General features: G+C 34.1%; 22 protein-coding genes and 2 pseudogenes. 20 read left to right on the forward strand and 4 right to left on the reverse strand.

All coding sequences use genetic code 11. From position 1 onward, the window contains the following. Nucleotides 1–411: 411 nt before the first annotated feature. A complete protein-coding gene (locus tag IDG66_RS05190; RefSeq protein WP_000798980.1) occupies nucleotides 412–1,752 on the reverse strand; it encodes a PepSY-associated TM helix domain-containing protein in 1,341 nt (446 codons plus the stop codon). A gap of 302 nt (nucleotides 1,753–2,054) precedes the next feature. Between IDG66_RS05190 and IDG66_RS05195 the strand changes: the two genes are divergently transcribed. The 7 genes and pseudogenes from IDG66_RS05195 (at nucleotide 2,055) to ebh (ending at nucleotide 38,908) form a co-directional block, all read left to right on the forward strand. Then, entirely contained in the window at nucleotides 2,055–5,495 is a 3,441-nt protein-coding gene (locus IDG66_RS05195) for a dynamin family protein (protein WP_000608541.1), read from the forward strand. A gap of 19 nt (nucleotides 5,496–5,514) precedes the next feature. Beyond that, entirely contained in the window at nucleotides 5,515–6,393 is an 879-nt protein-coding gene (locus IDG66_RS05200; RefSeq protein WP_001133022.1) for a 5'-3' exonuclease, read from the forward strand. A gap of 475 nt (nucleotides 6,394–6,868) precedes the next feature. Further along, a complete protein-coding gene (gene ald, locus IDG66_RS05205; protein WP_000959432.1) occupies nucleotides 6,869–7,987 on the forward strand; it encodes an alanine dehydrogenase in 1,119 nt (372 codons plus the stop codon). Nucleotides 7,988–8,081: 94 nt separating this feature from the next. Continuing rightward, on the forward strand, nucleotides 8,082–9,122 hold the full coding sequence (gene tdcB / locus IDG66_RS05210) for a bifunctional threonine ammonia-lyase/L-serine ammonia-lyase TdcB (protein WP_000210828.1): 1,041 nt from the start codon (nucleotides 8,082–8,084) through the stop codon (nucleotides 9,120–9,122). 30 nt (nucleotides 9,123–9,152) lie between these two features. Beyond that, nucleotides 9,153–10,475: an APC family permease gene (locus IDG66_RS05215; RefSeq protein ID WP_052998385.1), complete on the forward strand. Its 1,323-nt coding sequence runs from the start codon at nucleotides 9,153–9,155 to the stop codon at nucleotides 10,473–10,475. A 156-nt stretch (nucleotides 10,476–10,631) separates the two neighbouring features. Next, nucleotides 10,632–12,023: a multidrug efflux MFS transporter NorB gene (gene norB / locus IDG66_RS05220; RefSeq protein WP_000414683.1), complete on the forward strand. Its 1,392-nt coding sequence runs from the start codon at nucleotides 10,632–10,634 to the stop codon at nucleotides 12,021–12,023. 397 nt (nucleotides 12,024–12,420) lie between these two features. Beyond that, nucleotides 12,421–38,908: pseudogene (ebh, locus tag IDG66_RS05225) on the forward strand (hyperosmolarity resistance protein Ebh). A 58-nt stretch (nucleotides 38,909–38,966) separates the two neighbouring features. On the opposite strand, the gene IDG66_RS05230 reads toward ebh, so the two are convergent. Further along, a complete protein-coding gene (locus IDG66_RS05230) occupies nucleotides 38,967–39,368 on the reverse strand; it encodes a ribonuclease HI family protein (protein WP_001062934.1) in 402 nt (133 codons plus the stop codon). A 343-nt stretch (nucleotides 39,369–39,711) separates the two neighbouring features. Here IDG66_RS05230 and IDG66_RS14240 point away from each other — a divergent pair, with 343 nt between their 5' ends. Beyond that, entirely contained in the window at nucleotides 39,712–39,843 is a 132-nt protein-coding gene (locus IDG66_RS14240; RefSeq protein ID WP_000529136.1) for a hypothetical protein, read from the forward strand. A 64-nt stretch (nucleotides 39,844–39,907) separates the two neighbouring features. On the opposite strand, the gene IDG66_RS05235 is transcribed toward IDG66_RS14240, so the two are convergent. Further along, a complete protein-coding gene (locus IDG66_RS05235) occupies nucleotides 39,908–40,612 on the reverse strand; it encodes a queuosine precursor transporter (RefSeq protein WP_000282171.1) in 705 nt (234 codons plus the stop codon). A 244-nt stretch (nucleotides 40,613–40,856) separates the two neighbouring features. Here IDG66_RS05235 and IDG66_RS14245 point away from each other — a divergent pair, with 244 nt between their 5' ends. The 12 genes from IDG66_RS14245 to IDG66_RS05295 all read left to right on the forward strand — a co-directional run bounded on the left by IDG66_RS14245 (nucleotide 40,857) and on the right by IDG66_RS05295 (nucleotide 49,297). Continuing rightward, nucleotides 40,857–41,051, forward strand: a complete 195-nt coding sequence (locus IDG66_RS14245; protein WP_001795441.1) for a zinc-finger domain-containing protein — start codon at nucleotides 40,857–40,859, stop codon at nucleotides 41,049–41,051. 11 nt (nucleotides 41,052–41,062) lie between these two features. Then, nucleotides 41,063–41,314: a NifU N-terminal domain-containing protein gene (locus tag IDG66_RS05245; protein WP_000691942.1), complete on the forward strand. Its 252-nt coding sequence runs from the start codon at nucleotides 41,063–41,065 to the stop codon at nucleotides 41,312–41,314. 37 nt (nucleotides 41,315–41,351) lie between these two features. Further along, a complete protein-coding gene (locus IDG66_RS05250; RefSeq protein WP_000404645.1) occupies nucleotides 41,352–42,476 on the forward strand; it encodes a virulence factor in 1,125 nt (374 codons plus the stop codon). Nucleotides 42,477–42,491: 15 nt separating this feature from the next. Next, on the forward strand, nucleotides 42,492–42,929 hold the full coding sequence (gene brxA, locus IDG66_RS05255; RefSeq protein WP_000995287.1) for a bacilliredoxin BrxA: 438 nt from the start codon (nucleotides 42,492–42,494) through the stop codon (nucleotides 42,927–42,929). A 423-nt stretch (nucleotides 42,930–43,352) separates the two neighbouring features. Beyond that, a complete protein-coding gene (locus tag IDG66_RS05260; protein WP_000934894.1) occupies nucleotides 43,353–44,309 on the forward strand; it encodes a thymidylate synthase in 957 nt (318 codons plus the stop codon). A 199-nt stretch (nucleotides 44,310–44,508) separates the two neighbouring features. Beyond that, nucleotides 44,509–44,988, forward strand: a complete 480-nt coding sequence (locus IDG66_RS05265) for a dihydrofolate reductase (RefSeq protein WP_000175752.1) — start codon at nucleotides 44,509–44,511, stop codon at nucleotides 44,986–44,988. A gap of 14 nt (nucleotides 44,989–45,002) precedes the next feature. Beyond that, on the forward strand, nucleotides 45,003–45,842 hold the full coding sequence (gene fakB2, locus IDG66_RS05270) for a fatty acid kinase binding subunit FakB2 (protein ID WP_000166059.1): 840 nt from the start codon (nucleotides 45,003–45,005) through the stop codon (nucleotides 45,840–45,842). A gap of 85 nt (nucleotides 45,843–45,927) precedes the next feature. After that, the gene (gene msrA / locus IDG66_RS05275; protein WP_000159902.1) at nucleotides 45,928–46,461 is read left to right on the forward strand and encodes a peptide-methionine (S)-S-oxide reductase MsrA; all 534 of its coding nucleotides are present in this window, start codon (nucleotides 45,928–45,930) and stop codon (nucleotides 46,459–46,461) included. Then, a complete protein-coding gene (gene msrB, locus IDG66_RS05280; RefSeq protein ID WP_000913315.1) occupies nucleotides 46,454–46,882 on the forward strand; it encodes a peptide-methionine (R)-S-oxide reductase MsrB in 429 nt (142 codons plus the stop codon). Before msrA ends, msrB begins: the two co-directional genes overlap by 8 nt. Before the next feature lie 11 nt (nucleotides 46,883–46,893). Further along, a complete protein-coding gene (locus IDG66_RS05285; protein WP_000473657.1) occupies nucleotides 46,894–47,394 on the forward strand; it encodes a PTS sugar transporter subunit IIA in 501 nt (166 codons plus the stop codon). After that, the gene (locus IDG66_RS05290) at nucleotides 47,394–47,615 is read left to right on the forward strand and encodes a YozE family protein (protein WP_000801007.1); all 222 of its coding nucleotides are present in this window, start codon (nucleotides 47,394–47,396) and stop codon (nucleotides 47,613–47,615) included. Before IDG66_RS05285 ends, IDG66_RS05290 begins: the two co-directional genes overlap by 1 nt. A 191-nt stretch (nucleotides 47,616–47,806) precedes the next feature. Continuing rightward, the gene (locus tag IDG66_RS05295; RefSeq protein ID WP_000342126.1) at nucleotides 47,807–49,297 is read left to right on the forward strand and encodes a S41 family peptidase; all 1,491 of its coding nucleotides are present in this window, start codon (nucleotides 47,807–47,809) and stop codon (nucleotides 49,295–49,297) included. 112 nt (nucleotides 49,298–49,409) lie between these two features. Here the strand turns inward: IDG66_RS05295 and IDG66_RS05300 are convergent. Continuing rightward, nucleotides 49,410–49,943, reverse strand: a pseudogene (locus tag IDG66_RS05300) (transposase); the annotation flags it as partial. Nucleotides 49,944–50,102 lie beyond the last annotated feature (159 nt).

Raw genomic sequence — 50,102 nt, forward strand, 5'->3', positions numbered from 1 at the left:
TAGCCACAGCTAATGTGTACTTAAAAATAGGAATACATGAGTAAAACTCATGCATAAGAAATACTAATTTCTATAGAAAAAGTATTTCTTTATCGTTGTCCCACCCCAACTTGCATTGTCTGTAGAATTTCTTTTCGAAATTCTCTGTGTTGGGGCCCACACCCCAACTCGCATTGCCTGTAGAATTTCTTTTCGAAATTCTCTGTGTTTGGGCCCCTGACTAGAGTTGAAAAAAGCTTGTTGCAAGCGCATTTTCATTCAGTCAACTACTGCCAATATAATATTATAGACCCTAGGACATTGATTTATCTCCCAAGCTCCATCAGTACGATTTATTATAGAACCCGTTTTAAGTAATTAGAGAGACGAGAATCATTTTGTAAATTTCGTCAGTTCAAAACTTTAAGTGCATTATTGTTTAGCACGACGATCTTTAATATATAATATTAATTCAATTATAAATACAAGGATAAGTGATAATCCAAATAATGGCATTAATAATCCTAATACAATTAAACATATTATGAGTGATATAGATGCTGGTTTTTTTACGCGATGTGGTACTTTTACTGCAGTATTTTTTGTACGCTTTATCCAAGAGACAAACCCCATGCCAATGGCTACTAATAAAGCGATACATACAAATAAATTAATGATTTTATTTAAAATGCCGAATAAATGACCTTCGTGAAGCGGAATGCCCCATGTAAACCATTTAGCAATAATACCGTAGTCATCATATTTAATCGTACCTAGCTTTTTACCGCTATATTGATCGAAATAAAGTGTTTGTTCCTTGTATGGTGATACATCTAGCCCAGTAACACCTGAATTACTAGTATTAGATACAATAAAGGTACCATTTTTATCACTTGGATATACGATTGAAAACGGCTTTTTAATACCAGCTTTTTGCGCCTGTTCAACGACCTTATCAATAGATATTTGATAATCTAATTTGGTTTGAGGCATTGCTGCATTACCATGATGACCACTTGAACCTTTTTCGGATGAAGCTGGCTGTTTATTTTTACGTGTAGCCCAAGGTAATTCGTTCAAATCTGATTTAGGTGGATTAATCGCTAATTCACCTTGACCAAGGTCACCGTTTGTGTCCATCATACCGGCAATTTTACTGCCCATAAAACCAGACCATGGCAATCCAGTTAAGACTAATACAAATACTGGAATTGCAATGATAACTCCAATCATTGCGTGCCACTTTTGCCAACGAAGTGCCTTACTTTTGTTAGAAATTAAATGCTTCTTAATGAGTAAATAAGTACCAGATAAAATCATGAATATCATCCAACATGCGGTTAACTCTACTAAATAATTAATAATAGTATTTTCAGTAAACAAAGAACTATGTATACTTCGCATCACATTAGAATACGTATGTTTCGCATTTTGATCTGCAACAAATTGATTGTTATGATCTAGAAAGACGTAACGTTGATTTCCTGCCATATCACTCAGTGTAATTCGTTTGTTATATGGTTCATCAAGTATGCTAACTTTACTTACAAAGAATCCTTCATATTGTTGTTCAACTTGATGTACTGCATCATTTAATGTTTGATGCGTTTTTACATCACTGTCACCAAAAAACTCATTCTTATAAATATTATTTTCAACTTCTGGAAAGAACAAGTAACCAATGCCCGAAATGGTTAAAGTGATTAACAGTGGAGCAATAAATATTGCTGCATAGAAATGTAATCTTTGTAATGGATTAAATGTATTTTTCATATTTCCCTCCCAATTGGCTATTATACGGTGTCAATTCTGTGACGTGTGCGAACAAACTGTGACAATATTTATTTTCTAGAAAAATTTAACGATGATTTGTGATTTTTAAAAAATGAACTTTTAAGTTGGAATGTTTGAAGAAAATTGATTATTCGTATGTTTTATCAAGCAGCTATGATAAAATTTAAACATAATACAATGCGAGCCATTTAACGATCTATGTTTAAATGGACATCGATATTGTATGAATTCGTTGTAACAAGCAAGCATTTCTATGTGAACGAACCAAAGGGGAAAGTAACATGATTAATAAAGAACAATTAGATCTTTTATATAAATTAAAAAAAGAAGTTGAAAAGTCGCGAAATGAAGCACTTTTACATACAATTAACCAAGTAATTAAGAAAGTATATTTGCAGCAATATACATGTTCGTTCGTTGGACATTTTTCTGCAGGTAAATCGACAATGATAAATTTATTAATTGAACAAGATATCTTACCAAGTTCTCCTGTACCAACGACAAGTAATACTGCTATTGTGTCAGTTTCAGACAATCACGATATTATTGCTAATTTGCCGAATCAAACGTATGCCAAATTATCTAATTATGATGAAGTAAGGGAAATGAATCGCCAAAATGTCGACGTTGAATCTGTAGAAATTAATTTTCAATCAGCTAAATTTGAAAATGGGTTTACGTTGCAAGATACACCAGGTGTTGATTCAAATGTTGCATCACATCAGTCAATAACAGAACAATATATGTATACAAGTAATATGATATTTTATACGGTTGACTATAACCACGTTCAATCTGAACTTAACTTTAAGTTTATGAAGCATATAAATGATGTTGGAATACCTGTTGTGTTTATCATTAATCAAATTGACAAGCATCAAGACGATGAATTGTCATTCTCTACGTTTAAATCTCGAGTTGAAAAATCAATTGCAGATTGGGGTATTAAATTAGAACGCACCTTTTATGTATCTAAATTTGATCACCCTGAAAATGAACTTGAAGTATTATCAAGTTATCTAATTTCATTAGATCAACATAGAGAGACAATAGAGGATTATACATCAAGAACGGTTGAATACATTACCGAAGCTCAGCTAGATTACATTCAGTCTGAAATTCAGGAAGTACTAGAAGATTTAGGTATCGAAGAAGCGGAGTTTGAACAAGCATTTTTAAATAGTCAACAACATCAAGCAATTAGTGAAGAGGCACAACTTTTAAATAATCCAGATGAATTAATGGCATTTTTAAAGAATAAGCGTAAAAATATTTTAGAAAATGCATACATTATGCCGCATAATATGAGAGAAATGTTACGAAGTTATTTGGAAAGTATGTCTCAAGACTTTAATGTTGGTGGGTTTTTTAATAAAAAGAAGAAAAAGCTACAAATTCAACAACAGCGATTATTAACAGCGACAGATGCGTTACAAGAACATGTTAATCAACAAATTCGTCAACCAATGCGAGAAGATATGTCATTTGTAACGCGTTTTATCAATAAAAAAGAAGCTTCAGATAAAGTATTAAATCAGCATTATGACGTTAAGCCGGAAATGATTGAAGATTTATATCAACCACAAACATCAATCAGCAATACTTATGTACTTACATTTTCAGACGAAGTGGTTAAAGCCATTAAGAAATATGTTGAACAACAATCAACACCAATTTTTAAAGAAATAATAGAAAATGTACAGGCAGATGAATTACCAACAGAAGAAAGTGATGATTTAAAAGAATATCAACGTTATACAGAATTAAATGAGCTGCGTCAGTCATTGACGACTAAGAATTATCGTCACTACTATATTCATTTAGATGAATCTCTAGATAAATTAATAGGTCGACAAGAGACAACATATCAAGTGGCTACTGATAATACTCAGGATAATCGTGATAATCAGCAGCTAAATCAAAATACAGCTACAACAAATATGTCTATAGATATTCAAAAAGCGCTTGATATAATTTCGGATGTGCCTTTGTTCAAGCGTACAAAGCAAGATATCCACGAAACATTAACACGTATAGATAATAAATTAATAAAAATAGGTGTATTTGGAACATTTAGTGCTGGTAAAAGTAGTTTGATAAATGCATTATTAGGCGAGCATATTTTAGTCAGTTCTCCAAATCCTACTACAGCAGCTACTACAGAAATATCTTATGGAGACGAGAGTTATATAACGCTAAAATCACAATCGCAATTATTAGATGAAATTAATGCAGTAGTTGAATACCAAGATATGTCTTATTCGACTATAGAAGACTTTATTAATTCAGATTTAGAAAAGTTAAAATCACATTTAAATAAAAATCAACTCGCTTTTATTCAGGCAGTTGAAAAACATTATAAATTGTATGTCAATATGTTGGAAAATGGAGAAAAACATGCCATTAATCAACAGGAATTGAAAAAGTGGAGTGCAGAAGATGAATATGCAACATTTGTTAAGACAGTACACATTGCATTAATGCATGATTGGTTAAAAGGTAAAATAATTGTTGATTCATTAGGGCTACACTCAAATAACCAAAGGCATACAAATGAAACCGAGCAAATTTTAACTTCTTCAGACTTAATATTGTATGTAAGTTATTTTAATCATTCATTTACTGATAATGACAAGGCGTTTATAGAACACATGAAAGATATGAACCAGTTGAATGAAAACCAAGCATTTAAAATGGTAATTAATGCTGCTGATTTAGCAGAAAGTCAAGATGATCTTGAAGCGGTTGAAACATATGTATCAGATGCATTAAGACAAGTACACTTACAATCAGACATTTTTGCTGTATCAAGTCGAAATGCATTACAAGCTGAAGATAAGGGCATTGATCAATTAAAACAAAGCATACAACAATTTGTTGATGTTGAATCTAAATCAATTTTAGAACAACAAATGATTCATCAGCTTAAACAAATGGATCGTTCTTATGTAGAGATGATTACAGAATTTGAAACAAATAAAGCTGATATTTCACGTCGCCAACAAAGGTTAACAGTCTATAAAGATAAACAGCGTTTACAACATCAATTAATTGATGCGACGTTACAACATACAGACAACGAAGTTGAAGAACAAGTTTATCATTTAAATGCACGTTTAAAATTACAACTACTTGACGATGTTAAATCAGTGTTTAATTCTCAAATGACGCAAAATAGTGATTTTAATGAAGAAAAGAAAGTGTCTACGAAAGTATACTTAGATCAAATTCATCAACGATTGTTTTTAGAGCAATCTTTAATTACAGAACGTATAAAAAAATACTTTAATAAGCAACTCACTGAGCAAATTGCACCAATCGTTCAACAATTAGCAGATTTACATGTCATTGTTAATCCTCAGTTTAACTTTGAATCAGCTAATATAGAGCAACCATTATTGCACATCGATTTCAATGATATGCTAAATGCATTGCCTAAACAATTAACAAAACGTAAAATTTTGAATCCAAATGGGCAAAGAGATATACATGAATCAATTTGTCAAAGTACATTAGGATTATTACAACCACAAATGGGATTATTGAGGCAACAACTTGAATTATATGTTAAGCAAATGGCTGTAGAAGCTGAATCGCAATTTGAAAGTTTTGAAGCTAATATTCAAACGCAAATAAACGATTTATTAGCATTTGATTTAGATACAACACTTATCAATCAATTGAAAGATAAACATCAACAACTGAAAACTATTTTATATTAAGAAAGAAGGAACGTTTTAAATGCCTAATAAAATATTACTTGTAGATGGTATGGCACTATTATTTAGACATTTCTACGCTACAAGTCTTCATAAACAATTTATGTACAATTCACAAGGTGTACCTACAAATGGAATACAAGGGTTTGTGCGTCATATCTTTTCGGCAATACATGAAATACGCCCTACACATGTAGCTGTATGTTGGGATATGGGACAATCAACTTTTAGAAATGATATGTTTGATGGTTATAAGCAAAATCGTTCTGCACCACCAGAAGAATTGATACCACAATTTGATTATGTTAAAGAAATTTCAGAGCAATTTGGCTTTGTAAATATTGGCGTTAAAAACTATGAAGCGGATGATGTTATAGGTACATTAGCACAACAATATTCAACTGATAACGATGTCTATATTATTACGGGCGACAAAGATTTACTGCAATGTATTAATGACAATGTTGAAGTCTGGCTAATTAAAAAAGGTTTTAACATTTATAATAGATATACATTACATCGTTTTAACGAAGAATATGCCCTTGAACCACAACAACTAATCGATATTAAAGCGTTTATGGGTGATACAGCAGATGGATATGCAGGTGTTAAAGGAATTGGTGAGAAAACGGCTATTAAGTTAATTCAGCAATATCAAAGCGTTGAAAATGTGGTTGAAAACATTGATGCATTATCAGCTGGGCAACGTAATAAGATTAATGACAATTTAGATGAACTATATTTATCGAAGCGACTTGCTGAAATTCACACACAAGTACCAATTGATAGTGAATCGCTTTTTGAGAAAATGTCATTTGCAACAACACTTAATCATATTTTATCAATTTGTAACGAACATGAATTACATGTTTCAGGAAAATATATTTCATCCCATTTTTAAAAAAGTATAAAATTTTATGAAAAATTAAACCAATTAAGTATAAAAAGACTATTTCTATCGATACAAGGTAGAAATAGTCTTTTTGCGTATTTGGATATGTCAGAGTGAATAAATAAGCCGAATTTTGATAGATACATATTTGATTAATCAATAGAGTTTACAGAATTATATTTCATCCAAATAAATTACCATACACTACAAAATAGTACAGTTACAACTTTATTAATCTAAAAAACATATTTGATTAATTAGTTTTTGAGTCAATGTATTAATACAACTATAAATCAAATGGAGTATAAGAAATAAATATAGTGGTATAATTGCACATAATATTTAAGAATAAGAATAATATATTAAATATTTATTAACAAATTATAGATAAAATATGAATAATTAATTAATGGTATTTACATATTCATAACCAAAGGATAAAATAATTGTGAAAATATTCACAAATGAAAGAGGAGTGTTGCAAATGTTAGTTGCAGTAGTCAAAGAATTAAAACAAGGTGAAGGACGTGTAGCTTGCACACCCGAAAATGTGCGTAAGTTAACGGATGCAGGACATAAAGTAATTGTTGAAAAAAATGCTGGCATTGGTTCAGGATTTTCTAACGATATGTATGAAAAAGAAGGCGCTAAGATCGTAACTCATGAACAAGCATGGGAAGCTGATCTTGTTATCAAAGTAAAAGAACCTCATGAAAGCGAATATCAATATTTCAAAAAGAATCAAATTATCTGGGGATTTTTACATTTAGCATCTTCAAAAGAAATAGTAGAAAAAATGCAAGAAGTTGGTGTAACTGCGATTAGTGGTGAAACCATTATAAAAAATGGAAAAGCAGAATTATTAGCGCCAATGAGTGCTATAGCAGGTCAACGCTCAGCAATTATGGGAGCTTACTACTCTGAAGCACAACATGGTGGTCAAGGTACTTTAGTGACTGGTGTACATGAAAATGTGGATATACCTGGTAGTACATATGTGATTTTCGGTGGTGGAGTAGCAGCAACAAATGCAGCAAATGTTGCCTTGGGACTAAATGCTAAAGTAATCATTATCGAGTTAAACGATGATCGCATTAAATATTTACAAGATATGTATGCAGAAAAAGATGTCACAGTAGTCAAATCAACACCAGAAAATTTAGCAGAACAAATAAAAAAAGCAGATGTATTTATTTCTACAATTTTAATTCCTGGTGCGAAACCGCCAAAATTGGTTACTCGTGAGATGGTTAAATCAATGAAAAAAGGTTCAGTATTAATCGATATAGCTATTGACCAAGGTGGAACTATTGAAACAATTAGACCAACTACAATTTCTGATCCAGTGTATGAAGAAGAAGGTGTGATTCATTATGGTGTACCAAACCAACCAGGAGCAGTCCCAAGAACTTCAACAATGGCATTAGCACAAGGAAATATTGATTATATATTAGAAATTTGTGACAAAGGCTTAGAACAAGCAATTAAAGATAATGAAGCCTTAAGTACTGGTGTAAACATTTACCAAGGACAAGTGACAAATCAAGGATTAGCTTCATCACATGACCTAGATTATAAAGAAATATTAAATGTTATCGAATAGATAATAATTTAAATGAAATTGAGTGAAATGAATATTTTAAATATAGCATTATAGTTTGGACTAAAAATTTACAAAACGGAAGGATGTAATTATTATGACAACCAACACAGTTACATTACAAACAGCACATATTGTAAGTTTAGGAGATATCGAAGAAGCTAAAGCAAGCATTAAACCATTTATTCGTCGAACACCTCTAATTAAATCAATGTATTTAAGCCAAAGTATAACTAAAGGGAATGTATTTCTAAAATTAGAAAATATGCAATTCACAGGATCTTTTAAATTTAGAGGCGCTAGCAATAAAATTAATCACTTAACAGATGAACAAAAAGAAAAAGGCATTATCGCAGCATCTGCTGGGAACCATGCACAAGGTGTTGCTTTAACAGCTAAATTATTAGGCATTGATGCAACTATCGTAATGCCTGAAACAGCACCACAAGCGAAACAACAAGCAACAAAAGGCTATGGGGCAAAGGTTATTTTAAAAGGTAAAAACTTTAACGAAACTAGACTTTATATGGAAGAATTAGCGAAAGAAAATGGCATGACAATCGTTCATCCATATGACGATAAGTTTGTAATGGCAGGCCAAGGAACAATTGGTTTAGAAATTTTAGATGATATTTGGAATGTGAATACAGTCATCGTACCAGTTGGCGGTGGAGGATTAATTGCAGGTATTGCCACCGCATTAAAATCATTTAACCCTTCAATTCATATTATCGGTGTTCAATCTGAGAATGTTCATGGTATGGCTGAGTCTTTCTATAAGAGAGATTTAACTGAACATCGAGTGGATAGCACGATAGCAGATGGTTGTGATGTAAAAGTTCCTGGTGAACAAACATATGAAGTAGTTAAACATTTAGTAGATGAATTTATTCTTGTTACTGAAGAAGAAATTGAACATGCTATGAAAGATTTAATGCAGCGTGCCAAAATTATTACTGAAGGTGCAGGCGCATTACCAACAGCTGCAATTTTAAGTGGAAAAATAAACAATAAATGGCTTGAAGATAAAAATGTTGTTGCTTTAGTTTCAGGCGGGAATGTTGACTTAACTAGAGTTTCAGGTGTCATTGAACATGGACTGAATATTGCAGATACAAGCAAGGGTGTGGTAGGTTAAAACATTTAATCTTAAAAATGAGGTGTAATTATGTCAAATGGTAAAGAATTACAAAAAAATATAGGTTTCTTCTCAGCGTTTGCTATTGTTATGGGGACAGTTATTGGTTCAGGAGTATTCTTTAAAATATCAAACGTAACAGAAGTAACAGGAACAGCAGGAATGGCCTTGTTTGTATGGTTCCTAGGCGGCATCATTACCATTTGTGCGGGGTTAACAGCAGCAGAACTTGCTGCTGCAATCCCTGAAACAGGTGGCTTAACGAAGTATATAGAATATACATACGGTGATTTCTGGGGCTTCCTATCAGGTTGGGCGCAATCATTTATTTATTTTCCAGCTAACGTAGCAGCATTGTCTATCGTATTTGCGACACAGCTAATTAATTTATTCCATTTATCTATAGGTTCGTTAATACCAATAGCAATCGCATCTGCGTTATCTATTGTGTTGATAAATTTCCTAGGTTCAAAAGCAGGCGGAATTTTACAATCAGTTACTTTAGTAATTAAACTGATTCCAATCATCGTTATTGTAATTTTTGGTATTTTTCAATCTGGAGATATCGCTTTTTCATTAATTCCAACTACAGGTAATTCAGGAAATGGTTTCTTTACAGCAATTGGTAGTGGTTTATTAGCAACTATGTTTGCATATGATGGTTGGATTCATGTAGGAAATGTTGCGGGGGAACTTAAAAATCCTAAACGCGATTTACCTTTAGCGATTTCAGTTGGTATCGGTTGTATTATGGCTGTGTATTTATTAATTAACGCTACATTCTTATTAACGTTGCCAATAGAACTACTTGCTGGTAATTTAAATGCGGCTTCAGATACATCAAAAATATTATTTGGTGAAAATGGCGGTAAGATTATTACAATCGGTATATTAATTTCTGTTTATGGTACGATCAATGGCTATACTATGACTGGTATGCGCGTACCATATGCAATGGCTGAAAGAAAATTATTGCCATTTAGCCACTTATTCGCAAAATTAACAAAATCTGGCGCACCATGGTTTGGCGCAATTATACAACTTATAATCGCTATCATCATGATGTCAATGGGAGCATTTGATACAATTACAAACATGCTAATCTTTGTTATTTGGTTGTTCTATTGTATGTCATTTGTTGCGGTAATAATTTTAAGGAAACGCGAACCAAATATGGAGCGACCATATAAAGTACCGTTATATCCAATCATACCTTTAATTGCAATTTTGGCAGGGTCATTTGTATTAATTAATACACTGTTTACACAATTTATACTAGCAATCATTGGAATTCTAATAACAGCACTTGGTATACCAGTTTATTATTATAAGAAGAAACAAAAAGCAGCATAAGGTAAGATAACTAGCATTAAGAATAAATGGATGGACTACTAATAAATTTAAAGTTTTACACATTAAAATCAAAAACCATTCAATTATTCTATGGAACAGACAAATTTCTGTTATGGAATTTGTCTGTTTTTCAAAAGTATAGGGAGGCAAATAGAGATGGAAAAGCCGTCAAGAGAGGCATTTGAAGGCAATAATAAGTTGTTAATAGGAATTGTTTTAAGTGTAATAACGTTTTGGCTATTTGCACAATCATTGGTTAATGTTGTACCAATACTTGAAGATAGTTTCAATACAGATATTGGAACGGTTAATATCGCCGTTAGTATAACTGCTTTATTTTCAGGAATGTTTGTAGTAGGAGCAGGTGGTCTTGCTGATAAATATGGCAGAATTAAACTCACGAACATTGGTATTATCTTAAATATATTGGGTTCATTATTAATCATTATTTCAAATATTCCTTTATTACTTATTATAGGAAGATTAATTCAAGGACTTTCAGCAGCATGTATTATGCCTGCAACTTTGTCTATTATTAAGTCATATTACATTGGGAAAGATAGACAACGCGCTTTAAGTTATTGGTCAATTGGCTCATGGGGCGGCTCTGGTGTTTGTTCATTTTTTGGAGGTGCAGTTGCAACGCTTTTAGGTTGGCGTTGGATTTTCATCCTATCAATTATAATTTCATTAATTGCGCTTTTTCTTATTAAAGGCACACCTGAAACTAAATCTAAATCGATTTCTCTAAATAAATTTGACATTAAAGGTCTGGTTCTTTTAGTCATTATGCTTCTCAGTTTAAATATTTTAATTACTAAAGGATCAGAATTAGGTGTTAGCTCACTTCTTTTTATCACTTTATTAGCAATTACAATTGGATCTTTTAGTTTATTTATAGTTCTTGAAAAGCGTGCTACAAATCCTTTAATCGATTTTAAATTATTTAAAAATAAAGCTTACACAGGTGCAACAGCTTCAAACTTTTTGTTAAATGGTGTTGCAGGAACATTAATAGTAGCCAACACATTTGTTCAAAGAGGTTTAGGATATTCTTCATTGCAAGCAGGAAGTTTATCAATCACTTATTTAGTAATGGTACTAATTATGATTCGTGTTGGTGAAAAGTTACTTCAAACACTCGGATGCAAGAAACCAATGTTAATTGGAACAGGAGTTCTTATTGTCGGAGAATGTCTCATTTCATTAACTTTCTTGCCAGAAATATTGTATGTCATTTGTTGTATTATAGGTTATTTATTCTTTGGTTTAGGACTAGGGATATATGCTACACCATCAACAGATACAGCAATTGCAAATGCACCGTTAGAAAAAGTAGGCGTTGCTGCAGGTATCTATAAAATGGCTTCTGCATTAGGTGGAGCATTTGGCGTCGCATTGAGTGGTGCAGTATATGCAATCGTATCAAATATGACAAACATTTATACAGGTGCAATGATTGCATTATGGTTAAATGCAGGTATGGGAATATTATCATTCGTTATCATTTTGTTACTTGTGCCTAAACAAAACGACACTCAATTATGATAATTGAGAATTAAATTGAAATCATACAAGTCGCTACAATATTAAACAAAAATATAAACCGATTCTTATGTGTCATTATTTTAAATGAACATAGGGATTGGTTTTTTATTACTCTTTTACGCTACTTTATTTATAATTATTATAAATTGTCACAAATTCAATTTACCATACAATATATTTTGTGTTATTATATTCTGGAGCATAAATAAATTGTTCAACACATAGTTGTAATGTGTTTCAATACTTTTTGGATAGATTGCGAAATTGTATTGAATCGTCATCGTTTTAAATTTTTAAATGAGAATGGAATGAGCATTACAATATACAAGCAATCAAAAGTAAATACATTCACAACACAACAGAGACATAACAACAAGATAAGGAGTGAACAATAGCTGTGAATTATCGTGATAAAATTCAAAAGTTTAGTATTCGTAAATATACAGTTGGTACATTTTCAACTGTCATTGCGACATTGGTATTTTTAGGATTCAATACATCACAAGCACATGCTGCTGAAACAAATCAACCAGCAAGCGTGGTTAAACAGAAACAACAAAGTAATAATGAACAGACTGAGAATCGAGAATCTCAAGTACAAAATTCTCAAAATTCACAAAATAGTCAATCATTATCTGCTACTCATGAAAATGAGCAACCAAATATTAGTCAAGCTAATTTAGTAGATCAAAAAGTAGCGCAATCATCTACTACTAATGATGAACAACCAGCATCTCAAAATGTAAATACAAAGAAAGATTCGGCAACGGCTGCGACAACACAACCAGATAAAGAAGAAGGTAAGCATAAACAAAACGAAAGTCAATCTGCTAATAAAAATGGAAACGACAATAGAGCGGCTCATTTAGAAAATCATGAAGCAAATGTAGTAACAGCTTCAGATTCATCTGATAATGGTAACGTACAACATGACCGAAATGAATTACAAGCATTTTTTGATGCAAATTATCATGATTATCGCTTTATTGACCGTGAAAATGCAGATTCTGGCACATTTAACTATGTAAAAGGCATTTTTGAAAAGATTAATACGTTATTAGGCAGTAATGATCCAATAAACAATAAAGACTTGCAACTTGCATACAAAGAATTGGAACAAGCTGTTGCTTTAATTCGTACAATGCCTCAACGTCAACAAACTAGCCGTCGATCAAACAGAATTCAAACGCGTTCTGTTGAGTCTAGAGCTGCAGAGCCTAGATCAGTATCAGACTATCAAAATGCAAATTCATCATATTATGTTGAAAATGCTAATGATGGTTCAGGATATCCTGTAGGTACATATATCAATGCTTCTAGTAAAGGGGCGCCATATAATTTACCAACTACACCATGGAATACATTGAAGGCCTCTGACTCAAAGGAAATTGCTCTTATGACAGCGAAACAAACTGGAGATGGCTACCAATGGGTTATTAAGTTTAATAAAGGACATGCTCCACATCAAAATATGATTTTCTGGTTTGCATTACCAGCAGACCAAGTGCCAGTAGGAAGAACTGACTTTGTAACAGTTAATTCAGATGGAACAAATGTACAATGGAGTCATGGAGCAGAAGCAGGTGCAAATAAACCACTTCAACAAATGTGGGAATATGGAGTAAATGATCCTGATCGTTCACATGACTTTAAAATAAGAAATAGAAGTGGCCAAGTAATATATAGCTGGCCAACTGTCCATGTTTATTCTTTAGAAGATTTATCTAGAGCGAGTGATTATTTTAGTGAAGCTGGAGCAACAGCTGCTACTAAAGCATTTGGTAGACAAAATTTTGAATATATTAATGGTCAAAAACCTGCTGAATCACCGGGTGTTCCTAAAGTTTATACTTTCATCGGTCAAGGTGATGCAAGTTATACAATTTCATTTAAAACACAAGGTCCAACTGTTAATAAATTGTACTATGCAGCAGGTGGGCGTGCTTTAGAGTACAATCAATTATTTATGTACAGTCAACTATACGTCGAATCAACGCAAGACCATCAACAACGTCTTAATGGTTTAAGACAAGTGGTTAATCGTACATATCGCATAGGTACAACTAAACGTGTAGAAGTGAGTCAAGGAAATGTACAAACGAAAAAGGTATTAGAAAGTACAAACCTAAATATAGATGATTTTGTTGATGATCCATTAAGTTATGTTAAGACGCCGAGTAATAAAGTGTTAGGTTTTTACCCAACTAATGCAACTACTAACGCTTTTAGACCGGGGGGCGTTCAGGAATTAAATGAATATCAATTAAGTCAATTATTTACTGATCAAAAATTACAAGAAGCAGCAAGAACTAGAAACCCAATAAGATTAATGATTGGTTTCGACTATCCTGATGGTTATGGTAATAGTGAAACTTTAGTTCCTGTTAACTTAACGGTATTACCTGAAATCCAACATAATATTAAATTCTTTAAAAATGACGATACTCAAAACATTGCTGAAAAACCATTTTCAAAACAAGCTGGGCATCCAGTTTTCTATGTATATGCAGGTAACCAAGGGAATGCTTCCGTGAATTTAGGTGGTAGCGTAACATCTATTCAACCATTACGTATTAATTTAACAAGTAATGAGAATTTTACAGATAAAGATTGGCAAATTACAGGTATTCCGCGTACATTACACATTGAAAACTCGACAAATAGAACTAATAATGCTAGAGAACGTAACATTGAACTTGTTGGTAATTTATTACCAGGGGATTACTTTGGAACGATACGTTTTGGACGTAAAGAACAATTATTCGAAATTCGTGTTAAACCACATACACCAACAATTACAACGACAGCTGAGCAATTAAGAGGTACAGCATTACAAAAAGTGCCTGTTAATATTTCGGGAATACCGTTGGATCCATCGGCATTGGTTTATTTAGTTGCACCAACAAATCAAACTACGAATGGTGGTAGTGAGGCAGATCAAATACCATCTGGTTATACGATACTTGCGACTGGTACACCTGATGGGGTGCATAATACAATTACTATACGACCGCAAGATTATGTTGTATTCATACCACCTGTAGGTAAACAAATTAGAGCAGTAGTTTATTATAATAAAGTAGTTGCATCTAATATGAGTAATGCTGTTACTATTTTGCCAGATGACATTCCACCAACAATCAATAATCCTGTTGGAATAAATGCCAAATACTATCGAGGCGACGAAGTCAACTTTACAATGGGAGTCTCTGATAGACATTCTGGTATAAAAAATACAACTATTACTACTTTGCCGAATGGTTGGACATCAAATTTAACTAAATCCGACAACAAAAACGGCTCATTAGCTATTACAGGTAGAGTGAGTATGAATCAGGCGTTTAACAGTGATATTACATTTAAAGTATCAGCGACAGATAATGTCAATAATACGACAAATGATAGTCAATCTAAACATGTGTCAATTCATGTAGGTAAAATTAGTGAAGATGCTCATCCGATTGTATTAGGAAATACTGAGAAAGTTGTAGTAGTCAATCCGACTGCTGTATCTAATGATGAAAAGCAAAGCATAATTACTGCCTTTATGAATAAAAACCAAAATATAAGAGGATATTTAGCATCAACTGATCCAGTAACTGTCGATAATAATGGTAATGTCACATTACATTACCGTGATGGCTCATCAACAACGCTTGATGCTACAAATGTGATGACATACGAACCAGTTGTGAAATCTGAATATCAAACTGCCAATGCAGCTAAAACAGCAACGGTAACGATTGCTAAAGGACAATCATTTAATATTGGTGATATTAAACAATATTTTACTTTAAGTAATGGACAAGCTATTCCAAGTGGCACATTTACAAATATTACATCTGATAGAACTATTCTAACTGCACAAGAAGTTAGTCAAATGAATGCAGGCACGCAGTTATATCATATAGTTGCTTCAAATGCATATCATAAAGACACTGAAGATTTCTATATTAGTTTAAAAATCGTTGATGTGAAACAACCTGAAGGCGATCAACGTGTCTATCGTACGTCAACATATGATTTAACAACTGATGAAATCTCAAAAGTAAAACAAGCTTTTATTAATGCAAATAGAGATGTAATTACGCTTGCCGAGGGTAATATTTCAGTTACAAATACACCTAATGGTGCTAATGTAAGTACTATTACAGTAAATATTAATAAAGGTCGATTAACGAAATCATTCGCGTCAAACCTAGCTAATATGAATTTCTTGCGTTGGGTTAATTTCCCGCAAGATTATACAGTGACATGGACGAATGCAAAAATTGCAAACAGACCAACAGATGGTGGTTTATCATGGTCTGATGACCATAAATCTTTAATTTATCGTTATGATGCTACATTAGGCACACAAATTACAACTAATGATATTTTAACAATGCTAAAAGCGACTACTACAGTGCCTGGATTGCGTAATAATATTACTGGTAATGAAAAAGCACAAGCAGAAGCTGGCGGAAGACCTAACTTTAGAACGACTGGTTATTCACAATCAAATTCGACAACTGATGGTCAACGTCAATTTACGTTGAATGGTCAAGTGATTCAAGTGTTAGACATCATCAACCCTTCAAACGGTTATGGTGGGCAACCTGTTACAAATTCAAATACTCGTGCAAACCATAGTAACTCAACTGTTGTTAACGTAAACGAACCGGCAGCTAATGGTGCTAGCGCATTTACAATTGACCACGTTGTAAAAAGTAATTCTACACATAATGCAAGTGATGCAGTTTATAAAGCACAGTTATACTTAACGCCATATGGTCCAAAACAATATGTTGAACATTTAAATCAAAATACAGGAAATACTACTGACGCTATTAACATTTATTTTGTACCAAGTGATTTAGTGAATCCAACAATTTCAGTAGGTAATTACACTAATCATCAAGTGTTCTCAGGTGAAACATTTACAAATACTATTACAGCGAATGATAACTTTGGTGTGCAATCTGTAACTGTACCAAATACATCACAAATTACAGGCACTGTTGATAATAACCATCAACATGTTTCTGCAACGGCACCAAATGTGACATCAGCAACTAATAAGACAATCAATTTATTAGCAACTGATACAAGCGGCAATACAGCTACAACTTCGTTCAATGTAACAGTGAAACCTTTGCGTGATAAATATCGAGTTGGTACTTCATCAACGGCTGCTAATCCTGTGAGAATTGCCAATATTTCGAATAATGCGACAGTATCACAAGCTGATCAAACAGCAATTATTAATTCATTAACGTTTACTGAAACAGTACCAAATAGAAGTTATGCAAGAGCAAGTGCGAATGAAATCACTAGTAAAACAGTTAGTAATGTCAGTCGTACTGGAAATAATGCCAATGTTACAGTAACTGCTACTTATCAAGATGGAACAACATCAACAGTGACTGTACCTGTAAAGCATGTCATTCCAGAAATCGTTGCACATTCGCATTACACTGTACAAGGCCAAGACTTCCCAGCAGGTAATGGTTCTAGTGCATCAGATTACTTTAAGTTATCTAATGGTAGTGCCATTCCAGATGCAACTATTACATGGGTAAGTGGACAAGCGCCAAATAAAGATAATACACGTATTGGTGAAGATATAACAGTAACTGCACATATCTTAATTGATGGTGAAACAACGCCGATTACGAAAACAGCAACATATAAAGTAGTAAGTACAGTACCGAAGCATGTCTTTGAGACGAATAGAGGTGCTGTGTTCCCAGGTGTATCTGATGTGTATGATGCGAAACAATATGTTAAACCAGTTAATGATTCTTGGACACAAAATGCGCAACGTATGAATTTCCAATTTACAAATTCATATGGACCAAGTAAAGATGTGGTTGGTATTTCAACAAGGGATATTCGAGTTACTTATGATAATCACCAAACGCAAATTATCAAGATTTTAGCAAAAGTTAAACCAGATCCACCGCGAATTGATGGCAACTCTGTGACTTATAAAGCAGGTCTTACTAACCAACAAATTAAAATTAATAATGTGTTAAGTAGTTCATCTATTAAATTATTTAAAGCAGATAATACGCCATTAACGATTACAAACACGACTTATGGTAGTGGTAATACTGCAGTTGTAACGGTAAGTGATGCGTTACCAAATGGTGTGATTAAGGCAAGGTCTTCTATCACAATGAATAATGTGACGTACACTACTCAAGATGAACATGGTCAAGCGATAGATGTAACAAGAAATGAATCTGTTGATTCAAATGACAGTGCAACAGTAACAGTGACACCACAATTACAAGCAACTACTGAAGGTGCTGTATTTATTAAAGGTGGCGACGGTTTTGATTTCGGACACGTAGAAAGATTTATTCAAAACCCGCCACATGGGGCAACGGTTGCATGGCATGATAGTCCAGATACATGGAAGAATACAGTCGGTAACACTCATAAAACTGCGGTTGTAACATTACCTAATGGTCAAGGTACGCGTAATGTTGAAGTTCCAGTCAAAGTTTATCCAGTTGCTAATGCAAAGGCGCCATCACGTGATGTGAAAGGTCAAAATTTGACTAATGGAACGGATGCGATGAACTACATTACATTTGATCCAAATACAAACACAAATGGTATCACTGCAGCATGGGCAAATAGACAACAACCAAATAACCAACAAGCAGGCGTGCAACATTTAAATGTCGATGTCACATATCCAGGTATTTCAGCTGCTAAACGAGTTCCTGTTACTGTTAATGTATATCAATTTGAATTCCCTCAAACTACTTATACGACAACGGTTGGAGGCACTTTAGCAAGTGGTACGCAAGCATCAGGATATGCACATATGCAAAATGCTACTGGTTTACCAACAGATGGATTTACGTATAAATGGAATCGTGATACTACAGGTACAAATGACGCAAACTGGTCAGCTATGAATAAACCGAATGTGGCTAAAGTCGTTAACGCAAAATATGACGTCATCTATAACGGACATACTTTTGCAACATCTTTACCAGCGAAATTTGTAGTAAAAGATGTGCAACCAGCGAAACCAACTGTGACTGAAACAGCGGCAGGAGCGATTACAATTGCACCTGGAGCAAACCAAACAGTGAATACACATGCAGGTAACGTAACGACATACGCTGATAAATTAGTTATTAAACGTAATGGTAACGTTGTGACGACATTTACACGTCGCAATAATACAAGTCCATGGGTGAAAGAAGCATCTGCAGCAACTGTAGCAGGTATTGCTGGAACTAATAATGGTATTACTGTTGCAGCAGGTACTTTCAACCCTGCTGATACAATTCAAGTTGTTGCAACGCAAGGAAGCGGAGAGACAGTAAGTGATGAGCAACGTAGTGATGATTTCACAGTTGTCGCACCACAACCGAACCAAGCGACTACTAAGATTTGGCAAAATGGTCATATTGATATCACGCCTAATAATCCATCAGGACATTTAATTAATCCAACTCAAGCAATGGATATTGCTTACACTGAAAAAGTGGGTAATGGTGCAGAACATAGTAAGACAATTAATGTTGTTCGTGGTCAAAATAATCAATGGACAATTGCGAATAAGCCTGACTATGTAACGTTAGATGCACAAACTGGTAAAGTGACGTTCAATGCCAATACTATAAAACCAAATTCATCAATCACAATTACTCCGAAAGCAGGTACAGGTCACTCAGTAAGTAGTAATCCAAGTACATTAACTGCACCGGCAGCTCATACTGTCAACACAACTGAAATTGTGAAAGATTATGGTTCAAATGTAACAGCAGCTGAAATTAACAATGCAGTTCAAGTTGCTAATAAACGTACTGCAACGATTAAAAATGGCACAGCAATGCCTACTAATTTAGCTGGTGGTAGCACAACGACGATTCCTGTGACAGTAACTTACAATGATGGTAGTACTGAAGAAGTACAAGAGTCCATTTTCACAAAAGCGGATAAACGTGAGTTAATCACAGCTAAAAATCATTTAGATGATCCAGTAAGCACTGAAGGTAAAAAGCCAGGTACAATTACGCAGTACAATAATGCAATTCATAATGCGCAACAACAAATCAATACTGCAAAAACAGAAGCGCAACAAGTGATTAATAATGATCGTGCAACACCACAACAAGTTTCTGACGCATTAACTAAAGTTCGTGCAGCACAAACTAAGATTGATCAAGCTAAAGCATTACTTCAAAATAAAGAAGATAATAGCCAATTAGTAACATCTAAAAATAACTTACAAAGTTCTGTGAACCAAGTACCATCAACTGCTGGTATGACGCAACAAAGTATTGATAACTATAATGCGAAGAAGCGTGAAGCAGAAACTGAAATAACTGCAGCACAACGTGTTATAGACAATGGAGATGCAACACCGCAGCAAATTTCAGAGGAAAAACATCGTGTCGATAACGCATTAACAGCATTAAACCAAGCGAAACAAAATTTAACTGCAGATACACATACCTTAGAGCAAGCAGTGCAACAATTGAATCGCACAGGTACAACGACTGGTAAGAAACCAGCAAGTATTACTGCGTATAATAATTCAATGCATGCGCTTCAAGCAGAACTTACAAGTGCTAAAAATAGTGCTAATGCTATCATTCAGAAGCCAATAAGATCAGTGCAAGAGGTACAAACAGCATTAACAAATGTAAATCGTGTTAATGAGCGATTAACGCAAGCAATTAATCAATTAGTACCTTTAGCTGATAATAGTGCTTTAAGAACTGCTAAGACGAAACTTGATGAAGAAATCAATAAATCAGTAACTACTGATGGTATGACACAATCATCAATCCAAGCATATGAAAATGCTAAACGTGCGGGTCAAACAGAATCAACAAATGCACAAAATGTTATTAACAATGGTGACGCAACAGACCAACAAATTGCCGAAGAAAAAACAAAAGTAGAAGAAAAATATAATAGCTTAAAACAAGCAATTGCTGGATTAACACCAGACTTGGCACCATTACAAACTGCAAAAACTCAGTTGCAAAATGATATTGATCAGCCAACGAGTACGACTGGTATGACAAGCACATCTATTGCAGCATTTAATGAAAAACTTTCAGCAGCTAGAACTAAAATTCAAGAAATTGATCGCGTACTGGCATCTCATCCAGATGTTGCAACGATTCGTCAAAACGTGACAGCAGCGAATGCTGCTAAAACAGCACTTGATCAAGCACGCAATGGCTTAACAGTTGATAAAGCGCCTTTAGAAAATGCGAAAAATCAACTACAACATAGTATTGACACGCAAACAAGTACAACTGGTATGACACAAGACTCTATAAATGCATACAATGCGAAGTTAACAGCTGCACGTAATAAGATTCAACAAATCAATCAAGTATTAGCAGGTTCACCGACTGTAGAACAAATTAATACAAATACGTCTGCAGCAAATCAAGCTAAATCTGATTTAGATCATGCACGTCAAGCGTTAACACCAGATAAAGCACCGCTTCAAACTGCGAAAACGCAATTAGAACAAAGCATTAATCAACCAACGGATACAACAGGTATGACGACCGCTTCGTTAAATGCGTACAACCAAAAATTACAAGCAGCGCGTCAAAAGTTAACTGAAATTAATCAAGTGTTGAATGGCAACCCAACTGTCCAAAATATCAATGATAAAGTGACAGAGGCAAACCAAGCTAAGGATCAATTAAATACAGCACGTCAAGGTTTAACATTAGATAGACAGCCAGCGTTAACAACATTACATGGTGCATCTAACTTAAACCAAGCACAACAAAATAATTTCACGCAACAAATTAATGCTGCTCAAAATCATGCTGCTCTTGAAACAATTAAGTCTAACATTACGGCTTTAAATACTGCGATGACGAAATTAAAAGACAGTGTTGCGGATAATAATACAATTAAATCAGGTCAAAATTACACTGACGCAACACCAGCTAATAAACAAGCGTATGATAATGCAGTTAATGCGGCTAAAGGTGTCATTGGAGAAACGACTAATCCAACGATGGATGTTAACACAGTGAACCAAAAAGCAGCATCTGTTAAATCGACGAAAGATGCTTTAGATGGTCAACAAAACTTACAACGTGCGAAAACAGAAGCAACAAATGCGATTACGCATGCAAGTGATTTAAACCAAGCACAAAAGAATGCATTAACACAACAAGTGAATAGTGCACAAAATGTACATGCAGTAAATGATATTAAACAAACGACTCAAAGCTTAAATACTGCTATGACAGGTTTAAAACGTGGCGTTGCTAATCATAATCAAGTCGTACAAAGTGATAATTATGTCAACGCAGATACTAATAAGAAAAATGATTACAACAATGCATACAACCATGCGAATGACATTATTAATGGTAATGCACAACATCCAGTTATAACACCAAGTGATGTTAACAATGCTTTATCAAATGTCACTAGTAAAGAACATGCATTGAATGGTGAAGCTAAGTTAAATGCTGCGAAACAAGAAGCGAACACTGCATTAGGTCAATTAAATAACTTGAATAATGCGCAACGTCAAAACTTACAATCGCAAATTAATAGTGCACATCAAATCGAGACAGTTAATACGATTAAGCAAAATGCAACAAACTTAAATAGTGCAATGGGTAACTTAAGACAAGCTGTTGCAGATAAAGATCAAGTGAAACGTACAGAAGATTATGCGGATGCAGATACAGCTAAACAAAATGCATATAACAGTGCAGTTTCAAGTGCCGAAACAATCATTAATCAAACAACAAATCCAACGATGTCTGTTGATGATGTTAATCGTGCAACTTCAGCTGTTACTTCTAATAAAAATGCATTAAATGGTGATGAAAAATTAGCACAATCTAAAACAGATGCTGCAAGAGCAATTGATGCATTACCACATTTAAATAATGCACAAAAAGCAGATGTTAAATCTAAAATTAATGCTGCATCAAATATTGCTGGCGTAAATACTGTTAAACAACAAGGTACAGATTTAAATACAGCGATGGGTAACTTGCAAGGTGCAATCAATGATGAACAAACGACGCTTAATAGTCAAAACTATCAAGATGCGACACCTAGTAAGAAAACAGCATACACAAATGCGGTACAAGCTGCGAAAGATATTTTAAATAAATCAAATGGTCAAAATAAAACGAAAGATCAAGTTACTGAAGCGATGAATCAATTGAATTCGGCTAAAAATAACTTAGATGGTACGCGTTTATTAGATCAAGCGAAGCAAACAGCGAAACAGCAGTTAAATAATATGACGCATTTAACAACTGCACAAAAAACGAATTTAACAAACCAAATTAATAGTGGTACTACTGTCGCTGGTGTTCATACGGTTCAATCAAATGCCAATACATTAGATCAAGCCATGAATACGTTAAGACAAAGTATTGCCAACAAAGATGCGACTAAAGCAAGTGAAGATTACGTAGATGCTAATAATGATAAGCAAACAGCATATAACAACGCAGTAGCTGCTGCTGAAACGATTATTAATGCAAATAGTAATCCAGAAATGAATCCAAGTACGATTACACAAAAAGCAGAGCAAGTGAATAGTTCTAAAACGGCACTTAACGGTGATGAAAACTTAGCTACGGCAAAACAAAATGCGAAAACGTACTTAAACACATTAACGAGTATTACAGATGCTCAAAAGAACAATTTGATTAGTCAAATTAGTAGTGCGACAAGAGTTAGTGGTGTTGATACTGTAAAACAAAATGCACAACATCTAGATCAAGCTATGGCTAGCTTGCAAAGTGGTATTAACAACGAATCTCAAGTTAAATCATCTGAGAAATATCGTGATGCTGATACAAATAAACAACAAGAGTATGATAATGCTATTACTGCAGCGAAAGCGATTTTAAATAAACAACATGGTCCAAACACTGCGCAAAATGCAGTTGAAGCAGCATTGCAACGTGTGAATACTGCGAAAGATGCATTGAATGGCGATGCAAAATTAATTGCAGCTCAAAACGCAGCGAAACAACATTTAGGTACTTTAACGCATATCACTACAGCTCAACGTAATGATTTAACAAATCAAATTTCACAAGCTACAAACTTAGCTGGTGTTGAATCTGTTAAACAAAATGCGAATAGTTTAGATGGTGCTATGGGTAACTTACAAACGGCTATCAACGATAAGTCAGGAACATTAGCGAGCCAAAACTTCTTGGATGCTGATGAGCAAAAACGTAATGCATACAATCAAGCTGTATCAGCAGCCGAAACCATTTTAAATAAACAAACTGGACCGAATACAGCGAAAACAGCAGTCGAACAAGCACTTAATAATGTTAATAATGCGAAACATGCATTAAATGGTACGCAAAACTTAAACAATGCGAAACAAGCAGCGATTACAGCAATCAATGGCGCATCTGATTTAAATCAACATCAAAAAGATGCATTAAAAGCACAAGCTAATGGTGCTCAACGCGTATCTAATGCACAAGATGTACAACGTAATGCGACTGAACTGAACACGGCGATGGGCACATTAAAACATGCCATCGCAGATAAGACGAATACGTTAGCAAGCAGTAAATATGTCAACGCCGATAGCACTAAACAAAATGCTTACACAACTAAAGTTACCAATGCTGAACATATTATTAGCGGTACGCCAACGGTTGTTACGACACCTTCAGAAGTAACAGCTGCAGCTAATCAAGTAAACAGCGCGAAACAAGAATTAAATGGTGACGAAAGATTACGTGTAGCAAAACAAAACGCCAATACTGCTATTGATGCATTAACGCAATTAAATACTCCTCAAAAAGCTAAATTAAAAGAACAAGTGGGACAAGCCAATAGATTAGAAGACGTACAATCTGTTCAAACAAATGGACAAGCATTGAACAATGCAATGAAAGGCTTAAGAGATAGTATTGCTAACGAAACAACAGTCAAAGCAAGTCAAAACTATACAGACGCAAGTCCGAATAACCAATCAACATATAATAGCGCTGTGTCAAATGCGAAAGGTATCATTAATCAAACTAACAATCCGACTATGGATGCTAGTGCGATTACCCAAGCTGCAACACAAGTGAATAATGCTAAAAATGGTTTAAACGGTGCTGAAAACTTAAGAAATGCACAAAACACTGCTAAGCAAAACTTAAATACGTTATCACACTTAACAAATAACCAAAAATCTGCCATCTCATCACAAATTGACCGTGCAGGTCATGTGAGTGAGGTAACAGCTGCTAAAAATGCAGCAACTGAGTTAAACACGCAAATGGGCAACTTGGAACAAGCTATCCATGATCAAAACACAGTTAAACAAGGTGTTAACTTCACTGATGCAGATAAAGCTAAACGTGATGCGTATACAAATGCGGTAAGCAGAGCTGAAGCAATTCTGAATAAAACGCAAGGTGCAAATACGTCTAAACAAGATGTTGAAGCGGCTATTCAAAATGTTTCAAGTGCTAAAAATGCATTGAATGGTGATCAAAACGTTACAAATGCGAAGAATGCAGCTAAAAATGCATTAAATAACTTAACGTCAATTAATAATGCACAAAAACGTGACTTAACAACTAAAATTGATCAAGCAACAACTGTAGCTGGTGTTGAAGCTGTATCTAATACAGGTACACAATTGAATACAGCGATGGCTAACTTGCAAAATGGTATTAATGATAAAGCAAATACACTAGCAAGTGAAAACTATCATGATGCTGATTCAGATAAGAAAACTGCTTATACTCAAGCCGTTGCGAACGCAGAAAATATTTTAAATAAAAATAGTGGATCAAATTTAGATAAAGCTGCCGTTGAAAACGCGTTGTCACAAGTTGCTAATGCGAAAGGTGCCCTAAATGGTAACCATAATTTAGAGCAAGCTAAATCAAATGCAAACACTACTATAAACGGACTTCAACATTTAACAACTGCTCAAAAAGATAAATTGAAACAACAAGTGCAACAAGCACAAAATGTTGCAGGTGTAGATACTGTTAAATCAAGTGCCAACACATTAAATGGTGCTATGGGTACGTTAAGAAATAGCATTCAAGATAACACAGCTACGAAAAATGGCCAAAACTATCTTGATGCTACAGGAAGTAACAAAACAAACTATAACAATGCTGTTGATAGTGCTAATGGTGTCATTAATGCAACAAGCAATCCAAATATGGATGCTAATGCAATTAACCAAATCGCTACACAAGTGACATCAACGAAAAATGCATTAGATGGTACACATAATTTAACGCAAGCGAAACAAACAGCAACAAATGCCATCGATGGTGCTACTAACTTAAATAAAGCGCAAAAAGATGCGTTGAAAGCACAAGTGACAAGTGCGCAACGTGTTGCAAATGTAACAAGTATCCAACAAACTGCAAATGAACTTAATACAGCTATGGGTCAATTACAACATGGTATTGATGATGAAAATGCAACAAAACAAACTCAAAAATATCGTGACGCTGAACAAAGTAAGAAAACTGCTTATGATCAAGCTGTAGCTGCTGCGAAAGCAATTTTAAATAAACAAACAGGTTCAAATTCAGATAAAGCAGCAGTTGACCGTGCATTACAACAAGTAACAAGTACGAAAGATGCATTGAATGGTGATGCAAAACTGGCAGAAGCGAAAGCGGCAGCTAAACAAAACTTAGGCACTTTAAACCATATTACGAATGCACAACGTACTGCGTTAGAAGGTCAAATCAATCAAGCGACGACTGTTGATGGCGTTAATACTGTAAAAACAAATGCCAATACATTAGACGACGCAATGAATAGCTTACAAGGTGCAATCAATGATAAAGATGCTACATTAAGAAATCAAAATTATCTTGATGCAGATGAATCAAAACGAAATGCATATACGCAAGCTGTCACAGCGGCTGAAGGCATTTTAAATAAACAAACTGGTGGTAACACATCTAAAGCAGACGTTGATAATGCATTAAATGCAGTTACAAGAGCGAAAGCGGCTTTAAATGGTGCTGAAAACTTAAGAAATGCGAAAACTTCAGCAACAAATACGATTAATGGTTTACCTAACTTAACACAATTACAAAAAGACAACTTGAAGCATCAAGTTGAACAAGCGCAAAATGTAGCAGGTGTAAATGGTGTTAAAGATAAAGGTAATACCTTAAATACTGCCATGGGTGCATTACGTACAAGTATCCAAAATGATAATACGACGAAAACAAGTCAAAATTATCTTGATGCATCTGATAGCAACAAAAATAATTACAATACTGCTGTAAATAATGCAAATGGTGTTATTAATGCAACGAACAATCCAAATATGGATGCTAATGCGATTAATGGCATGGCAAATCAAGTCAATACAACAAAAGCAGCGTTAAATGGTGTACAAAACTTAGCTCAAGCTAAAACAAATGCGACGAACACAATTAACAACGCACATGACTTAAACCAAAAACAAAAAGATGCATTAAAAACACAAGTTAACAATGCACAACGTGTATCTGATGCAAATAACGTTCAACATACAGCTACTGAATTGAACGGTGCGATGACAGCACTTAAAGCAGCTATTGCTGATAAAGAAAGAACAAAAGCAAGCGGTAATTATGTCAATGCTGATCAAGAAAAACGTCAAGCGTATGATTCAAAAGTGACTAACGCTGAAAATATCATTAATGGTACACCGAATGCGACATTAACAGTCAATGATGTAAATAGTGCGACTTCACAAGTCAATGCGGCTAAAACAGCATTAAATGGCGATAACAACTTACGTGTTGCTAAAGAAAATGCTAATAATACAATTGATGGCTTAGCACAATTGAATAATGCACAAAAAGCAAAATTAAAAGAACAAGTTCAAAGTGCAACTACATTAGAAGGTGTTCAAACTGTTAAAAATAGTTCTCAAACGTTGAATACAGCGATGAAAGGCTTAAGAGATAGTATTGCGAATGAAGCAACAATTAAAGCAGGTCAAAACTACACTGACGCAAGTCCAACTAATCGTAACGAGTACGACAGCGCAGTTACTGCAGCAAAAGCAATCATTAATCAAACATCGAACCCAACGATGGAACCAAATACTATTACGCAAGCAACATCACAAGTGACAACTAAAGAACATGCATTAAATGGTGCGCAAAACTTAGCTCAAGCTAAGACAACTGCGAAAAACAACTTAAATAACTTAACATCAATTAACAATGCACAAAAAGATGCGTTAACGCGTAGCATTGATGGTGCAACTACAGTAGCTGGTGTAAATCAAGAAACTGCCAAAGCAACAGAATTAAATAACGCAATGCATAGTTTACAAAATGGTATCAATGATGAGACACAAACAAAACAAACTCAGAAATACCTAGATGCAGAGCCAAATAAGAAATCAGCTTATGATCAAGCTGTAAATGCAGCGAAAGCAATTTTAACAAAAGCTAGTGGTCAAAATGTAGACAAAGCAGCAGTTGAACAAGCATTACAAAATGTGAACAGTACGAAGACGGCGTTGAACGGTGATGCGAAATTAAATGAAGCTAAAGCTGCTGCGAAACAAACGTTAGGTACATTAACACACATTAATAATGCACAACGTAATGCGTTAGATAATGAAATTACACAAGCAACAAATGTTGAAGGTGTTAATACAGTTAAAGCCAAAGCGCAACAATTAGATGGTGCTATGGGTCAATTAGAAACATCAATTCGTGATAAAGACACGACGTTACAAAGTCAAAATTATCAAGATGCTGATGATGCTAAACGAACGGCTTATTCTCAAGCAGTAAATGCAGCAGCAACTATTTTAAATAAAACAGCTGGCGGTAATACACCTAAAGCAGATGTTGAAAGAGCAATGCAAGCTGTTGCACAAGCAAATACTGCATTAAACGGTATTCAAAACTTAGAACGTGCGAAACAGGCTGCTAACACAGCGATTACAAACGCTTCGGACTTAAATACAAAACAAAAAGAAGCATTAAAAGCACAAGTAACAAGTGCAGGACGCGTATCTGCAGCAAATGGTGTTGAACATACTGCGACTGAAATAAATACTGCGATGACAGCTTTAAAACGTGCTATTGCTGATAAAGCTGACACAAAAACTAGTGGTAACTATGTCAATGCTGATGCGAATAAACGTCAAGCATATGATGAAAAAGTGACAGCTGCCGAAAGTATCGTTAATGGTACACCAACACCAACGTTAACACCATCAGATGTTACAAATGCAGCAACGCAAGTAACGAATGCGAAGACGCAGTTAAACGGTAATCATAATTTAGAAGTAGCGAAACAAAATGCTAACACAGCAATTGATGGTTTAACTTCTTTAAATGGTCCGCAAAAAGCAAAACTTAAAGAACAAGTGGGTCAAGCGACGACGTTGCCAAATGTTCAAACTGTTCGTGATAATGCACAAACATTAAACACTGCAATGAAAGGTCTACGAGATAGCATTGCGAATGAAGCAACGATTAAAGCAGGTCAAAACTACACAGATGCAAGTCCTAATAATCGTAGTGAATACGATAGTGCAGTCACTGCAGCAAAAGCAATCATTGGTCAAACAACTAGTCCATCAATGAATGCGCAAGAAATTAATCAAGCGAAAGACCAAGTGACAGCTAAACAACAAGCGTTAAACGGTCAAGAAAACTTAAGAACTGCGCAAACAAATGCGAAGCAACATTTGAATGGCTTAAGTGACTTAACTAATGCTCAAAAAGAAGCGGCGAAACGTCAAATCGAGGGTGCAACGCATGTTAATGAAGTAACACAAGCACAAAATAATGCGGATGCATTAAATACAGCTATGACGAACTTGAAAAATGGTATTCAAGATCAGAATACGATTAAGCAAGGTGTTAACTTCACTGATGCAGATGAAGCGAAACGTAATGCATATACAAATGCAGTGACGCAAGCTGAACAAATTTTAAATAAAGCACAAGGTCCAAATACTGCAAAAGACAATGTTGAATCTGCGTTACAAAATGTACAACGTGCTAAAAACGAATTGAACGGTAATCAAAATGTTGCGAATGCTAAGACAACTGCGAAAAATGCATTGAATAACTTAACATCAATCAACAACGCACAAAAAGAAGCGTTGAAATCACAAATTGAAGGTGCTACAACAGTTGCAGGTGTAAATCAAGTGTCTACAACAGCATCTGAATTAAATACTGCAATGAGCAACTTACAACGTGGTATTAACGATGAAGCAGCTACAAAAGCAGCTCAGAAATATACTGATGCAGATAGAGATAAACAAACTGCATACAATGATGCTGTAACGGCAGCTAAAACGTTATTAGATAAAACAGCTGGCACAAATGAAAATAAAGCAGCCGTTGAACAAGCATTACAACGTGTGAATACTGCTAAAACTGCATTAAATGGTGATGCGCGCTTAAATGAAGCGAAGAACACAGCTAAACAACAAGTAGCGACAATGTCACACTTAACTGATGCTCAAAAAGCAAACTTAACATCGCAAATCGAAAGTGGTACGACTGTTGCAGGTGTTCAAGGTATTCAAGCTAATGCCGGTACTTTAGATCAAGCAATGAATCAATTAAGACAAAGTATTGCTTCTAAAGATGCGACTAAATCAAGCGAAGATTATCAAGACGCGAATGCAGATTTACAAAATGCATACAATGATGCGGTAACTAATGCTGAAGGTATTATTAGTGCAACGAATAACCCTGAAATGAATCCTGATACAATTAACCAAAAAGCGAGCCAAGTGAACAGTGCGAAGTCTGCATTGAACGGTGATGAAAAATTAGCAGCAGCAAAACAAACTGCGAAATCAGATATCGGTCGTTTGACAGACTTGAACAATGCACAACGAACTGCGGCAAATGCTGAAGTGGATCAAGCACCAAATCTTGCAGCTGTTACAGCGGCTAAAAATAAAGCAACATCGTTAAACACAGCGATGGGTAATTTGAAACATGCACTTGCTGAAAAGGATAATACGAAACGTAGTGTCAATTACACAGATGCGGATCAACCAAAACAACAAGCGTATGATACTGCGGTTACACAAGCAGAAGCAATTACTAATGCTAATGGCAGCAACGCGAATGAAACAACAGTTCAAGCAGCACTAAACCAATTGAATCAAGCTAAAAATGACTTGAATGGTGATAATAAAGTTGCTCAAGCAAAAGAGTCAGCGAAACGTGCATTAGCTTCATATAGTAACTTGAATAATGCGCAATCAACTGCAGCAACTAGTCAAATTGACAATGCAACGACAGTAGCAGGTGTAACTGCTGCACAAAATACTGCTAATGAATTAAATACAGCAATGGGTCAACTTCAAAATGGTATTAATGACCAAAACACTGTTAAACAACAAGTGAACTTTACAGATGCTGACCAAGGTAAGAAAGATGCTTACACAAATGCTGTTACGAATGCTCAAGGTATTTTAGATAAAGCAAACGGTCAAAATATGACAAAAGCACAAGTTGAAGCTGCATTAAATCAAGTAACGACTGCTAAGAATGCTTTAAACGGTGATGCAAATGTAAGACAAGCAAAATCAGATGCGAAAGCAAATTTAGGTACATTAACACACTTAAATAATGCACAAAAACAAGATTTAACATCACAAATCGAAGGTGCAACAACAGTTAACGGTGTAAATAGTGTTAAAACGAAAGCACAAGACTTAGATGGTGCAATGCAACGATTAGAGTCAGCAATCGCAAATAAAGATCAAACTAAAGCGAGCGAAAACTACATCGACGCAGATCCAACTAAGAAAACAGCATTTGATAATGCTATCACACAAGCTGAATCTTACTTAAATAAAGATCATGGTACGAATAAAGATAAGCAAGCTGTTGAACAAGCAATTCAAAGTGTAACGTCTACTGAAAATGCTTTGAACGGTGACGCGAACTTACAACGCGCTAAAACTGAAGCAACACAAGCTATCGATAACTTGACACATTTGAATACACCACAAAAAACAGCATTAAAACAACAAGTGAACGCTGCGCAACGTGTATCAGGTGTAACTGATCTGAAAAATAGTGCTACATCACTTGATAATGCGATGGATCAATTAAAACAAGGAATTGCTGATCATGACACAATTGTTGCTGGTGGTAATTACACTAACGCAAGTCCTGATAAGCAAGGTGCTTATACTGATGCATATAATGCTGCGAAAAACATTGTAAATGGTTCACCTAATGTGATTACAAATGCAGCAGATGTTACTGCGGCAACACAACGTGTCAATAATGCTGAAACAAGTTTAAATGGTGATTCAAACTTAGCAACTGCGAAGCAACAAGCTAAAGATGCATTACGTCAAATGACACATTTATCTGATGCACAAAAACAAAGTATTACTGGTCAAATTGATAGCGCGACACAAGTAACTGGTGTACAAAGTGTGAAAGACAATGCAACAAATCTTGACAATGCAATGAATCAACTTCGAAATAGTATTGCGAATAAAGATGAAGTAAAAGCGAGTCAACCATATGTTGATGCAGATACAGATAAACAAAATGCATACAATACAGCAGTTACAAGTGCTGAAAATATCATTAATGCAACGAGTCAGCCAACACTTGATCCATCTGCAGTAACACAAGCAGCTAATCAAGTGAACACTAACAAAACTGCGCTTAATGGTGCGCAAAACTTAGCAAATAAAAAGCAAGAAACAACTGCTAACATCAACCAATTAAGTCATTTAAATAATGCTCAAAAGCAAGATTTAAATACACAAGTGACAAATGCACCAAATATTAGCACAGTAAATCAAGTGAAAACTAAAGCTGAACAATTAGATCAAGCAATGGAACGTTTAATCAACGGAATCCAAGACAAAGATCAAGTGAAACAAAGTGTTAACTTTACAGATGCAGATCCAGAAAAACAAACAGCATACAACAATGCGGTAACTGCTGCTGAAAATATTATTAATCAAGCAAATGGTACAAATGCGAACCAATCACAAGTTGAAGCAGCACTTTCAACTGTAACAACTACTAAACAAGCGTTGAATGGTGATAGAAAAGTAACAGATGCTAAAAACAATGCAAACCAAACATTATCTACGTTAGATAACTTAAACAATGCACAAAAAGGTGCTGTTACTGGAAACATCAATCAAGCGCACACTGTAGCTGAAGTAACGCAAGCCATTCAAACCGCTCAGGAACTGAATACAGCGATGGGTAACATGAAAAATAGCTTGAATGATAAAGACACTACACTTGGCAGTCAAAACTTTGCAGATGCAGATCCAGAGAAGAAAAATGCATACAATGAAGCGGTTCGTAATGCTGAAAATATTTTAAATAAATCTACAGGTACAAACGTGCCTAAAGATCAAGTTGAAGCAGCTATGAATCAAGTGAATACTACAAAAGCAGCGCTTAATGGTACTCAAAACCTTGAAAAAGCTAAACAACACGCAAATACAGCAATTGACGGTTTAAGCCATTTAACAAATGCACAAAAAGAGGCATTAAAACAATTGGTACAACAATCGACTACTGTTGCAGAAGCACAAGGTAATGAACAAAAAGCAAACAATGTTGATGCAGCAATGGACAAATTACGTCAAAGTATTGCAGATAATGCGACAACAAAACAAAACCAAAATTATACTGATTAATAATGCAACAACTCGTGATAAAGTGGCTGAAATCATTGCACAAGCGCAAGCATTAAATGAAGCGATAAAAGCATTAAAAGAAAGTATTAAGGATCAACCACAAACTGAAGCAAGTAGTAAATTTATTAACGAGGATCAAGCGCAAAAAGATGCTTATACGCAAGCAGTACAACACGCGAAAGATTTGATTAACAAAACAACTGATCCTACATTAGCCAAATCAATCATTGATCAAGCGACACAGGCAGTGACTGATGCTAAAAACAATTTACATGGTGATCAAAAACTAGCTCAAGATAAGCAACGTGCAACAGAAACGTTAAATAACTTGTCTAACTTGAATACACCACAACGTCAAGCACTTGAAAATCAAATCAATAATGCAGCAACTCGTGTCGAAGTAGCACAAAAATTAACTGAAGCACAAGCACTTAACCAAGCAATGGAAGCTTTACGTAATAGCATTCAAGATCAACAGCAAACGGAAGCGGGTAGCAAGTTTATCAATGAAGATAAACCACAAAAAGATGCTTACCAAGCAGCAGTTCAAAATGCAAAAGATTTAATTAATCAAACTAACAATCCAACGCTTGATAAAGCACAAGTTGAACAATTGACACAAGCAGTAACAACTGCAAAAGATAACCTACATGGTGATCAAAAACTTGCTCGTGATCAACAACAAGCAGTAACAACTGTAAATGCATTGCCAAACATAAATCATGCACAACAACAAGCATTAACTGATGCTATAAATGCAGCGCCTACAAGAACAGAGGTTGCACAACATGTTCAAACTGCTACTGAACTTGATCACGCGATGGAAACATTGAAAAATAAAGTTGATCAAGTAAATACAGATAAGGCTCAACCAAATTACACTGAAGCGTCAACTGATAAAAAAGAAGCAGTAGACCAAGCGTTACAAGCTGCAGAAAGCATTACAGATCCAACTAATGGTTCAAATGCGAATAAAGACGCTGTAGAACAAGCATTAACTAAGCTTCAAGAAAAAGTAAATGAGTTAAATGGTGATGAGAGAGTCGCTGAAGCTAAAACACAAGCGAAACAAAATATTGACCAATTAACACATTTAAATGCTGATCAAATCGCAACTGCTAAACAAAACATTGATCAAGCGACGCAACTTCAACCAATCGCTGAATTAGTAGATCAAGCAACGCAATTGAACCAATCAATGGATCAATTACAACAAGCTGTTAATGATCATACAAATGTTGAGCAAACAGTTGATTACACGCAAGCAGATTCAGATAAGCAAAAGGCTTATAAACAAGCGATTGCTGATGCTGAAAATGTATTGAAACAAAATGCGAATAAGCAACAAGTGGATCAAGCACTTCAAAATATTTTAAATGCAAAACAAGCATTAAATGGTGATGAACGTGTAGCACTTGCTAAAACAAATGGTAAACATGACATCGACCAATTGAATGCATTAAACAATGCTCAACAAGATGGATTTAAAGGTCGCATCGATCAATCAAACGATTTAAATCAAATCCAACAAATTGTAGATGAGGCTAAGGCACTTAATCGTGCAATGGATCAATTGTCAGAAGAAATCACTGGCAATGAAGGACGCACGAAAGGTAGCACGAACTATGTCAATGCAGATACACAAGTCAAACAAGTATATGATGAAGCGGTTGATAAAGCGAAACAAGCACTTGATAAATCGACTGGTCAAAACTTAACTGCAGAACAAGTTATCAAATTAAATGATGCAGTAACGGCAGCGAAACAGGCATTAAATGGTGAAGAAAGACTTAATAATCGTAAGTCTGAAGCATTACAAAGATTGGATCAATTAACACATCTAAACAATGCTCAAAGACAATTAGCAATCCAACAAATTAATAATGCTGAAACGCTAAATAAAGCATCTCGAGCAATTAATAGAGCAACTAAATTAGATAATGCAATGGGTGCAGTACAACAATATATTGACGAACAGCACCTTGGTGTTATCAGCAGCACAAATTACATCAATGCAGATGACAATTTGAAAGCAAATTATGATAATGCAATTGCGAATGCAGCACATGAGTTAGATAAAGTGCAAGGTAATGCAATTGCAAAAGCTGAAGCAGAGCAATTGAAACAAAATATTATCGATGCTCAAAATGCATTAAATGGAGACCAAAACCTTGCAAATGCCAAAGATAAAGCAAATGCGTTTGTTAATTCGTTAAATGGATTAAATCAACAGCAACAAGATCTTGCACATAAAGCAATTAACAATGCCGATACTGTATCAGATGTAACAGATATTGTTAATAATCAAATTGACTTAAATGATGCAATGGAAACATTGAAACATTTAGTTGACAATGAAATTCCAAATGCAGAGCAAACTGTCAATTACCAAAACGCTGACGATAATGCTAAAACAAACTTCGATGATGCCAAACGTCTAGCAAATGCATTGCTAAATAGTGATAACACAAATGTGAATGATATCAATGGCGCAATCCAAGCAGTCAATGATGCAATCCATAATCTTAATGGTGATCAACGACTACAAGATGCTAAAGACAAGGCAATTCAATCTATTAATCAAGCTTTAGCTAATAAGCTAAAAGAAATCGAAGCTTCAAATGCGACGGATCAAGACAAGCTTATTGCGAAAAATAAAGCAGAAGAATTGGCAAACAGCATCATCAACAACATTAATAAAGCAACAAGTAATCAGGATGTATCTCAAGTTCAAACAGCTGGCAACCATGCGATTGAACAAGTGCATGCCAATGAAATACCGAAAGCTAAAATTGATGCGAATAAAGATGTTGACAAGCAAGTTCAAGCATTAATTGACGAAATTGATCGAAATCCAAATCTAACAGATAAGGAAAAACAAGCACTTAAAGATCGTATTAATCAAATACTTCAACAAGGTCATAACGACATTAACAATGCGCTGACTAAAGAAGAAATTGAACAAGCCAAAGCACAACTTGCGCAAGCATTACAAGAAATTAAAGATTTAGTGAAAGCTAAAGAAAATGCGAAACAAGATGTTGACAAGCAAGTTCAAGCTTTAATTGACGAAATCGATCAAAATCCAAATCTAACAGATAAGGAAAAACAAGCACTTAAAGATCGAATTAACCAAATACTTCAACAAGGTCATAACGACATTAACAATGCGATGACTAAAGAAGAAATTGAACAAGCCAAAGCACAACTTGCACAAGCATTACAAGACATCAAAGATTTAGTGAAAGCTAAAGAAGATGCGAAAAATGCAATAAAAGCCTTAGCTAATGCGAAGCGTGATCAAATCAATTCAAATCCAGATTTAACACCTGAGCAAAAAGCAAAAGCGCTCAAAGAAATTGACGAAGCTGAAAAACGAGCACTACAAAACGTTGAGAATGCTCAAACTATAGATCAATTAAATCGAGGATTAAACTTAGGTTTAGATGACATTAGAAATACACATGTATGGGAGGTTGATGAACAACCTGCTGTAAATGAAATTTTTGAAGCAACACCTGAGCAAATCCTAGTTAATGGTGAACTCATTGTACATCGTGATGACATCATTACAGAACAAGATATTCTTGCACACATAAACTTAATTGATCAGCTTTCAGCAGAAGTTATTGATACACCATCAACTGCAACGATTTCTGATAGCTTAACAGCAAAAGTTGAAGTTACATTGCTTGATGGATCAAAAGTGATTGTTAATGTTCCTGTAAAAGTTGTAGAAAAAGAATTGTCAGTAGTCAAACAACAGGCAATTGAATCAATCGAAAATGCGGCACAACAAAAGATTAATGAAATCAATAATAGTGTGACATTAACACTGGAACAAAAAGAAGCTGCAATTGCAGAAGTTAATAAGCTTAAACAACAAGCAATTGATCATATTAACAATGCACCTGATGTTCATTCAGTTGAAGAAATTCAACAACAAGAACAAGCGCATATTGAACAATTTAATCCAGAACAATTTACGATTGAACAAGCAAAATCAAATGCAATTAAATCGATTGAAGATGCAATTCAACATATGATTGATGAAATCAAAGCTCGTACTGATCTAACAGATAAAGAGAAGCAAGAAGCTATTGCTAAGTTAAATCAATTAAAAGAACAAGCAATTCAAGCGATTCAACGTGCGCAAAGCATCGATGAAATAACTGAGCAATTGGAACAATTTAAAGCTCAAATGAAAGCAGCTAATCCAACAGCAAAAGAACTAGCTAAACGCAAGCAAGAAGCTATTAGTAGAATTAAAGACTTTTCAAATGAAAAAATGAATAGTATTCGAAATAGTGAAATTGGCACAGCTGATGAAAAACAAGCAGCAATGAATCAAATTAACGAAATTGTGCTTGAAACAATTAGAGATATTAATAATGCGCATACATTACAGCAAGTTGAGGCTGCATTGAACAATGGTATTGCTCGAATTTCAGCAGTACAAATTGTAATATCTGATCGTGCTAAACAATCTTCAAGTACTGGAAATGAATCTAATAGCCATTTAACAATTGGTTATGGAACTGCAAATCATCCATTTAACAGTTCGACTATTGGACATAAAAAGAAAATTGATGAAGATGATGACATTGATCCACTTCATATGCGTCACTTTAGTAATAATTTCGGTAATGTTATTAAAAACGCTATTGGTGTGGTGGGTATCTCTGGCTTACTAGCTAGTTTCTGGTTCTTCATTGCCAAACGTCGTCGTAAAGAAGATGAAGAGGAAGAATTAGAAATAAGAGATAATAATAAAGATTCAATAAAAGAGACTTTAGACGATACAAAACATTTACCACTTTTATTTGCGAAACGTCGCAGAAAAGAAGATGAAGAAGATGTTACTGTTGAAGAAAAAGATTCGCTAAATAATGGCGAGTCACTCGATAAAGTTAAACATACGCCTTTCTTCTTACCAAAACGTCGTCGTAAAGAAGATGAAGAAGATGTGGAAGTTACAAATGAAAACACAGATGAAAAAGTGTTGAAAGATAACGAACATTCACCACTCTTATTCGCAAAACGACGCAAAGATAAAGAGGAAGATGTTGAAACAACAACTAGTATTGAATCTAAAGATGAGGACGTTCCTTTATTATTGGCTAAAAAGAAAAATCAAAAAGATAACCAATCCAAAGACAAAAAGTCAGCATCAAAAAATACTTCTAAAAAGGTAGCAGCCAAAAAGAAGAAAAAGAAATCTAAGAAAAATAAAAAATAATTTGTTTCTTTGATAAATAGAGGAGCACCGATTGACATCACATCAGTCGGTGCTCCTTTTATTTATTCTTTTTAATTAATTTATACAATGCCTGTTGAGCGTGTTGATTCGCTTCTTTGTTTTGTTCTCTCGGTATCCATTTAACAAATAATAAATCAAAATCTTTTTCAAATATTTCTATTTGATCAAAATAAGGTTTGAAATTTGCGTTTTTCACATAACCAGCTTCAATGCTATCTGCAATTATCTTTGAGTCTGTATATAATAGTGCGTTTTGAACATTTAATTCACGTGCATGTTCTAGTGCATAAATACATGCAGCCCATTCTGCAGTGTGGTTATCCATTTCGCCTAACTCATGTGTATATGTATAATGCTGCTCATCTTCTTTGATTACAATGGCACATGTACTTATGCCTGGATTTCCTTTCGTCGCAGCATCAAAATTTATTTTCGCCATAATAAACCTACTTTCTATTCAATACTTAGTTAAAGTTACTATTACTGTAATACAAAATATGTTGGGTAATCCATTAAAAAACACGCATCACTTAAATAAGTAACACGTGTTTAAAATACTCGCTGATTCAAAGATGATTTTCTAATACGTAGTACTGTAATATACTTCCTAAAAAATCATCTTCAGGCTGGGACATAAATCAATGTTCTATGCTCTACGATGTTATATTGGCAGTAGTTGACTGAACAAAAATGCGCTTGTAACAAGCTTTTTTCAATTCTAGTCAGGGGCCCCAACACAGAGAATTTCGAAAAGAAATTCTACAGGCAATGCGAGTTGGGGTGTGGGCCCCAACACAGAAGATGACGAAAAGTCAGCTTACAATAATGTGCAAGTTGGGGATGGGCCCCAACAAAGAGAAATTGGATTCCCAATTTCTACAGACAATGCAAGTTGGGGTGGGACGACGAAATAAATTTTGCGAAAATATCATTTCTGTCCCACAGCCTTAAAACTTATTCTTTTGTGTAGTAAGTGCGTTAATAGCCTTGATCTAACTTATCAATCTTACCTTTACGATAAAATGATTTAGCAATATATCCAAATGGTACATTGAAAACTGTTGAAGCTAATTTTAATACGTACGTTGTAATAAATATTTCAAATACAACTGTACCAGGTAAACTTCCGATAAATGCGATAGCTACAAATAAAGCTGTATCAATTATTGAGCTTAAAAATGTACTACCATATGCACGGATGAAAAACGTTTTATCAGAACTAAATACTTTTTTAATTAGTGAAAAGATAAATACATCAATATGTTGACCAATAATATATGCGACAATTGAGCCTAAAGCAATACGTGGCACAACATCAAAGATTGCGTGTAATGCTTTTTGTGCCATATCTTCTGGTGCAGGAATAAAATGTAATGACAATTGCATAACAATAATCATAATTAATGTTGATGAAAAGCCTAACCAAACTGCTCTTTTTGCAACTCTACGCCCATAAATATCATTTAAAATATCTGTTGCTAAATAAATAGAAGCAAACATGACATTACCTAAAGTTGCTGAAATACCAAAGATTTCTACAGTTTTAATCACTTGTATGTTGGCAATGATTGTGCCAATTGCAACCCATGCAATTAAACCTTGTTTACCAAAAAAGCGATACATAAGTACCATAAGTACGAACGTTGCAATAAACGTAACTAGTCCTAAAATTTCATTATACATATTAAAATGTCCTCCTAAATTTTGATCATGCGGGTGTTTAGAAACCGCTCAATAAATAACTTACTCATTTTACTGAAAAATCGTTTGCGATGCAATAGCATTTGAATATAAATACATTTTACGTATAGAATTGTAAAAGGTTTTATTCAAATCTTAGGGTCAAAAATGTTATAATATTTTTATGTCAAATTTAAAACAGTAACACTTATTTACAAGGTTGCAATATTTTGAAGTAATAAAGGAAGTGTCGCGTATTTTAACTTTTTCAGAGCAAAATGCACTCGCGAAAATAGATGATTTAATGAATACTTATTGCAATCAATGTCCAATCAAAACTCGTCTGCGTAAATTAGAGGGGAAAACGAAGGCGCATCATTTTTGTATCAATGAGTGTTCAATAGGGAAAGAAATAAAACAATTAGGAAATGAACTTCAATAGGAGGAAGTCAAATGAAAATTATATCTATATCAGAAACACCGAACCACAACACAATGAAGATTACACTTAGTGAAAGCAGAGAAGGTATGACATCAGATACGTATACTAAAGTTGATGATTCACAGCCAGCATTTATTAATGACATCTTAAAGGTTGAAGGCGTTAAATCAATTTTCCATGTTATGGACTTTATTTCAGTAGATAAAGAAAATGACGCAAATTGGGAAACAGTATTGCCAAAAGTAGAGGCTGTATTCGAATAAATTTTTCATCAACTAGTATTCGGGGGGAATAAAGTATATGGAAATTTTACGTATAGAGCCAACACCAAGTCCAAATACAATGAAAGTTGTTTTGTCATATACAAGAGAAGACAAGTTATCTAATACTTATAAAAAAGTAGAAGAAACACAACCAAGATTTATAAATCAGTTGTTATCTATAGATGGTATCACTTCCATTTTTCATGTCATGAACTTCTTAGCTGTTGATAAGGCACCAAAAGCTGATTGGGAAGTCATATTACCTGATATTAAAGCTGCTTTTTCTGATGCGAATAAGGTTTTAGAATCTGTAAATGAACCTCAAATTGACAATCATTTTGGTGAAATTAAAGCTGAATTATTAACTTTTAAGGGTATACCGTATCAAATTAAGCTAACTTCTGCTGACCAAGAATTAAGAGAACAATTACCACAAACATATGTTGATCATATGACTCAAGCGCAAACAGCACATGACAATATTGTTTTTATGCGTAAATGGCTAGATTTAGGAAATCGCTATGGAAATATTGAAGAAGTAATGGATGGTGTCCTAGAAGAAGTGCTAGCTACCTATCCAGAATCACAGTTACCCGTATTGGTAAAACATGCTTTAGAAGAAAATCACGCAACTAATAATTATCATTTCTATCGACATGTCTCTTTGGATGAATATCATGCAACTGATAATTGGAAGACTCGATTACGAATGTTAAACCATTTTCCAAAGCCGACTTTTGAAGATATACCGCTACTTGATTTAGCTTTATCTGATGAAAAAGTACCGGTTAGACGTCAAGCGATTGTATTATTAGGTATGATTGAAAGTAAAGAAATTTTACCGTATTTATATAAGGGGCTTCGTGATAAAAGTCCTGCTGTAAGAAGAACAGCAGGGGATTGCATAAGCGATTTAGGGTATCCAGAGGCACTACCAGAAATGGTGCTACTATTAGATGATCCACAGAAAATCGTTAGGTGGCGTGCTGCTATGTTTATCTTTGATGAAGGTAATGCAGAGCAGCTTCCCGCACTAAAAGCCCATATTAATGACAATGCGTTTGAAGTTAAATTACAAATTGAAATGGCCATATCTCGTATTGAAAACGGAGATGAGGCACTTGGTTCAGTATGGAAACAAATGGCAAACAGAACAATTTAATTGGAGGAATTAAATATGAATGCATATGATGCTTATATGAAAGAAATTGCGCAACAAATGCGTGGCGAATTAACTCAAAATGGTTTTACAAGTTTAGAAACGAGCGAAGCAGTATCGGAGTATATGAACCAAGTAAATGCTGATGACACTACTTTTGTAGTTATTAACTCTACATGCGGCTGTGCAGCTGGATTAGCAAGACCAGCTGCAGTAGCAGTTGCAACACAAAATGAACATAGACCTACAAATACAGTTACAGTTTTTGCTGGGCAAGATAAAGAAGCAACTGCTACAATGCGAGAATTCATTCAGCAAGCACCATCTAGTCCTTCGTATGCTTTATTCAAAGGTCAAGATTTAGTTTATTTTATGCCTAGAGAATTTATCGAAGGTAGAGATATTAATGACATTGCAATGGACTTAAAGGATGCCTTTGACGAAAATTGTAAATAGTACACATAAATAAATATAAAGGTTAACACATTTTATAATATTAAAAATGGTGTCTGTCATTGAAAATAGAGAATATAGTTGTATTCTATTTGTTAAATAAAGTCCGTTTTTACCAACTATATTTTCTAGAAATTTAACTGTTTTAATAGGACATCAAACATAATATTCAAATCATGTGTTAACCTCTTTTTTTAAATTTTTTAGCATTAAAGTTATAGATTTGGGTAAACAATTACCAATTGGAAACATATATCACGTTACGATGTGGTAGGTACTTAATCAGCATTTTATAAATAAAGTAACGGAATTCATGATATTAATATCATATTCCTAAAATGAGTGATAACAAAATGCTACATAAAATTAAGTTATATCAAACTAAATATACATACTATAAATAATGAAAATGAGGTGTTATCGCATATGTTGAATTCATTTGATGCAGCATATCACAGTCTTTGTGAAGAAGTTTTAGAAATAGGAAATACACGAAATGATCGCACAAATACAGGTACGATTTCGAAATTTGGTCATCAACTTCGCTTTGACTTATCTAAAGGATTTCCACTATTAACGACAAAGAAAGTTTCTTTTAAATTAGTAGCAACCGAATTATTATGGTTCATTAAAGGAGATACAAACATCCAATACTTATTAAAATATAATAATAATATTTGGAACGAATGGGCTTTTGAAAATTATATAAAATCAGACGAGTATAACGGTCCAGATATGACAGATTTCGGGCATCGTGCATTGAGTGATCCTGAATTTAACGAACAATATAAAGAACAAATGAAACAATTTAAGCAACGTATTCTTGAAGATGATACTTTTGCGAAGCAATTCGGTGATTTAGGAAATGTTTATGGTAAACAATGGCGAGATTGGGTTGATAAAGATGGTAATCATTTTGATCAACTTAAAACAGTAATTGAACAAATTAAGCATAATCCAGATTCAAGACGACACATCGTATCTGCATGGAATCCAACAGAAATTGATACAATGGCACTTCCGCCTTGTCATACCATGTTCCAGTTTTATGTCCAAGATGGTAAGTTAAGTTGCCAGTTATACCAACGTAGCGCAGATATCTTTTTAGGTGTGCCATTTAATATCGCAAGCTACGCTTTATTGACACACCTTATTGCCAAAGAATGTGGACTTGAAGTAGGAGAATTTGTGCATACATTTGGAGATGCACATATTTATTCAAATCATATTGATGCGATTCAAACACAATTAGCACGTGAAAGCTTCAATCCTCCAACATTAAAAATTAACAGTGACAAGTCTATTTTCGACATAAATTATGAAGATTTGGAAATTGTTGACTATGAATCACATCCAGCAATAAAAGCTCCAATAGCAGTGTAGTCATTGCATAGTTAGCTAACCATATAGACATCAAAATGACATCATAGTATTTTCAAGTGCAAAAAAGTACTTTTTTGTGTTAAACGTTTTCATAAATTATGCAAAATCATTATTTCTATCACACTTTATGATAAAAATTGTGTTAAATTAAAGATAACTTAGTAATAAAAAATGAAATGATAGAAGAAGGAGGATAATTATGACTTTATCCATTCTAGTTGCACATGACTTGCAACGAGTAATTGGTTTTGAAAATCAATTACCTTGGCACCTACCAAATGATTTGAAACATGTTAAAAAATTATCAACAGGTCATACTTTAGTAATGGGTCGTAAGACATTTGAATCGATTGGTAAACCACTACCGAATCGTCGAAATGTTGTACTTACTTCAGATACAAGTTTCAACGTAGTGGGCGTTGATGTAATTCACTCTATTGAAGATATTTACCAACTACCGGGCCATGTTTTCATATTTGGAGGGCAAATATTATTTGAAGAAATGATTGATAAAGTGGACGACATGTATATTACTGTTATTGAAGGTAAATTCCGTGGTGATACGTTCTTTCCACCTTATACATTTGAAGACTGGGAAGTTGCCTCTTCAGTTGAAGGTAAACTAGATGAGAAAAATACAATTCCACATACCTTTCTACATTTAATTCGTAAAAAATAAGGGGGAAAACGACCATGACAAAACAGATTATAGTAACAGACTCAACATCCGATTTATCTAAAGAATACTTAGAAGCAAACAACATTCATGTAATTCCTTTAAGTTTAACTATTGAAGGAGCTTCATACGTTGACCAAGTAGATATTACATCAGAAGAATTTATTAATCATATTGAAAATGATGAAGATGTAAAGACAAGTCAGCCAGCCATAGGTGAATTTATATCTGCTTATGAAGAACTAGGAAAAGATGGCTCTGAAATCATAAGTATTCATCTTTCTTCAGGATTAAGTGGTACATATAACACTGCTTACCAAGCAAGTCAAATGGTAGATGCTAATGTAACTGTTATTGATTCAAAATCTATTTCTTTTGGTTTAGGGTATCAAATACAACACCTAGTAGAGCTTGTAAAAGAAGGTGTCTCAACTTCTGAAATAGTTAAAAAGTTAAATCATTTAAGAGAAAACATTAAATTATTTGTAGTTATAGGGCAATTGAATCAATTAATTAAAGGTGGCAGAATTAGTAAAACAAAAGGTTTGATTGGTAATCTTATGAAAATTAAACCAATTGGTACACTAGATGATGGTCGCTTAGAGCTTGTGCACAATGCGAGAACTCAAAATTCTAGTATCCAATACTTGAAAAAGGAAATTGCTGAATTTATAGGAGATCATGAAATCAAATCCATTGGTGTCGCACATGCTAACGTCATTGAATATGTTGATAAATTGAAGAAAGTTTTTAATGAAGCTTTTCATGTGAATAATTACGATATAAATGTAACTACACCAGTTATTTCTGCACATACTGGTCAAGGTGCGATTGGCCTCGTAGTCCTTAAGAAGTAAATTTAATCTTTTCAGTGTTAATTACTTCCATTTCAATCCTTTATAGACTAAATTTATAATTAGATAGATAGAGGAGGTAATTCATATGACAAAAGAATATGCAACATTAGCAGGAGGATGTTTCTGGTGCATGGTTAAACCATTTACATCATATCCAGGCATCAAGTCAGTCGTATCTGGTTATAGTGGCGGTCATGTTGACAACCCAACTTATGAACAGGTATGTACGAATCAAACCGGCCATGTCGAAGCAGTACAAATTACGTTTGATCCAGAGGTTACTTCCTTTGAAAATATATTAGACATATATTTCAAAACATTTGACCCAACTGATGATCAAGGGCAATTTTTCGATAGAGGCGAAAGCTATCAACCAGTCATTTTCTATCATGATGAACATCAGAAAAAGGCTGCTGAGTTTAAAAAGCAACAATTAAATGAACAAGGTATTTTCAAGAAACCAGTGATTACACCTATTAAACCATATAAAAATTTCTATCCAGCTGAAGACTACCATCAAGATTATTACAAAAAGAACCCGGTACATTATTACCAATATCAACGTGGTTCAGGTAGAAAAGCGTTTATAGAATCACATTGGGGGAATCAAAATGCTTAAAAAAGATAAAAGTGAACTAACAGATATAGAATATATTGTTACACAAGAAAACGGCACTGAACCACCATTTATGAATGAATATTGGAATCATTTTGCTAAAGGAATTTATGTAGATAAAATTTCTGGTAAACCTTTATTTACATCTGAAGAAAAGTTTCATTCTGAATGTGGATGGCCTAGCTTTTCCAAAGCGCTTGATGACGATGAAATTATAGAATTAGTCGACAAATCATTTGGTATGTTGAGAACTGAAGTGCGTTCAGAAGAATCAAATAGTCATTTAGGACATGTCTTTAATGATGGACCTAAAGAAAGTGGCGGCTTAAGATACTGTATCAATTCCGCTGCAATTCAATTTATTCCATATGAAAAGTTAGAAGAATTGGGTTATGGCGATTTAATATCACATTTTGATAAGTAGGAGTGGAAAGTATGTTTAAAAAATTATTCGGAAAAGGCAAAGAAGTTCAGAAAGATATCGCAATTTATACACCATTAACTGGAGAATTCGTGAAAATTGAAGATATTCCAGATCCTGTATTCGCACAAAAAATGATGGGCGAAGGTTTTGGTATTAATCCAACTGAAGGAGAAGTTGTGTCTCCAATTGCAGGACGTGTTGACAATGTCTTTCCAACTAAGCATGCGATTGGGTTAAAAGCAGATAACGGATTAGAATTATTAGTTCATATCGGTTTAGACACAGTTCAATTAGACGGTGAAGGATTTGAAGTGTTAGTGTCTAGTGGTGACGAAGTTAACGTCGGAGATCCATTAGTAAGATTCAACCTTGAATATATTAATAATAACGCTAAATCTGTAATTTCACCAATTATAATTACTAACACTGATCAAGCAGCTTCAATTAATATTTATGATGAAAATGCTGTGATTAAAGGTGAAACAAAAGTGATTGATGTGACAATGAACTAATGAAAAACTATTCGTTTTATCAATTTGTCATGACAGTTCGTGGTCGACACGACGATAAAGGTCGTCTAGCAGAAGAGATATTTGACGATCTTGCTTTCCCAAAACACGATGATGATTTTAACATACTGTCTGATTATATTGAGACACATGGTGATTTCACATTGCCAATGTCTGTATTTGATGATTTATATGAAGAATATACGGAATGGCTAAAATTTTAATATAATTTTTAATAATAATAGTTAGAACCAGGGTGATGCAATTCGTTATCCTGGTTTTAATTTAAAATAAACTAAGTTGTGACTAAAAATTAATCAATTATAGTGAAATATGGTGCGCTATCTTGCATAAATTGATATGATTAACTACACAGAATTTAAAAGTACATAATACATAATAAGGAAGTGATACAATGGATGATAAGCAACACACATCTTCATCCGATGATGAACGCGCTGAAATTGCAACAAGCAATCAAGACCAAGAAACTAATTCATCGAAACGCGTTCACTTAAAACGTTGGCAATTCATATCAATATTAATTGGTACAATCCTAATAACAGCTGTCATCACAGTTGTTGCATATATTTTTATAAATCAAAAAATAAGTGGTTTAAACAAAACTGATCAAGCAAACTTAAATAAAATTGAAAATGTGTATAAAATCTTAAATAGTGATTATTACAAAAAACAGGACTCTGACAAGTTAAGTAAAGCTGCAATTGATGGCATGGTCAAAGAATTAAAAGATCCTTATTCTGAATATTTAACAAAAGAACAAACGAAATCCTTTAATGAAGGTGTTTCAGGTGATTTTGTAGGTATTGGTGCAGAAATGCAAAAGAAAAATGATCAAATTATGGTTACTAGTCCTATGAAGGGATCTCCAGCAGAACGTGCTGGCATTCGTCCTAAAGATGTCATTACTAAAGTAAATGGAAAATCAATTAAAGGAAAAGCATTAGATGAAGTTGTCAAAGATGTTCGTGGTAAAGAAAACACTGAAGTCACTTTAACTGTTCAACGAGGTAGTGAAGAAAAAGACGTTAAGATTAAACGTGAAAAAATTCATGTTAAAAGTGTTGAGTATAAGAAAAAAGGTAAAGTTGGAGTTATTACTATTAATAAATTCCAGAATGATACATCAGGTGAATTGAAAGATGCAGTTCTAAAAGCTCACAAAGATGGTTTGAAAAAGATTGTTTTAGATTTAAGAAATAATCCAGGTGGACTACTAGATGAAGCTGTTAAAATGGCAAATATTTTTATCGATAAAGGAAAAACTGTTGTTAAACTAGAAAAAGGTAAAGATACTGAAGCAATTCAAACTTCTAATGATGCGTTAAAAGAAGCGAAAGACATGGATATATCCATCTTAGTGAATGAAGGTTCAGCTAGCGCTTCTGAAGTGTTTACTGGTGCGCTAAAAGACTATAATAAAGCTAAAGTTTATGGGTCAAAAACATTCGGCAAAGGTGTCGTACAAACTACAAGAGAGTTTAAGGATGGTTCATTGTTAAAATATACTGAAATGAAATGGTTAACGCCAGATGGTCATTATATTCACGGTAAAGGCATTAAACCAGACGTTACTATTGACACACCTAAATATCAATCTTTAAATGTCATTCCTAATACGAAAACATTTAAAGTTGGAGACGATGATAAAAATATTAAAACTATTAAAATTGGTTTGTCAGCTTTAGGTTATAAAGTTGATAATGAAACAACGCAATTTGATCAAGCTTTAGAAAATCAAGTTAAAGCTTTCCAACAAGCGAATAAACTCGAGGTAACTGGTGAATTTAATAAAGAAACGAATAATAAATTTACTGAGTTATTAGTTGAAAAAGCTAATAAACATGATGATGTTCTCGATAAATTGATTAATATTTTAAAATAAGAGATACACACTGCTAAAATTGTATTATTATTATGTTAATGACACGCTCAGGCTGGAACATTAAGTTCTTAGGCAATGTAAAAAAGCTGATTTCTATTAATTATTTGATAGAAATCAGCTTTTCTTCAACTAAGTCACGATATAGTGTTTTTGAATTTTCGTTCAATTTCGATTCGTGATTTGGAATACTTTTCTTCCACACAAATGTATACCTATTGGCATTAGCTTCTACTTTTGTACCATCAATAAAAATTGAATTATGATCAATAAGATTTTGCTTTAAACATTGACTATGAAACTGGATAAATAAAGATTCAATTAATGCATCAGTATTAGGATTTACTCTAAAACGATTAATAGTTTTATAAGAAGGTGTTTGATTTTGAGCTAACCACATCATTCGAATACTGTCATGAAGTAATTTCTCTATTCTACGACCAGAAAATACAGATTGAGTGTATGCATATAAGATAATTTTTAACATCATTTTTGGATGATAGGATGTTGCGCCACGATGATGTCTGAATTCATCGAATTCGCTATCAGGTATCGTTTCAACAATTTCATTAACATATCGTGAAATATCATTTTGAGGAATTCTAACAGAAGTTTCTATTGGTAGTGTAAGTTGGGCAAAGTGTCTTATTTTTTTTAAAGTATTTAAAAGTAAAATTACATGTTAATACGTAGTATTAATGGCGAGACTCCTGAGGGAGCAGTGCCAGTCGAAGACCGAGGCTGAGACGGCACCCTAGGAAAGCGAAGCCATTCAATACGAAGTATTGTATAAATAGAGAACAGCAGT

It is taken from the genome of Staphylococcus sp. EG-SA-18 (assembly GCF_017151825.1).
Classification (GTDB): Bacteria; Bacillota; Bacilli; order Staphylococcales; family Staphylococcaceae; genus Staphylococcus; species Staphylococcus aureus.

Excerpts from the sequence above, each read along its gene's own strand:
- brxA (WP_000995287.1), top strand. The coding sequence starts at position 42,492 with ATGAATGCATATGATGCTTATATGAAAGAAATTGCGCAACAAATGCGT.
- ald (WP_000959432.1), top strand. The coding sequence starts at position 6,869 with ATGTTAGTTGCAGTAGTCAAAGAATTAAAACAAGGTGAAGGACGTGTA.
- IDG66_RS05190 (WP_000798980.1), bottom strand. The coding sequence starts at position 1,752 with ATGAAAAATACATTTAATCCATTACAAAGATTACATTTCTATGCAGCA.
- IDG66_RS05215 (WP_052998385.1), top strand. The coding sequence starts at position 9,153 with ATGTCAAATGGTAAAGAATTACAAAAAAATATAGGTTTCTTCTCAGCG.
- msrA (WP_000159902.1), top strand. The coding sequence starts at position 45,928 with ATGACAAAAGAATATGCAACATTAGCAGGAGGATGTTTCTGGTGCATG.
- IDG66_RS05230 (WP_001062934.1), bottom strand. The coding sequence starts at position 39,368 with ATGGCGAAAATAAATTTTGATGCTGCGACGAAAGGAAATCCAGGCATA.
- IDG66_RS05235 (WP_000282171.1), bottom strand. The coding sequence starts at position 40,612 with ATGTATAATGAAATTTTAGGACTAGTTACGTTTATTGCAACGTTCGTA.
- IDG66_RS05295 (WP_000342126.1), top strand. The coding sequence starts at position 47,807 with ATGGATGATAAGCAACACACATCTTCATCCGATGATGAACGCGCTGAA.
- IDG66_RS05285 (WP_000473657.1), top strand. The coding sequence starts at position 46,894 with ATGTTTAAAAAATTATTCGGAAAAGGCAAAGAAGTTCAGAAAGATATC.
- tdcB (WP_000210828.1), top strand. The coding sequence starts at position 8,082 with ATGACAACCAACACAGTTACATTACAAACAGCACATATTGTAAGTTTA.
- IDG66_RS05200 (WP_001133022.1), top strand. The coding sequence starts at position 5,515 with ATGCCTAATAAAATATTACTTGTAGATGGTATGGCACTATTATTTAGA.
- msrB (WP_000913315.1), top strand. The coding sequence starts at position 46,454 with ATGCTTAAAAAAGATAAAAGTGAACTAACAGATATAGAATATATTGTT.
- IDG66_RS05195 (WP_000608541.1), top strand. The coding sequence starts at position 2,055 with ATGATTAATAAAGAACAATTAGATCTTTTATATAAATTAAAAAAAGAA.
- IDG66_RS05290 (WP_000801007.1), top strand. The coding sequence starts at position 47,394 with ATGAAAAACTATTCGTTTTATCAATTTGTCATGACAGTTCGTGGTCGA.
- IDG66_RS05265 (WP_000175752.1), top strand. The coding sequence starts at position 44,509 with ATGACTTTATCCATTCTAGTTGCACATGACTTGCAACGAGTAATTGGT.
- IDG66_RS05260 (WP_000934894.1), top strand. The coding sequence starts at position 43,353 with ATGTTGAATTCATTTGATGCAGCATATCACAGTCTTTGTGAAGAAGTT.
- fakB2 (WP_000166059.1), top strand. The coding sequence starts at position 45,003 with ATGACAAAACAGATTATAGTAACAGACTCAACATCCGATTTATCTAAA.
- IDG66_RS05245 (WP_000691942.1), top strand. The coding sequence starts at position 41,063 with ATGAAAATTATATCTATATCAGAAACACCGAACCACAACACAATGAAG.
- IDG66_RS05250 (WP_000404645.1), top strand. The coding sequence starts at position 41,352 with ATGGAAATTTTACGTATAGAGCCAACACCAAGTCCAAATACAATGAAA.
- norB (WP_000414683.1), top strand. The coding sequence starts at position 10,632 with ATGGAAAAGCCGTCAAGAGAGGCATTTGAAGGCAATAATAAGTTGTTA.